51 protein-coding genes, 2 tRNA genes and 1 riboswitch (2 of these 54 cut by a window edge) are annotated in these 57671 nt (G+C 45.8%); of the genes, 14 read left to right on the top strand and 39 right to left on the bottom strand.

The window, feature by feature from the left end; translation table 11 throughout:
• The 4 genes from glgD to MAMMFC1_RS05110 form a co-directional block, all read right to left on the bottom strand.
• Window positions 1–345, bottom strand: partial view of a glucose-1-phosphate adenylyltransferase subunit GlgD gene (glgD, locus tag MAMMFC1_RS05095; RefSeq protein ID WP_126307051.1) — the 5' end (the start) only. The gene continues 777 nt to the left of window position 1, outside the view; only the first 345 of its 1122 coding nucleotides appear in the window; the start codon lies at window positions 343–345; its stop codon lies off the left edge, out of view.
• Between the two features lie 18 nt (window positions 346–363).
• Window positions 364–1596, bottom strand: a complete 1233-nt coding sequence (locus MAMMFC1_RS05100) for a glucose-1-phosphate adenylyltransferase (protein WP_126307053.1) — start codon at window positions 1594–1596, stop codon at window positions 364–366.
• Window positions 1597–1640: 44 nt separating this feature from the next.
• A complete protein-coding gene (glgB, locus tag MAMMFC1_RS05105) occupies window positions 1641–3560 on the bottom strand; it encodes a 1,4-alpha-glucan branching protein GlgB (protein ID WP_126307055.1) in 1920 nt (639 codons plus the stop codon).
• Between the two features lie 252 nt (window positions 3561–3812).
• Entirely contained in the window at window positions 3813–5036 is a 1224-nt protein-coding gene (locus MAMMFC1_RS05110) for a glucose-1-phosphate adenylyltransferase (protein WP_126307057.1), read from the bottom strand.
• A gap of 694 nt (window positions 5037–5730) precedes the next feature.
• A riboswitch (M-box (ykoK) riboswitch) is annotated at window positions 5731–5901 on the top strand.
• A gap of 171 nt (window positions 5902–6072) precedes the next feature.
• Here MAMMFC1_RS05110 and MAMMFC1_RS05115 point away from each other — a divergent pair.
• Together MAMMFC1_RS05115 and MAMMFC1_RS05120 are read left to right on the top strand one after the other, a co-directional pair.
• Window positions 6073–7362: a magnesium transporter MgtE N-terminal domain-containing protein gene (locus MAMMFC1_RS05115; protein ID WP_126307059.1), complete on the top strand. Its 1290-nt coding sequence runs from the start codon at window positions 6073–6075 to the stop codon at window positions 7360–7362.
• 2 nt (window positions 7363–7364) lie between these two features.
• Window positions 7365–7763 carry a divalent metal cation transporter gene (locus MAMMFC1_RS05120; protein ID WP_232035676.1) on the top strand — a complete coding sequence of 133 codons (399 nt, stop codon included), beginning with the start codon at window positions 7365–7367 and terminating at the stop codon, window positions 7761–7763.
• Between the two features lie 128 nt (window positions 7764–7891).
• On the opposite strand, the gene MAMMFC1_RS05125 is transcribed toward MAMMFC1_RS05120, so the two are convergent.
• Window positions 7892–9568 (bottom strand): IS1634 family transposase, encoded by a 1677-nt coding sequence (locus MAMMFC1_RS05125; protein ID WP_158618614.1) that lies wholly within the window; start codon window positions 9566–9568, stop codon window positions 7892–7894.
• Window positions 9569–9691: 123 nt separating this feature from the next.
• Here MAMMFC1_RS05125 and MAMMFC1_RS05130 point away from each other — a divergent pair, with 123 nt between their 5' ends.
• Complete coding sequence (locus MAMMFC1_RS05130) at window positions 9692–10624, top strand: NRAMP family divalent metal transporter (RefSeq protein WP_232035677.1); 933 nt, start codon at window positions 9692–9694, stop codon at window positions 10622–10624.
• Between the two features lie 185 nt (window positions 10625–10809).
• Here MAMMFC1_RS05130 and MAMMFC1_RS05135 read toward each other — a convergent pair whose 3' ends face one another.
• Together MAMMFC1_RS05135 and MAMMFC1_RS05140 are read right to left on the bottom strand one after the other, a co-directional pair.
• Window positions 10810–11469, bottom strand: a complete 660-nt coding sequence (locus MAMMFC1_RS05135) for a PIG-L deacetylase family protein (protein WP_232035787.1) — start codon at window positions 11467–11469, stop codon at window positions 10810–10812.
• Window positions 11470–11767: 298 nt separating this feature from the next.
• Window positions 11768–13369 carry an L-lactate permease gene (locus MAMMFC1_RS05140; RefSeq protein ID WP_126307067.1) on the bottom strand — a complete coding sequence of 534 codons (1602 nt, stop codon included), beginning with the start codon at window positions 13367–13369 and terminating at the stop codon, window positions 11768–11770.
• A 611-nt stretch (window positions 13370–13980) separates the two neighbouring features.
• Here MAMMFC1_RS05140 and MAMMFC1_RS05145 point away from each other — a divergent pair.
• A complete protein-coding gene (locus tag MAMMFC1_RS05145; protein WP_158618652.1) occupies window positions 13981–14373 on the top strand; it encodes a helix-turn-helix transcriptional regulator in 393 nt (130 codons plus the stop codon).
• A 72-nt stretch (window positions 14374–14445) separates the two neighbouring features.
• Window positions 14446–15270: a DMT family transporter gene (locus MAMMFC1_RS05150; protein ID WP_197723916.1), complete on the top strand. Its 825-nt coding sequence runs from the start codon at window positions 14446–14448 to the stop codon at window positions 15268–15270.
• A 314-nt stretch (window positions 15271–15584) separates the two neighbouring features.
• On the opposite strand, the gene bioB is transcribed toward MAMMFC1_RS05150, so the two are convergent.
• The 3 genes from bioB to MAMMFC1_RS05165 all read right to left on the bottom strand — a co-directional run bounded on the left by bioB (window position 15585) and on the right by MAMMFC1_RS05165 (window position 16944).
• Window positions 15585–16544 (bottom strand): biotin synthase BioB, encoded by a 960-nt coding sequence (gene bioB, locus MAMMFC1_RS05155; RefSeq protein ID WP_126307071.1) that lies wholly within the window; start codon window positions 16542–16544, stop codon window positions 15585–15587.
• 146 nt (window positions 16545–16690) lie between these two features.
• A tRNA-Ser gene (locus tag MAMMFC1_RS05160) sits at window positions 16691–16781 on the bottom strand.
• A gap of 74 nt (window positions 16782–16855) precedes the next feature.
• Window positions 16856–16944 (bottom strand) — tRNA-Ser (locus MAMMFC1_RS05165).
• 379 nt (window positions 16945–17323) lie between these two features.
• On the opposite strand from MAMMFC1_RS05165, the gene MAMMFC1_RS05170 reads away from it, so the two are divergent.
• Window positions 17324–18271: a magnesium transporter CorA family protein gene (locus MAMMFC1_RS05170; protein WP_126307073.1), complete on the top strand. Its 948-nt coding sequence runs from the start codon at window positions 17324–17326 to the stop codon at window positions 18269–18271.
• 128 nt (window positions 18272–18399) lie between these two features.
• On the opposite strand, the gene MAMMFC1_RS05175 is transcribed toward MAMMFC1_RS05170, so the two are convergent.
• Window positions 18400–18993, bottom strand: a complete 594-nt coding sequence (locus tag MAMMFC1_RS05175) for a VgrG-related protein (RefSeq protein ID WP_126307075.1) — start codon at window positions 18991–18993, stop codon at window positions 18400–18402.
• Between the two features lie 388 nt (window positions 18994–19381).
• The gene (locus MAMMFC1_RS05180; RefSeq protein WP_126307077.1) at window positions 19382–19591 is read right to left on the bottom strand and encodes a DUF1653 domain-containing protein; all 210 of its coding nucleotides are present in this window, start codon (window positions 19589–19591) and stop codon (window positions 19382–19384) included.
• A gap of 309 nt (window positions 19592–19900) precedes the next feature.
• Here MAMMFC1_RS05180 and MAMMFC1_RS05185 point away from each other — a divergent pair, with 309 nt between their 5' ends.
• From MAMMFC1_RS05185 to MAMMFC1_RS22595, 3 genes are all read left to right on the top strand, one after another.
• The gene (locus tag MAMMFC1_RS05185) at window positions 19901–20587 is read left to right on the top strand and encodes a response regulator transcription factor (protein WP_126307079.1); all 687 of its coding nucleotides are present in this window, start codon (window positions 19901–19903) and stop codon (window positions 20585–20587) included.
• Window positions 20565–21800 (top strand): sensor histidine kinase, encoded by a 1236-nt coding sequence (locus tag MAMMFC1_RS05190; RefSeq protein WP_126307081.1) that lies wholly within the window; start codon window positions 20565–20567, stop codon window positions 21798–21800. The genes MAMMFC1_RS05185 and MAMMFC1_RS05190 overlap by 23 nt, the downstream gene beginning before the upstream one ends.
• A 275-nt stretch (window positions 21801–22075) precedes the next feature.
• Window positions 22076–23308 carry a flagellin N-terminal helical domain-containing protein gene (locus MAMMFC1_RS22595; protein WP_126307083.1) on the top strand — a complete coding sequence of 411 codons (1233 nt, stop codon included), beginning with the start codon at window positions 22076–22078 and terminating at the stop codon, window positions 23306–23308.
• Window positions 23309–23473: 165 nt separating this feature from the next.
• Here MAMMFC1_RS22595 and MAMMFC1_RS05200 read toward each other — a convergent pair whose 3' ends face one another.
• From MAMMFC1_RS05200 to MAMMFC1_RS05290, 19 genes are all read right to left on the bottom strand, one after another.
• On the bottom strand, window positions 23474–23893 hold the full coding sequence (locus MAMMFC1_RS05200; RefSeq protein ID WP_126307085.1) for a hypothetical protein: 420 nt from the start codon (window positions 23891–23893) through the stop codon (window positions 23474–23476).
• A gap of 2 nt (window positions 23894–23895) precedes the next feature.
• Window positions 23896–25884 (bottom strand): flagellar filament capping protein FliD, encoded by a 1989-nt coding sequence (gene fliD / locus MAMMFC1_RS05205; protein ID WP_126307088.1) that lies wholly within the window; start codon window positions 25882–25884, stop codon window positions 23896–23898.
• 36 nt (window positions 25885–25920) lie between these two features.
• The gene (gene flgL, locus MAMMFC1_RS05210) at window positions 25921–27261 is read right to left on the bottom strand and encodes a flagellar hook-associated protein FlgL (RefSeq protein ID WP_126307090.1); all 1341 of its coding nucleotides are present in this window, start codon (window positions 27259–27261) and stop codon (window positions 25921–25923) included.
• Between the two features lie 16 nt (window positions 27262–27277).
• Window positions 27278–28870 carry a flagellar hook-associated protein FlgK gene (gene flgK, locus MAMMFC1_RS05215; RefSeq protein ID WP_126307092.1) on the bottom strand — a complete coding sequence of 531 codons (1593 nt, stop codon included), beginning with the start codon at window positions 28868–28870 and terminating at the stop codon, window positions 27278–27280.
• Between the two features lie 12 nt (window positions 28871–28882).
• Window positions 28883–30367, bottom strand: coding sequence for a flagellar hook-associated protein FlgK (gene flgK / locus MAMMFC1_RS05220; protein ID WP_126307094.1), 1485 nt, complete (start codon window positions 30365–30367; stop codon window positions 28883–28885).
• A 26-nt stretch (window positions 30368–30393) separates the two neighbouring features.
• Window positions 30394–32001, bottom strand: a complete 1608-nt coding sequence (locus tag MAMMFC1_RS05225; RefSeq protein WP_126307095.1) for a flagellar hook protein FlgE — start codon at window positions 31999–32001, stop codon at window positions 30394–30396.
• Window positions 32002–32137: 136 nt separating this feature from the next.
• A complete protein-coding gene (locus tag MAMMFC1_RS05230) occupies window positions 32138–32569 on the bottom strand; it encodes a flagellar hook assembly protein FlgD (RefSeq protein WP_126307097.1) in 432 nt (143 codons plus the stop codon).
• A gap of 342 nt (window positions 32570–32911) precedes the next feature.
• A complete protein-coding gene (locus MAMMFC1_RS05235; RefSeq protein ID WP_126307099.1) occupies window positions 32912–33286 on the bottom strand; it encodes a hypothetical protein in 375 nt (124 codons plus the stop codon).
• Window positions 33287–33393: 107 nt separating this feature from the next.
• Window positions 33394–34470: a CDP-glucose 4,6-dehydratase gene (gene rfbG / locus MAMMFC1_RS05240; protein WP_126307101.1), complete on the bottom strand. Its 1077-nt coding sequence runs from the start codon at window positions 34468–34470 to the stop codon at window positions 33394–33396.
• A gap of 11 nt (window positions 34471–34481) precedes the next feature.
• Window positions 34482–35399 carry an SDR family oxidoreductase gene (locus MAMMFC1_RS05245; RefSeq protein ID WP_126307103.1) on the bottom strand — a complete coding sequence of 306 codons (918 nt, stop codon included), beginning with the start codon at window positions 35397–35399 and terminating at the stop codon, window positions 34482–34484.
• Entirely contained in the window at window positions 35381–36157 is a 777-nt protein-coding gene (rfbF, locus tag MAMMFC1_RS05250; RefSeq protein ID WP_126307105.1) for a glucose-1-phosphate cytidylyltransferase, read from the bottom strand. The genes MAMMFC1_RS05245 and rfbF overlap by 19 nt, the downstream gene beginning before the upstream one ends.
• A gap of 34 nt (window positions 36158–36191) precedes the next feature.
• Window positions 36192–36731 (bottom strand): dTDP-4-dehydrorhamnose 3,5-epimerase, encoded by a 540-nt coding sequence (gene rfbC, locus MAMMFC1_RS05255; protein WP_126307107.1) that lies wholly within the window; start codon window positions 36729–36731, stop codon window positions 36192–36194.
• A gap of 29 nt (window positions 36732–36760) precedes the next feature.
• Window positions 36761–37774, bottom strand: coding sequence for a radical SAM/SPASM domain-containing protein (locus MAMMFC1_RS05260; protein ID WP_126307109.1), 1014 nt, complete (start codon window positions 37772–37774; stop codon window positions 36761–36763).
• A 31-nt stretch (window positions 37775–37805) separates the two neighbouring features.
• A complete protein-coding gene (locus MAMMFC1_RS05265; protein WP_126307111.1) occupies window positions 37806–38813 on the bottom strand; it encodes a radical SAM/SPASM domain-containing protein in 1008 nt (335 codons plus the stop codon).
• 45 nt (window positions 38814–38858) lie between these two features.
• Window positions 38859–39878, bottom strand: coding sequence for a radical SAM/SPASM domain-containing protein (locus tag MAMMFC1_RS05270; RefSeq protein WP_126307113.1), 1020 nt, complete (start codon window positions 39876–39878; stop codon window positions 38859–38861).
• A gap of 20 nt (window positions 39879–39898) precedes the next feature.
• Window positions 39899–41092, bottom strand: coding sequence for an FkbM family methyltransferase (locus MAMMFC1_RS05275; RefSeq protein ID WP_126307115.1), 1194 nt, complete (start codon window positions 41090–41092; stop codon window positions 39899–39901).
• Window positions 41085–42380 (bottom strand): glycosyltransferase family 4 protein, encoded by a 1296-nt coding sequence (locus tag MAMMFC1_RS05280; protein ID WP_232035678.1) that lies wholly within the window; start codon window positions 42378–42380, stop codon window positions 41085–41087. The genes MAMMFC1_RS05275 and MAMMFC1_RS05280 overlap by 8 nt, the downstream gene beginning before the upstream one ends.
• A 63-nt stretch (window positions 42381–42443) precedes the next feature.
• On the bottom strand, window positions 42444–44138 hold the full coding sequence (locus MAMMFC1_RS05285) for a glycosyltransferase family 2 protein (protein WP_126307119.1): 1695 nt from the start codon (window positions 44136–44138) through the stop codon (window positions 42444–42446).
• A gap of 42 nt (window positions 44139–44180) precedes the next feature.
• Window positions 44181–46145 carry a glycosyltransferase gene (locus MAMMFC1_RS05290; RefSeq protein WP_126307121.1) on the bottom strand — a complete coding sequence of 655 codons (1965 nt, stop codon included), beginning with the start codon at window positions 46143–46145 and terminating at the stop codon, window positions 44181–44183.
• A gap of 171 nt (window positions 46146–46316) precedes the next feature.
• On the opposite strand from MAMMFC1_RS05290, the gene MAMMFC1_RS05295 reads away from it, so the two are divergent.
• Together MAMMFC1_RS05295 and MAMMFC1_RS05300 are read left to right on the top strand one after the other, a co-directional pair.
• Complete coding sequence (locus tag MAMMFC1_RS05295) at window positions 46317–47120, top strand: GNAT family N-acetyltransferase (protein ID WP_197723917.1); 804 nt, start codon at window positions 46317–46319, stop codon at window positions 47118–47120.
• Window position 47121: 1 nt separating this feature from the next.
• Window positions 47122–47913, top strand: coding sequence for a sugar phosphate isomerase/epimerase family protein (locus MAMMFC1_RS05300; RefSeq protein ID WP_126307123.1), 792 nt, complete (start codon window positions 47122–47124; stop codon window positions 47911–47913).
• A gap of 114 nt (window positions 47914–48027) precedes the next feature.
• Here MAMMFC1_RS05300 and MAMMFC1_RS05305 read toward each other — a convergent pair whose 3' ends face one another.
• The 3 genes from MAMMFC1_RS05305 to MAMMFC1_RS05315 all read right to left on the bottom strand — a co-directional run bounded on the left by MAMMFC1_RS05305 (window position 48028) and on the right by MAMMFC1_RS05315 (window position 49685).
• A complete protein-coding gene (locus MAMMFC1_RS05305; RefSeq protein WP_126307125.1) occupies window positions 48028–48288 on the bottom strand; it encodes a hypothetical protein in 261 nt (86 codons plus the stop codon).
• 19 nt (window positions 48289–48307) lie between these two features.
• Entirely contained in the window at window positions 48308–48634 is a 327-nt protein-coding gene (locus MAMMFC1_RS05310; protein ID WP_126307127.1) for a hypothetical protein, read from the bottom strand.
• A gap of 64 nt (window positions 48635–48698) precedes the next feature.
• Complete coding sequence (locus MAMMFC1_RS05315) at window positions 48699–49685, bottom strand: CgeB family protein (RefSeq protein WP_126307129.1); 987 nt, start codon at window positions 49683–49685, stop codon at window positions 48699–48701.
• 169 nt (window positions 49686–49854) lie between these two features.
• Here MAMMFC1_RS05315 and MAMMFC1_RS05320 point away from each other — a divergent pair, with 169 nt between their 5' ends.
• Both MAMMFC1_RS05320 and MAMMFC1_RS05325 read left to right on the top strand, forming a co-directional pair.
• A complete protein-coding gene (locus MAMMFC1_RS05320) occupies window positions 49855–51072 on the top strand; it encodes a glycosyltransferase family 4 protein (RefSeq protein ID WP_126307131.1) in 1218 nt (405 codons plus the stop codon).
• Window positions 51062–52117: a glycosyltransferase family 9 protein gene (locus MAMMFC1_RS05325; protein ID WP_126307133.1), complete on the top strand. Its 1056-nt coding sequence runs from the start codon at window positions 51062–51064 to the stop codon at window positions 52115–52117. The genes MAMMFC1_RS05320 and MAMMFC1_RS05325 overlap by 11 nt, the downstream gene beginning before the upstream one ends.
• 525 nt (window positions 52118–52642) lie before the next feature.
• On the opposite strand, the gene MAMMFC1_RS05330 is transcribed toward MAMMFC1_RS05325, so the two are convergent.
• The 3 genes from MAMMFC1_RS05330 to MAMMFC1_RS05340 all read right to left on the bottom strand — a co-directional run bounded on the left by MAMMFC1_RS05330 (window position 52643) and on the right by MAMMFC1_RS05340 (window position 55818).
• Window positions 52643–52897, bottom strand: a complete 255-nt coding sequence (locus tag MAMMFC1_RS05330; RefSeq protein ID WP_126307135.1) for a hypothetical protein — start codon at window positions 52895–52897, stop codon at window positions 52643–52645.
• A gap of 138 nt (window positions 52898–53035) precedes the next feature.
• On the bottom strand, window positions 53036–53524 hold the full coding sequence (locus MAMMFC1_RS05335) for a hypothetical protein (RefSeq protein ID WP_126307137.1): 489 nt from the start codon (window positions 53522–53524) through the stop codon (window positions 53036–53038).
• Window positions 53525–53535: 11 nt separating this feature from the next.
• Window positions 53536–55818, bottom strand: coding sequence for a hemagglutinin repeat-containing protein (locus MAMMFC1_RS05340; protein WP_232035679.1), 2283 nt, complete (start codon window positions 55816–55818; stop codon window positions 53536–53538).
• 6 nt (window positions 55819–55824) lie between these two features.
• Here MAMMFC1_RS05340 and MAMMFC1_RS22260 point away from each other — a divergent pair, with 6 nt between their 5' ends.
• A complete protein-coding gene (locus MAMMFC1_RS22260; RefSeq protein WP_232035680.1) occupies window positions 55825–55989 on the top strand; it encodes a hypothetical protein in 165 nt (54 codons plus the stop codon).
• Between the two features lie 206 nt (window positions 55990–56195).
• On the opposite strand, the gene MAMMFC1_RS05345 is transcribed toward MAMMFC1_RS22260, so the two are convergent.
• Together MAMMFC1_RS05345 and MAMMFC1_RS05350 are read right to left on the bottom strand one after the other, a co-directional pair.
• The gene (locus MAMMFC1_RS05345; protein ID WP_158618653.1) at window positions 56196–56441 is read right to left on the bottom strand and encodes a DUF1871 family protein; all 246 of its coding nucleotides are present in this window, start codon (window positions 56439–56441) and stop codon (window positions 56196–56198) included.
• An 11-nt stretch (window positions 56442–56452) separates the two neighbouring features.
• Window positions 56453–57671, bottom strand: the 3' end of a protein-coding gene (locus MAMMFC1_RS05350; RefSeq protein WP_232035681.1) for a hemagglutinin repeat-containing protein. It continues 1253 nt past the right edge of the window; 1219 of the gene's 2472 nt are visible here — the last part of the coding sequence; the start codon falls outside the window, past its right edge; it ends in the stop codon at window positions 56453–56455.

Here is a 57671-nt window from a genome sequence, read left to right on the forward strand (position 1 = left end):
ACTGGCGCGGATGTAATCCAGATTATTATGGACATCCGCCAGATCGCCGGCCAGTCCCGTCCAGCCGCAGGAAGCGCTGATTGACGGCAGTATGAACAAGCCGTCCCGTTTGCGGGCCAAATCCCACTCTTTGCCTGAACGCAGATGATCCATAAGCGACCGGTAATTACCTGTAGCCAAAATCCCTACATTGGTAATACCGGAATTTATCATATTGGACAAGATAAAATCGATCAACCGGTACCGACCGGCAAAAGGCAATGCAGCCAGCGGCCGAAACCGGGTCATTTCCCGCAGCATACTGTCGTTTTCAAAGGTATTGATAAAACCCATAATGCTTTTCAAATGACAGCCCTCCCTTTGCTAATGGCCGCCAAAGGGCGGCGTACTATGGTCGCGGCTTAGCACAGCATTGCGCTTGATTTTCGTATCACTGGTTATCACCATATTGTCACTGATTAAAGTAATGCCGGAAAACCAAGCCTCCGAAGCCTGCCCTTCACCGTCATCACCCAAACCGATTTGCACTTTGTTTTCCAGTACTGTTTTACGGCCGATGATAGCCTTTCTGACTATGGTATCCCGTCCGACTGCGGCATACGGCATGATAATGGAATCTTTAATCTTAGCCCCCGGGCCTATATAAACACCGGGAAAAACCACTGAATTCTCCACCTGGCCGAAAATGCGGCAGCCTTCACTGATCAGCGAGCATTGGACCTGGGCACCTTCAGCCAGGTATTGAGGGGGAAGGGCAGGGTTAACCGAGTATATCCGCCAGTTGGGATCATGTAAATCAAAAGCCGGCTGGTCCCCGAGCAGATCCATATTGGCTTCCCAAAAGCTTTCCACCGTACCCACATCTTTCCAGTATCCTTGAAAACGGTAGGCGTAGAGACGTTCTCCTCCGGCCAGCATCCGGGGTATGATATTTTTTCCAAAATCTTTGCTGGAACTTGGATCGGCGGCATCATGGACGAGATACATTTTCAGTGTCTGCCATTTGAAGACATAAACCCCCATGGATGCTAAATTATTCTTAGGATTTTTGGGCTTTTCCTCAAACTCGGCAATTTGGTCGTCAGCGGCCGTATTCATAATGCCGAACCGGCCGGCCTCGTTCCAGGGAACTTCAATAACAGCAATGGTAACGTCGGCATTTTTCTCTTTATGGTAATCCAGCAGCAGGGAATAATCCATCTTATAAATGTGGTCGCCGGATAAAATCATTACATATTCCGGCTCGAACAAGTCAATGAAATTCAAATTCTGATAGATAGCGTCCGCCGTGCCCTTGTACCATTCACCGCCTTTTTCCTGCACATAAGGCGGCAAAACAAAAACCCCGCCGTTTTTCCGGTCCAGATCCCAGGCGCTGCCAATACCGATATAAGAGTGCAGCGCCAGCGGCTGGTACTGAGTCAGCACCCCCACCGTGTCGATGCCGGAGTTGTAACAATTACTTAAGGAAAAATCAATGATGCGGTACTTGCCGCCAAAAGGTACTGCCGGCTTGGCCAGCTTTTTTGTAAGCAGTCCCAGCCGGCTCCCCTGCCCGCCGGCCAGAATCAGAGCGACGCATTCTTTGGTTCGCATACCGTTCCCCTCTCCTTATTGCGGCTGCGTGTACGCTGTTTGGGCTATTCAGATGATGCAGAATTGAGTATGATATGTTCCGGTCGGAGATAAATGGTAGCCAGAGGCGGTAAAGTAAGCTCAACAGAAGTTTGCCGGTTGTGCCAAGGCGTCTCCTCAACCTTGATTGCGCCGGCGTTGGTTTGCCCCGATCCGCCGTAAATCTGCCAATCGCTGTTAAATACTTCCCGGTAACAAGCGGCCGGCGGCACGCCGATACGGTAACCATGCCGGACTACCGGCGTAAAGTTACAAATAACAATAATAACATCCGCGGCTTTTTCTCCCTGGCGCATAAAAGCAATAACGCTATGGCTGTAGTCCTGACAATCAATCCAGTTGAAACCCTGCCAGTCCCGGTCATTTTGCCAAAATGCCGGCGACTCAAGATAAAAATGATTGACATCCCGGACATAACTGTGGAGTTTCCCATGCATTTCGTAGCTTAAAAGATGCCAGTCCAAACTGTCCCGGTAATTCCACTCGATAAACTGTCCGAATTCCCCGCCCATGAACAACAGTTTCTTTCCCGGGTGGGCCATCATATAGCCGTAAAAGGCCCGCAAGTTGGCAAACTTCTGCCAGTAGTCCCCCGGCATTTTATCTAACAGCGACCTTTTTCCATGCACCACTTCATCGTGGGACAGCGGCAGGACAAAGTTTTCCGAAAATGCATACATAAAAGAAAAGGTGACTAAATTGTGATTCCATTGGCGATAAATGGGATCGTGCTCCATATAGCGGAGCATATCGTTCATCCAGCCCATATTCCATTTAAAATTAAAACCAAGCCCGCCCAGGTAAGTTGGGTGAGTAACCAGCGGCCAGGCCGTGGAATCTTCGGCAATAATCAGCGCCGCCGGAAAGTTGGCAAAAACCGTTTCGTTCAGTTTGCGCAAAAACTGAATGCCTTCCAAGTTTTCCGACCCGCCATACCGGTTGGGAACCCACTCGTCTTCCGGCCGGGCGTAGTTTAGGTACAGCATGTTGGCCACGGCGTCAATTCTAAGGCCGTCAATATGATAAACCTCAAACCAGAAAAAAGCGTTGGCAATGAGAAAACTCATAACTTCCGGCCGTCCCAAATCAAAATTTAAAGTTCCCCACTGCCGGTTTTCCGCTCGCCATGATTCGCCGTATTCGTACAAAGCCGTACCGTCAAAGCGGGCCAAACCGTGGGCATCTTTGCAAAAATGACCGGGAACCCAATCCAGGATAACGCCAATACCATGCTGGTGGCAGCAGTCGACGAAATACATGAAATCCGCCGGCGGGCCGTAACGGCTGGTTACAGCGTAGTAGCCCGTAGCCTGGTACCCCCATGAGCCGTCGAAGGGATACTCCACAACCGGCATTAACTCAATATGCGTATAGCCCATCTTCTTGGCGTAGGCAGGCAACGCTTCGGCCAGTTCCCGATAACTTAGCATTTGCCGCTCCGCGTTCAGTTTCCATGATCCCGGGTGAACCTCATAAATGTTCATCGGACTGGCATAAGGAGAACAGTTCCGCTTATCCTGCAGCCAGGCTGCATCCTGCCAGTTATAGCTGTTTAAATCGCAGACGGCGGAGGCTGATTTCGGTCTGCACTCAGCGGCAAAGGCATACGGGTCGGCCTTATGCAGCAGTTCGCCCCATTGGGTCTCAATTTCGTATTTATATATGTCACCGGCTTTCAGATGGGGAATAAATCCAGCCCAAACACCACACTGGCTTATACGCTGCAAAGCATGGTCATCACCACACCACTGGTTAAAATCGCCGATAACTTTAACTTGGACGGCGTTGGGAGCCCACACGGCGAACCGGGTTCCGTCCACGCCGTTCTGCCGGACAAGATGCGCTCCCAGCAATTGATAACTCCTGAAATTGGTGCCTTCATGAAATAAATACAAATCGTGTTCGCTTAGCGGTGGTGTTAACATAGTTTAATTCCTGCTTTCTATTTTGATGAAAAAACAACCGTTATCTTTATCCTTCGTAAAGTACGAAACTACGCTTTCGAAGAACTTATACCTTCTGTTATGTATTGCTGTGTGGTGATTTATATCTAGCAATTTATTCCAAATTCCACTTATAAATAATAATTCGCCATGGATTTTAAAATTCCTGTTACTAACAAATTTTACCTGCCGAAACAAGTTTTCCGGCAGGTATATTAACCAGTTACCCAGTGTTTAAGAGACTGCCATTTCCTGTGATTCGGTATACTCCCAGCTTTCCCTTCCCTCATTCACTGCCGTCGTTTTGGCAGCTCGGAAATTTCGTGAAATCAGTAAGTTTTCTCCCACAAGCAGCACTTCGGCGCCCAATTCATCGCCGGTTACCATTACCCCCGGTTCCAATACCGTCTTTCGCCCGATCACTGCGTGGTTTACGACTGCCATTTCGCCTATTTGCACATACGGCATAATTACGGAATTCTTTATTTGGGCCCCGGGACCAACGTAGGCGCCGGGAAATAGGATAGAGTGATCCACCTGTCCGTATACCATGCAGCCATCGGCAATAATCGATCGGGTCACTCGCGCGCCGGGCGCCAGATACTGCGGCGGCTGATCCGCATCCACCGAGTAAATTTTCCAGTCCGCATCATAAAGATTTAGGCCCGGGGTTTCCGCCAGCAGGTCCATGTTGGCTTCCCAATAACTATCCACTGTCCCTACGTCTTTCCAGTAGCCGTTAAAAGCGTAGGCATAGAGATTGCACCTGCCTGCCAGCATCTCGGGTATAATATTTCTGCCGAAATCATGATTGGACAAAATGTCCCTGGCGTCATCCTCCAGATAACGCCGCAGCACACTCCAGTTAAAGATATAGACGCCCATGGAAGCCAGATTGCTTTTGGGATTTTTCGGCTTCTCCTCAAATTCGGTGATACGCCGCCTGCCATCCGTGTTCATAATACCAAATCGGCCGGCCTCATCCCACGGCACTTGGCTAACGGCGATAGTAGCTTCCGAATTTTTATTTTTGTGATAGTCCAGCATTAATGAATAGTCCATTTTGTAAATGTGATCGCCGGATAATACTACCACATAGGAAGCATTGTACCTATCAATAAAATTCATGTTTTGGTAAATGGCGTCCGCCGTCCCTTTATACCATTCACCCTTATTTTCTTTCGTATAAGGCGGCAGGACGAATACGCCGCCGTTTTGACGATCCAGATCCCAGGCGCTGCCGATACCAATGTAGGAATTAAGTGTCAATGGCTGATATTGTGTTAACACCCCAATTGTATCAATCCCTGAATTGCGACAGTTACTTAAAGAAAAATCAATAATGCGATATTTGCCGCCGAACGGAACCGCCGGTTTGGCCAGCCGCTGCGTTAACAGACTCAGTCGGCTGCCCTGGCCACCAGCCAGTATCATTGCAATACATTCCTTGCTTCTCATGCCAGTTCCCCTCCCCTTATGACATATAGTTTCCTATTGTAACAAAATTGACAACTGTATCCAGTAGATACAGTAACATATGAAAAGAGGATTAAAAATAGACCAGAACCCGGTAAATTAAAGAATTCAGGCTATAAATTCTAGTGCAAAAAACCGAGCGTCTGTCTTGACACTCGGTTCTGTCCATATGCACTACACTAAAGAACAATATCATTATTATTTGTAGATAAGTTAACGTTAACTCAATATTACCATATTATTACTTAACATGCAAATATTTCTATTCATTTTTTTACTATAAACATTGTAGGGACGACAATACAGCTCAGGGGGGAGCCATTGCCGTCCCTACATTTTAATTATAAGAGATTGCGTAATTAGAATCCGGCAGCTTCTACCGTATTCAGGGCCTGCCGCAATTAGGATAATTTTCAGTAAAATATATCAAATTTCTTAGCTTGTTTATATTATGACAGGTTTCTTATTGACTAGTGTTACGCAGATGTAAATTCAATGTAAAATATATAATTCAGCAGTAGTTAAGTCTGTTTATTGATCGCCGTTGCTCCGAGGTTAAGCGGCAGCGTCGACTGCGTTCCATATAGATCATTGACACTCCTTTGATTCGGTGTCACATTAAATTAATTGACTTTTTGCCATAGTAGCGTATACTTTATATTAAATTAATTAATGTTCATTTCTCTGTTAGGTGAGGCTCCTGCATAAACAAAAGCCACTGCCCGGAAACGTCGAGAGACGCCAATGGGTAGAACAGGTATTACCGGATTAAGGTTTTACTTAACGTGGCTGAGGATGGGTTTGCTCTACGTTATGCAGTGCCAAAGCTCAACGAGTGGGGAGGCTTCTTTCATTTACTTGAAAAGGCCTTCCGCATTGCGGAGGGCCTTTTATATTTCTGTTTTAGATTTGTGGAGGTGGTATACATGGACTCCGGCCCTAGTTGTGAAAGCACATATGATTATACAGACAACGGCTTGGGATGAGCCGGAGTCTGGCAAAAGGGAGGTAAATGTCAATGAATGAAGTAAAAGTTTTAGCCGATTTCTTTTTTAGCCGTATGGAAGGAAAACCGATAATCGACGCTGCCGGTCGCCGGCTAGGCAAAGTAAAGGATGTGGTGATACTGTGGGACGGAGTGACGCCGCGAGTCACAAGCATCAAATTTCAAAACCGTCAACAAGGGTTATTGCCGGTCGAGCTTATCAGCTCGTTTGGCGACGATGGCCTGAGACTTGCTGTCGACGCCGATCATTTGCTGACAAAGCCCCTGCTTGACAACGAACTTTACGTCGGCCGCTGGCTACTCGATAAACAAATTATTGATTTGAAAGGTTCCAAGCTGGTTAGAGTCAACGACATTACCTTGTCCTGGGTGGCTCATGAAGATAAGCGCACCCTCGTTCTCGTGGCCGTCGATATTGGTGTTCGCGGATTATTCCGGCGCCTGGGACTTGAATTCCTGGTAGCAAAATGGAGCAATCACTTCATCGGACTCCAATACATCAAACCGCTGGAAGTTCGCACATCCAAACTGCAGCTTAACCGGGACAAGGAGCAGCTTGAGCAGCTGCACCCGGCGGATATCGCCGACCTTATTGAAGAGATGGATTATAAGAGCCGGGCCGGCTTCATCAAGAGTCTTGACCTTGAGCAGGCCGGCGAAGCCATCAGCGAGATGGGCCTTGACTCCCAAGTGGAAGTTATCGCCCAAATGGATGTAGATCATGCCTCCGACATACTGGAAGAGATGCCGCGTGATGAAGTCGCTAACATTCTTAGCGAGATGCCGCAGGAGAAGACCGAGGAAATACTCAGTCTCATGGCAACCGAAGAAGCCAAAGAAGTCCGGGAACTGATGGAGTATCCGGAGGATACCGCCGGCGGCCTAATGACAACGGAGTATATCTGCTTGTCCCCGCATTTGACTGCGGACCAGGCTATCAAGCTCCTGCGCGAGATGGCTATCGGGGCTGAAACCATATACTACTTGTATATTGTGGATGAGAAAGAAAAACTACTGGGAGTAATGTCACTGCGGGAACTCATTCTTGCGTCCCCGGACAGTTCGCTGGAATCCGTGATGGAAGACAAAGTAATACTAGTCAGACCTTACGATGATCACCGTAAAGTTGCTGAAACCATTTCCAAGTACGGATTATTGGCCGTACCGGTTGCGGATGACGACGGTACAATGCTCGGTATCGTAACAGTAGACGATATACTACAGTTGTTGATGCCGGAACGGAGCGGTTTTGACGCCGGTCTGTTGTTCAGAGGCAGCAAACTTGCATCCCGGAGGTGGTAACCATGGCAATGAATAATATTCGCAATCGCATCGTGTTGTTTCTCGCCATTATGGGGCCGGGAATAATCACCGCCTTCGCCGACAACGATGCCGGCGGTATCACCACGTATGCGGCGGCCGGCGCCAAGTACGGCTACCAATTATTATTTACGATGTTTGTAGCTACTGTTGCTCTGGCCATAGCTCAGGAAATTTCGGCCCGTACGGGAGCAGTAACGGGTCGCGGATTAGCCGACCTAATTCGTGAGCTGTATGGAGTCAAGTGGACCCTGTTCGCAATGTCGGTGCTCCTTATCGCCAATATTGGCACGACTATCTCCGAATTTTCCGGTATAGCAACCAGTTTGGATATATTCGGCGTAAGTAAATATATATCCCTCATTTTTCGCACCCTAATGTAAGCAATAAATAGTAATATGGTCGAGTAATTCAGAAGAGCTAAGGAATGTGCATCACAGACTTTTTTTTATAACAAGGGCAACTTGAATAAGCCCATGCTTGATGAGCCAATCACGAAATTTTCCTGGCACTATTCAAATTGAATGCCAAGTAGATCCATCCAAATGGGAAACGCTTTCAAATCTTCGTTACTTTGACACTCACACCTGTAATCTGGCCCTTCCCGGATCAGCACATAGGACTTGAATAGTATCAGCAACATCTCGGCTGTTGGCTGGGTCAGCTTGGCCCGATTCATCCCGATTCTCGGAGTCTGCGAATATCCTGCCAGTTGCTGACGAACCCGAAATTGCATCAGTCCTCGAATCAACAGCGCCACGGACAATAACATTAACAAAGCATCGATACGTCCTGGTTTCTTGAGAAATATCTGTGCCGCCAGCGCGGGTTCCTTGAGCGTCCTAAACTGTACCTCAACTCGGTGCTGCTCCTTATATTGGCGCAACACTTCGCGGTCAGACATCGCTTCTTCGGCTACGTTGGTAATCAAGACAAAACTCTCATCTTTATAACGGAGTAGATCGCATTTGTCGGTTTTCTCTCGGAAGATCTTGCCCTGCACACGCCAAGTCGTTTCTGTGATTGGAGGTTTAGGTGTTTTTCCCGGATTGCCACGTGATCTCTTTTCCACCGTGGTAGAGTCCAGGTTCCACTCCCATTCATAACAAGAATTCTTATGTTCCTGGTCGAATAACTGGGCTGCTTTACGGGCATCTGCTTCACAAGCAAACGGTCGATCCGCCAGAAGGGCTAGGGCCTTCTCCAAGGAATTTCGGTCTTTGGCTAGAATCTTGTCTACCCGCTCCCGACCGGCACTGGTTTTGACTACGATTAGACGGTATACCGATCCATCTACCCATTCTCGAAATCCTTGTGTCTGGTACTGGGCGCACTGTTTGCCTTCTCCAATCGCACCTTGAGAAACCCAATTTCCATCAGACTCAAATGCCAGTCGTTTTACCCGAACCGCCAGTTTCCGATAGAAAGCATCTGGACAGCGAGAAATGAACTGGACAGGGGTAGGCCGCTCTGTAAAAATCTTCAGGGTTGGCAAATTAATAAGCTTGGAATCGGCAATGTAGACCATCTTCTCAAGCCGCTCTCCATAGGTTTCCGTTAGAATATTGAGAGCCAAGCGGTTGAATTCTGTATCGGATGTATTGCCATCAAGCGGTAGACTGACCAGCGGAATTCCATGCTCATTGACGACTTTGCCCAAAACGACTTGTTTAAGATCCGGACGATGATCTTTACTATACCCATGGCAGACAGATAAACCTTGATAGTCTTCCTCCTCACATTCTTCGTAAGCACCAGCCAGAGTGATCGACGTAGTATCACAATGAAGTCTGTCTACAGGAACATCATAGGCAGCAAGACCCGCCAGACTAATCCGGCTAAACAAGGTTTCCGTACCGAAGGCACTGATTTTATCGAGAGTTCGAGCAATGGCATCGTCGGAAAAGTCTTCTGCCGCTAGACCTTCGCCAAATAGCATCGCAATATCGGTTCCGTAGAATGTTTTCCAGATGCGATAGAGGGGAGTGCGTGTATCGGCAAATGTTGATAATACTACACTCTTGGCCAAAAGACCGGGAGAAACTTTACATTGTTTCGAATCCCATTCTACGGATCGGTTAATGGTCTCGACGAACCCTAATTGATTCAAGTACTGATTTGCGACAACCGGAGCAAACGGCGTCTGTTGCTGCCGTTGCTCCAGGCTTGATGTTCCTTTCCAGCCCATGGTGTTCCCTCCATTTCCTTGATATGGATAGATTCGCCATCGGCCTTTGAAAACCATTTTCTTTTTGTATTTTCTAGAAAAATTTTTGTATTTTCTCACGAGACTGCGAAATATGGGATATCCGTGCCGCTAGCGGCATTCGTGGTCTGGTGGCTGGTAATAAAAGCGGACTATGCCCATACGGAAAAGATTTTTCTTGCCTTGTGCGTACTCTTCTTCAGTTACGTAATATCGGGAATCCTCATTGATCCGCCCTGGAAGGAAGTTTTGCTGGCTTCAGTAAAGCCTTCGTTTGCCGGTGACGCGGAATTCCTGCTCTTGGCTATAGGAGTCGTCGGCACAACGATTACTCCCTGGGGCCAGTTCTACGTCCAGGCGTCGGTGGTGGATAAGGAGATTACCGCCAAAGACTATGTATATACGCGGTGGGATGTCTTCATCGGCTCATTTTTCACCGGCTTTATCGCTTTCTTTATCATGGTGGCTACGGCCGCTACCTTGTACGTCAACCACATCCCCATCGAGACGGTCAAAGATGCGGCCATTGCCTTGGAACCGCTGGCGGGAAAATATGCTTCCCTGCTCTTTGCCGCCGGCCTGTTTGGGGCTTCGATGCTGGCGGCTTTTATCCTCCCCCTTAGCACGGCCTACCCCATCTGTGAAGCTTTCGGTTTTGAGAGCGGTATCAGTAAGACCTTTAAGGAAGCGCCGGTATTTTTCGGACTGTATACAGTGGTTATCGCCTTCAGCGCCGCCATGGTGCTGTGGCCCGGCCTGTCCCTATATCATGTCATGCTGGCGACCCAGGTGGTAAACGGCATACTGCTGCCGCCCATACTCATCTTCATGGTGATGATTGCCAACAATAAAGACATTATGGGCGAGTACAGCAACTCCCGGCTGTACAATATCCTTACCTGGACATTTACCATCGTTTTGATCATGCTGACCGTGTTGCTGCTGACATCAACACTTTTCCCCGGCCTCATAGAGAAAGCACAGGTTTTCCTACCACCCATAGCGGCGATAGAACCAACGCTTTATGAATTCAACTAAAACCAAATATATTGTTACCAGCCCCATGATCGCCGCCAGATAAGACGGCGCCAGCGGCGTAAACCCGAAAAAAGCTCCAACATTATATCAACCATTCGCTCATTGTAAAAGTTTATTTAAATAAATATTATTCACGCTAAAATTCTTATGTATATGATGATTGCACCTCTTGCCGTCACAGCCTCTCAAAACAATTCCGATACTTTCAGAACCTGAAAACATTCACAATAAGCACCCCTGCCGGTAGTAATTCCCCGCAACCTGTTAAGATGCCGCACCGCTTCATCGTATGCCAGATTTGCCAGTTGCGATTTGTGCAACCGCATGGCTTCGACCTTCGCTTCCATCCATTCGGAAATATCCTCAACATAATTTACCTCTGGCAACGGGGTGCCCACCTCATAGCAAAGAATGACGCCGACAGACCACAGTTGCTGCCCGCATTCTTGCGCTTCCGGGCTGCCGGCCCGCAGACAAGATTCGCTTACCAGTTCGTGGGTTATCCGGTGATCGCGGTGACTATCCTGTTTATGCGGGAGATATACAACATCGGGGCGAAGTGACCGGAGCAATGAAATAATCCGGCTGAGGTTTTCCCAGGTATAACTCAAATTCCCATCCGCATTTCTAAAAAAATGAACCTCCGATATCCCTAAGAATTTGGCAGCTTTATCCGCTTCATCCTCCCGGATAGAAATAGTCTGGCCGGGAGAATATATCAAACTCCCGCTATCTCCTGACGTAATATGCACAACCGAGACCACATTCCCTTTCTTAACATGCTTTAATATGCTGCCGCCGCAACCAATAACGTCATCATCAGGGTGAGGAGAAAATACCAACACTTTTTGCAAAATGATCCCTCCAATATGGTCTATCTATGTCGCATTAAAGAATCGTCATCCGGGTATTAGGATAAGCGGAGGTCAAACGACAGCGTCGAAGCGTTCCCAATACCCGGATAATTTCAATTCTTTAATGCGTTCCACATAGCATAAGCTGATAGTTATTATTTCCTCACTCCCAAAATGCATTCGCAGGAAAAGGCGCCAAAAGCTCTATGATTCTCACATCTGAAGCGGAATTTTAATAAAAAAACCGGCACCCGCCCTTATGCAAGGGGAATGCCGTTATTGTAAAAGATTAAGCAAAGATATTCAGTAGCACTACAACAAACAATGAAGTAACCAAAGTCAATATTCCCGAAAATACAAAAGCAACGCGAATGATTTGATTCTCATCGCCAAGCCTGTCAATGGCGGCAGCCGCGTTTTGCAATTTAGCCGGCGATATGACGCTTGCCAAACCGCCGCCGAAAGCCAGCCCGGCGGTAATAATAATTGCCCCCGTCAAATCCATATTCAGATTTTTAGCTGTCGTCATCGTATATTTGGCAAACATGGCAATCGTCGAAGCTTCACTGCCGGTAATAAATCCGCCAAATAAACCGATAAAGGCCACAACAGCGCCATAAGCGTCATGGAAGTACAGGGCTGAATAATCCGCTAATACTTTCACCATACTCGCCGTTTCGAACTTTTGGGTAGCCATACTGTACCCCGACATGTTCATGATCTCGCCGATGGCGAAAAAAATGGCGGCAGAGAAAACCGGCCGGGGAGCCCGTTTCCACCAAGTGGAAAGCGTGTTCTTTAGTTGCTGGGCAGTTGGCCGGATAAACGCCATCGAGGCAATGGTACTGATAAATATCCAGGTATAGGCATTCCATAACGCTCTTGTATCAATTGGGCTGCCGTCGGCCGTTACACCGGTAATGGGCAGCTTGAGTACCCGGTAAAGGTAATTAAACATGTCTTTAGGTATATTTAAAATTAAAATAAAAGCAATCAATAAAAGCCACGGGGTTAACGCTTTCCATAACGGATACTGTTCTTTGTAGGCAAGTTCCTCAGCCGTCAGTTTACTCTGGTCAATAACTTTTTTGCCTTGAATAAGCAAAAACGCTATCATTGTCACAATAACCGCAATGCCGCATAATACGCCGGTAAGGACGACCAGATTGTCATATTTGTTAGTAAAATATGATACCACACCGATTACCGTCCCGGTGATCAGGCAAGGGCCCCAGCCTTCTTTGATGGCTTGCCATTGTCCCACAATCCATAGCATACAAAAACCTATCAAAGTGGATACCACAGGCAAAAACATGTAGAACGTCATTCCCGCCTGGGCGAGAGTAATTTCATGTCCTTTGCCGAAAAAATTGTTGGCTATATCTACAAAGACAACAATCGGCGCCCCCAGAAGCGCGTATGTACAGAGAGAATCGTATCCGATCGCCGGCAGGGCAATAGCCACATAACTTGAATATCCCATTGCCAGAAGAATTGGCGGTAACAGCGATACCGGCGTCGCCCCTACGGACACCATTAATGTTCCAAACCCAATATTAATCATCATAATTTGTACTGCCCGATTTTCACAGGCTATGGTCTTGATGAAGATAATGATTCTTCGCAAAGCGCCGGTTTGTTCCATATAGGCCATTTGCAACAACGAAGCGGCAACAATAAGCGAAACGGCAAATGACCTAATAAAACCCGCGACGGTAGAACGTAGGATAACTTCCATGCTTGTACTAAATGCAAAAAAAGCAACAGCCGCAATGGCTGCCCAGCCGACAATACCGCTAATATCGGCGGCCTGTTTCCAAATGATAAGCATAGCCAGAATAAGCACAATCGGCAACAAGGTTAGCACTAATGACTCAAGGATATACACCATCCCCCTTTTGGCAACAGCCGTAAATTTTTTAATATATTTATTTTTACATTTATTAATAATAACATAGCAACGTATAGTCTGTGTTAAATGTGCGTTATATTTTTACAAAAACTTATCCATTCCTTTTAGATTAGCATCCTGAAAACAATGAAAAACAAAAAAGCTCATCGCGAGGTATTTCTATAACAGGCAAATTCTTATCTCGGCAGATCAGCTGGTGACGCCCCCACAAGAAAAATGCGGCGGGGCGGCTTTAAAGCGGGATATAAACTTGATAAAAAGTCAATAAGTCAATGCCTGACCCTTACACGATTGTGTCTAAGCATGATAGTCCAATATGAAAGCGCAGCTCCAAAGGAACTGCGTTTTTCCAAGTTTTCCAAGTACCTGTTCAAGGCAGGTTGAGGGCCGGTAATCATTGCATCTATAGTGAACTCAGGCTTAAATAAAATCAGGTTTAAAAGATTGATTGACGAATTGGCGTGGACAGAATTGTCTGAATCTATCAGGTCGGCGGCAATCTTTTCTCGGTCAGGACGTAACCGCAGTTCTCATTTCCTATCTTTGGCTATCTTACGATAGATAAAAATTGGATGTCATTGCGATATCTCATGTTATCAGAAACAAACAGAAATTCTTACGCAGTTAATCATTTGCTGCATTATTCTTTTGATTTATTAGCACAAGATACAAGATCGCTTTCCATTCGTTATATCCATAATCATTATGTTGAAAACATTTCAATGGAAACCTTGGCAAGAATTGAACATTATAACGTCTCTTATTATGGACAATGGTTCCGGAAAAATATAGGGGTTACCCCGCAGCAATATATTCATCAATTGCGCATTGATGAAGCAAAGCGTTTGCTGCAAGAAACCGATTTTTCGATTTCTGATATTGCGCATCAAATCGGATATAAGAATCAAAGCCACTTAACACAGGTATTTAAAAAATTGGAAGGCTTAACACCAAACCGTTATAAAAAGCTAAAAAATATATAAAACAATCAAAAGAATATATAAAAATGTAAATTACCAATCATATATAATTGATTTAAAGACAGGAGAAATAGTATGACAAAACGATCAATTTCCCCTTACTGGGCTATTCTTATAGGAATATTCTCGATATCCAGTTCTGCAATTTTTGTTAAATTTGCTGCTGCGCCATCCATAGTTACTGCCTTTTATAGAATGCTATTCACAAGTTGTATATTAACCCCCATTATATTGCGAATGTTTATTTGCAATCGTAAGCTATTAGATTTATCAACTAAGCAAATTACTCTGTCTGGTATATCAGGTATTTTTTTTGCATTACATTTCGGATTTTGGATAACCTCACTGAATTACACATCCATTACTAGTTCAACAGTGATAGTGACCTTGCAACCTTTATTTGTGATGGCTGGCGGTTATTTGTTTTATCGAGAGAAAGTATCTTATACTTCCCTGTTGGGGGCTGCTATATCCATATGCGGTGGTATTATCTTGGGATTTGGTGATATGAATAGCGGGTCTAACGCTTTATTAGGAGACTTTCTTGCGTTAGCAGGTTCTTTTTTTATTGCGTGCTATCTTTTGATTGGCAGCAATATTAGGAAACAGATGCATGTAATACCTTATACATATATCGTTTACTTTTCGGCTTCAATAGTGCTTTTGTTTGGAAGTTTAATAACTGGACAACCATTGGCCGGTTATCCTCCGTCCACATGGAGCTGGTTTTTTGCTATGGCTGTAGTACCAAATATCTTAGGTCAAACAGTTTTTAGCTGGGCTCTGAAATATGTAAAAACGGCGGTTGTTTCAGTTAGTATTTTGGGTGAACCAGCAGGAGCTACTATCCTTGCGTTTATTATATGGAATCAGATTCCCCGAATCCGTTGCAAGTGGTAGGAGGGGGGTTAATTATCGCTGGGTTAGTAATGGTTATCCGATCTTCTAAAATGGATGATAAAGATGATAAAAATGATAAAAATGAGTAATCAAAATTTAATAATAAAGCCAACAGCATGAAAGAGATGATTACTATAATTATCAAAAATTTCGAGATCAAATACGCCGCCATTACCTGCTAGGATAGAAAAAGATTGCCAAGGGGGGACAGTTCGTGTGACACAATACAACTTATACTGCATGTCACAAGAAAAACTGAATCTCCGATGCTTTTCTCCTTTACGCAGAGGATTGCTGTTTACATTCCATGCTTATCATGCGGGTTCTATAGTATATTGAAACCCTGCTTCGGTGACGATTTTGACGGCATCTTCGATATTTTGCCCACCTGCGGTCAGATAACCGGAAGCAAAAATGGAATCAACCACAGCAAACAGCCATTTTTCTTTCCCCTTCAGGTATATCTCTCTGCCGCCGGCGCAGCGTATATCCGCTTTGGGGTTTAAAAGCCGGGCCAGGCATAATACCTTGAGGCAATATTCGGCAGACAAATGGGATGTATCCGCATTCGCCAAAGCCGTGCCTTCGATGGGTATCAGGAAATTGACGGGCACTGACTGGGGATGGATTGCCTGTATCGCAATCAGCATATCCACTACATCGGTTTTGCTTTCTCCCAGGCCGACGATGCCGCCGCAGCAGATTTCAAAACCCATGCCCTGCAGCATTTTTATATTAGCTATTCTTTCCTCATACGTATGGGTGGTGCAGATAGCCGGATAGAAATTTCTGCTCGTATTCAGATTGTGATTGATGCGGTTTACCCCGGCTGCCTTGAGTTTCTCAGCCTGTCCGGGCGTCAAAAAACCGATGGAGCAGCATATATGGGTTTGTGTCTCTCTTTTCAGTCCCTTTATATAGTTTGCAAATTCATCTATCTCCTGGTCGCTGAAGCGTATGCCGCTTAAACCTATGCAATGCCTCGCAAGTTTTTTTTCCCGAACGGTATAGCCATCCTGCAGCAGCTTTTCATACGATACGAGATTATATTTGGGGATGCCCGCCTGGGAAGCCCGGGATTGAGCGCAGTAAGCGCAGTTTTGAGTGCAATCGCCGCTGCGGGCATTGGTGAGAAGCTGGATATTTACCACATTGCCTTTGTATTTTTTTCTGACGGCATAGGCGGCGTCAATCAGTTCCGGAAGCGCTTCATCTGGTAAATTAAGAATATTTAAAGCTTCCTGACGGGATAAATGCCCTGAATGAAAGACCATTTTTCAGATTCCCCCCAAATATATGTCATTCCCTCTGCATGGATATAGTAATTATGTTATCTCTAACTTTTTCATATACAGGACAGGAAAATTTCCTGTCTGTAAAACAGCAAACCCGCATGAAATGCGGGTTTTTGGACAAATTATGGCGGAGCAGCAGGGATTTGAACCCTGGCAGGGGTTGCCCCCTCTAACGATTTAGCAAACCGTCCTCTTCAGCCGCTTGAGTACTGCTCCATGGTTGATATGGGTTGATATGAATAATGATTTTGTCAATTTGACATGATTTTTACGCCACCGATTAGGATTGATGGCGGAGGGGGTGGGATTCGAACCCACGGTCCCTTGCAGGATCACTGGTTTTCAAGACCAGCTCCATAAACCACTCGGACACCCCTCCGTGTCCGGCACATAAAATATTATAGCAAACAGAAAAGGCCTTTGTCAACAAACCGGGCCCAGGTAAATTAAACTATATGGACGCATTAAGAATTTATATCTCTGAGTTAATCCCAGGTTAATTTTATTAAAAAATACTTAATAATAAATAAAGGTGTTGACTATTCACTTAAACAGGATTATATTCATATTATGCATGGGTGATAATCCATAATAATTGATAGGTAGGTGAGAAATATGGATATAGACCGATCTAGTTGTCCACACTGCTTTAAAGTAAATAAAAACAGGGGAATATGCCAATTTCTCAGCCTTGTCACCATGGAAAGACGTATTTAAACTATTGCCGGCATCCCCTGCAAAAAAAGGGGGAACTGGCAATGTTGAAAATATATCGCAGCAATTGCACACATCTTTATGAATTGACATTTGAGAAAATTGAAAAGGGAGCTTGGTTCAACCTGATAAATCCCGACCAGGTAGAATTGGAAATGGTTGCCGCCAAAACCGGCGCGCCGTTAGACTTTCTAAAGGCCGCCCTGGACGAGGAAGAACGCTCCCGTACCGAGTTGGAAGATAATTATATGCTTGTTATCACCAACATTCCCATTATGCGGGGGAAGGACAGTTATGACGCCCTCCCTCTGGGAATTATCATTTCGCCTGATTATATCATTACCGTTTGTCTTGAGGCTAATGAAGTCCTGGCAAATTTCAGTCCGGAAAATGCGCGAAACTTCAGTACTTGTAAAAAAACCCGCTTTTTGTTTCAAATTCTGCACAAATCAGCTCTGTTATACCTGCGCTATTTGAAACAAATCAACCGGCGCACCGATGATCTGGAGCATCACCTGCGCGCATCCATGAAAAACCAGGAGATATTCCAGCTATTGGACCTGCAGAAAGGCTTAACTTACTTTACCGCTTCCCTTCGCTCAAACGGGATCGTGTTGGAAAAACTCCTCAGGCTTCGTACCCTGACTAATTTGCAGCATCTGATTACAATGTACGAAGAAGATGAAGATCTTTTGGAAGACGTTATCATAGAAAATAAGCAGGCCATTGAAATGGTCGAAATGTATAGCAAAGTTCTTAGCGGTTTAATGGATTGTTTCACTTCCATAATCTCCAATAACTTAAACATGGTTATGAAATTCCTTGCCTCCATGACCATTCTTCTTGCCATTCCGACAATGATATCAAGTTTTATGGGCATGAATGTGGATGTACCTTTTGGCGCAAATAACGGTTTCCTATATACCATGTCCTTTGCTTTCTTTACCACAGTCTTGACTGCTTTTGGTCTGTGGAAAAAAGGAATGTTTTAATGCTCCCAAAAGTTGCAGACTTTGCTCCTGGCTGAAAAGACATAAAAGACCTGGAACTTTCCGTTCCAGGCTTTTTCATTTTAACTCATTTTAACAACTATTAACTATTGCCTATTGCCCCTAATGGGTTACGCTGATTCCAAATCAATTCTTGATTCACATGCCCAAGGAACTGTCACACCTGCCGCCATTGTGTCGCTGGCTTCGGCCCAGTCGCTTGTCGCAAAGATATGCTCAATCGATCGTCTGAGATCATGATCATTCAGTTCATTAAGATGGGTCAGCCCGGATATTCGCAGTACCTCCCGCATAAGATCCCCAACTGCCGTTGGTCCGTATTCCACCGCTACCGCCCAAACAAGTTCCTGCAATTTTGCATCTCTGGACCGGATGTCAAGGTTGAACTCCTGGCACAAATTCTCAACTGCGGGTACATAATAAGTGTTGCGTACATATTCGTGCTGCAGTGCTTTAAATTCTTCCGGGTCGTGTTCGCCAATATACTGCCAACAGCAGCTAAACTCCCTGGTTCCGGAAGCAAACTTGGATAACATCCGCCCATAAGGATGACCCTTTTTGTTGAGCCAACCGACAAAGGATTGAGGTACACCGGTGTTGGCGGCAAATCCGTAAATGCCGTAACCAATTCCACCTAATGAACAACAGGATACGTTACCCGGATTAATATAACACTCATTTTTTACATTTTTGCCTGCCTTCATAATTAACACCACCCTCCGCTAATTAGTCTCAGTACCACCTGTCTCGCCATTACCGGATTGCGGTGTAGACAATTGTAACGTGGTCCAGTTGCTGCGAGACTTTTGGGCTGGGTCCCTAATCCCTATGATGGGGGTAATCAATGGCTACTTCTTTGTTATAGAATATGAAATATTGTTGAAATTTGTTAATGTATTTTGTTATGTATTGTAGAGGGAACCATTTTTTAACTTTGTACCATTTGGCGATTACCAGCCCCGGACAGCCTGCAGCAATAGTTTGTCCAACGTATTTTATTATATACAAGAACAACAAAAAAATGAACCCTTTCGACAAAAAATTCCCCAAAGATTGTGAAAAATATTTCTTGCCGGCGTATGACTTTAACATTTAGCCGTCAATATATTCAAACCGTTTAACCTTGGCGCCATTATGGGTTACCGTTTCTTCAAACATAGGAAGAGATCGCACCCATAACCCGCCTTCGCCGTATAGCGCTTTATACACCACCATTTCCTCGCCGGTTTCGCTATGTCGCGCAACCGCTATTACTTCATATTCGTTGCCTTTAAAATGACGATATTTACCCGGAACTACCATATTTATCACCTCTATCAATAACTATATACCGGCAAACAAATTACGTCAAATTCATCCAACTGACCAATTGAGCAGGGTTAATTTTTGGCTTAAGAAAGTGTTCATTATTGACGATAGTCCAAATGTGAATATAGCAAAAAATGCATCATCCAAAGTCTCCAAAAGTCTATTGCGAAGAAATTTTACATTCTTTTTATAAATTCTTTGAAAAAATAAAGGGAATTCCAAGAAACTTCTAATACAATAGAGTTAGGAAATCCATGGACGGACGATATTCGACAGGGCTGTTACACAAGAGGGAATTCTATAATGAAATTGTTACTAGTGGAGGATGAAAGCAAACTAACTGACGCATTATCTCACCTTCTGAAGAAAAACGGCTACGCAGTGGATACTGCAATGGATGGGGAAACAGGAATCGAAATGGCGGCTACCGGTGCATACGATGCCCTAATCCTGGACCGTATGCTGCCTGCCCTTGACGGCCTCAGCCTGTTAAGGGAGATCCGCAGCCTGGGATTTGACACCCCGGTCCTATTTTTAACGGCCAAGGATGGGGCAAAAGACCGGGTGGAAGGCTTGGATGCCGGCGCCGACGACTACTTAGTCAAACCCTTTTTCGCCGACGAACTGCTAGCCAGACTGCGGGCTCTAATCCGCAGAAAATCGAGAAATTTGGTAGGCGACAGTCTGGAAGCAGCCGGCCTGATCCTTTATCCCCTCCGCTGCGAAGTAATGAAAAACGGAAAAGTTATCCATCTCACTGTGAAAGAAACCCATCTGCTGGAACTCTTAATGAACAATTACGGACAAGTAATCACCAAGGAACGAATCATGGAAAAGGTATGGGGCTATAATTCTGAGACTGAGATAACCAACGTGGACCTATACATCCATTACCTGCGAAAAAAACTGAATGTGCCTTATATTAAGACGGTGCGCGGCGTAGGCTACTATCTCCAGGAGGACACCCGTGTTCCAGCAACTGCGCTTTAAGCTCACCCTCATTAATGTCGCCATCATTTTTATTCTGTTTGTCTTATTAATCGCCGGCGCTTATTATCGCGCGCGATCCGACTTCAGAGACCGTATGGAATTTGGCGCCAGGAATTTGATTGCCGACATAAAGTCCGGCGCCGTGAACAACTACCCGCCCCCGCCGCCAGGCCCGTTTCCCGGTGTATTTTTTGTCAAAACAGACCATACCGGCGCCATTACTTTTAAATCTGCCGGGCACCTCCCTGAACCTGACCTCCTAGTGCCTTTAGTCAGCCAAATCTGGCAGGCGGAAGCATTCCAGGGAATGCTTACTATTGAAAGCATGGAATATTTCTACCTTAAATCTCCGCTCAATGATCAGTCCGGTATGGCGATAGTGCTTGAGGATATAACACAAACCAATAATATGCTGCGACGATTGTTGACGGCCTTAACCATCACCGGTGTTGTCTGTTTATCCCTCTCTTTTTTCAGTAGTTTATTTATGGCCGACCGGGCCATAATTCCCATTCAGAACGCCTGGCAGCAGCAAAAAGACTTCCTGTCCGACGCTTCCCACGAACTGAGAACACCGCTTGCCATCATGCAGACAAATCTGGATGTTGTCCTGGATAGCCCGGAAGATACTATCGCCAACCAAAGGAAGTGGCTGAACAATATCCAGGAAGAAACCATTCAGATGACCAAGCTTGTCAATTCCCTGCTCTTTTTGGCCCGGGCCGATTCGCAGCAGCAAAAACTGGAATATCATCCATTTGCCCTTAATTTGGCTGTTGCCGCGACGGCGGAAGCTTTTCAACCTCTTGCCGCAGCCCAGGGAATCTCTCTTCACATAGATACCGGGCCGCAGGTTACAGTCTGCGGCGACGAAACAAAATTTAAACAGGTAATTGCCATACTATTGGATAATGCTATCCGCCATACTCCGGTCGGCGGTGAAATATCCCTCCACTTGTCGGTGTCAGGCACCAAAACATTGCTGACCGTTGCCGACTCCGGTGAAGGAATTGATCCTGCCTATCTCGATAAAATTTTTGATCGCTTTTACCAGGTAGATAAATCCCGGTCCAAAGGAGGCGCCGGGTTGGGATTGGCTATCGCCAAATGGATTATTGAAAATCACCAGGGATCCATACAGGTAGCCAGCACCCCCGGCTGGGGAACCACCTTTACAATACAAATGCCCAGGCGATTAGGCCTGGGCAGCTGAAATATTTTAAATACGCCACCGGCGATAATTCGCCGGTGGCTTTTTATATTGATTTTACTTAATTTCCACTTTTCCCTATTTTTATATAAAAACTTTAAAAATATTGTCATATCCTGCATTATTTCAAAAGCATTTCCAATATTAGGGCTCGATACAAAGATAGACAAAAGAAAGGAGGCGTTTAGTACCCTATAAAATAGCTGCCAACAACGATCCGGATCCGGTATCAAAACCGGGCAGGGATGCCCAAAACCAAAATCAAGGAGGAATTGACAATGGGTCTAGTAATTAACCATAATCTTGCGTCTCTTAATACTTATAATGCATTAAATACCAATAACACTGCTTTGAACAAATCACTGGAAAAACTGTCTTCCGGCTACCGCATCAACAGCGCGGCCGACGATGCCGCCGGCCTGGCCATCTCCGAAAAAATGCGCGGTCAGATCCGCGGCCTTGACCAAGCTAGTTCAAATGCCCAAGACTCTATTTCCCTGGTTCAGACAGCAGAAGGCGCGCTGACTGAAACCGAGGACATCCTGCAACGCATGCGCGAACTGTCTGTTCAGTCGGCCAGCGACACCAACACCGATGATGACCGTAAAGCCATTCAGGATGAAATCGATGCCTTAGTGGAGGAAATCGACCGTATCGCCGACACTACCGAGTTCAATACCAAAAAGCTGCTGAACGGTAATATGGGTGCGGCCGTTACTGCCGACACGGCCAACGTTTTGACCAATACGTCTTTGAACACTGCCACCACTACCGCTACCGCATTAACCGCCCTCACCGACGCTTCCGGGGCTTCTCTCGGTATAGTTTCCGGCGACACCATCAACGTTAGCTACATGATGAACGGCGAGCTGAAAAGCACACTTGTCACTGCAACAGACACTACTGATCTGACCGCTCTTCAAGGTGCCGACTTTACTTTTGCAGTCGACACCACCACCGGCGCGCTGACCGCCACTGCCGCAGTTTCCGGCACGGATACTGCCATCTACGGCTTAACCATCACTGTAACCGATGCCAGCGGCAATAAAAAGTACGATGCAACCAACGCCCTGTCCGAGTTTTCGCAGACCACGCAGGCCGAAGATCAGCGCGCCGACGGAACGTCTACCGTGCTCATCGGCGCCAATACCGGTCAGAGCATGACATTCAATATTGGCGATATGTCCGCCGCGGGCATCGGGGTAGCCAATCTGAACGTCTCTGACCAGGCATCGGCCAATATAGCCGTCTCGGTAATCGACACCGCCACCCAAACGGTATCTACCGCCCGCGCTGCCCTCGGCGCCATTCAGAACCGTCTGGAACACACCATCAACAACCTGACTGCTTCCAGCGAAAACCTGACTGCCGCCGAATCCCGCATCCGCGATGTTGATATGGCATCGGAAATGGCAACATACACCAACAAGAGCGTCCTTAATCAAGCGGCCACTGCCATGCTGGCCCAAGCCAATCAACTGCCCCAGCAGGTATTGACCCTCTTAAAATAATTCTATCTAAGTTAAAGCGTTAAAGCACCAAAAACCTTAACAGGCGTTCATCCCTTACCGGGATGAACGCCTGTTTGCTTGTTTGCCGGCATAAAAAAAATCCCTATATAAACAGCTCCCTTTTCTTTCGCTGCTCTATATAGAGATTACCGGTCCAAAATTCCCCTATCCTTTTTGGTTGAAACGGCCTCCCGGCCGTCGCGTCAGCCAGCAGCTGACATAGCGGTTGGTAATATTTCTTCCGGCCCGCAGACGCCGCAATTGGGCCGCCACATGATTCCGCACCATTGCGGCTTCCTGCACCATTGCGGCGCTACTGGTCAGTACCTCCGACTGTTTTGCCGCAATGGCGCCAACCGCTGCCCGAAAGCAGCTCATATCCTTCCATTGCTCATTGCGCCGTAACTCCTGATTCACGGCGGCAAGCTCGTCAAATAGTTTATCCATATCCCGCAGCAACCGTTTAAGACCTTTCATTTCCCGCCGTTGAACAAAACGGCGCTGCGTCCCGATATTCGCGCTGATTTTCTCTAGAATTGCCATTTTCTTTGCCAATCCGGCCTGAATTTCCTCTACCGGCACCATACTTAACTACTGCTCACACCAAGCATGGATTGCAAAGCGGACAGTTGCGAGTTCATCTTGTTGATATAGGTTTCCAAATTGGTATACTGTTCGTAAAGACTGTCCTCTTTGGCATCCAGCCGATCTTCCTCGGCTGAAATTTTATCCTGCAGATCGCTGATCTGATCGCTCAGCGCGTTATCGGTATCGGCTGCGGTATCCTCAATACCCGCCTTTTGTATCAACAGACCGTCGTCGCCGACAGTGGCGATATATTTTTGAATAACATCGTAGAAACGATAAGCCAGGCCTTCCTCTTTGTACCGGGTCCGCAATTCACTGCTGCTGTAGGTTATACGGGTAGTAGTCCCCGGATACGAGGAAGACTCCTGAGTAAACAGATTCATCACCGCTGCCGGATCGCTCGTGATAGCTTCCTTTAGAGTGTCCTCGTCAATATATAGCTTGCCATTTTCATCATAAGTGCCGGTGGAGATCCCGATACCAAAAATGTTGGTGGACAAGCCGGAAACCGACTCAATTAAAGATGACCGCATTTCCGTCAGAAAGCTTTTCAATAATGAGTCATTCGCCAATAGCCCGGTTTTCGCCTTGGTTTCCCATTTGGTAATTTCCTCATCGGTCATACTGTCTTTTTCATCATCCGTAAGGGGGGGATAATCATAATTGTAATCCTCGTCCAACTTCGAGTTGATGGTGCTGATCAAACTGTTGTAATCGTCCACGAAACTGCTGATCAGATCATAGACGCTGTCCACATCCTGGCTTAAACTTACTGTAACCTTTTCATCAGCGGTAATGGAAGAGGCCGTCTCGGTAGTCGTATCCGTAGTCGTGGCATTAAGAGTATATTTCACGCCGTTGACGGTAAAGGTATTGGAACTGCGGGTCAGCTTGGTACCGTCCAGCCACGCCACGGCGTCCGTCCCGGCCACTACCGACGCACTGTTGAAAACCAGGGACAAAAAGTTGCTGCTGCCGTATGTGGCATCCGTAGGCTCGGTCACCACCAAGGTGGAGCCTGTGCCTGTATCATCGGCGGTAAGCGTCAGTTGGCCGGAAATCTCGTCGTAGGTCATCGTTGCCCCGGAACTGCTGCTGTTGATTTTTTTTATCATGTTGCTAAGACTATCGTCTTGATCAAAAGAAAGAGTGGTGCCATTGATGGTCAGTTCTATCTGCCCGTCACTGTTGAACAGCGAATCCTCTATGCCCAGCTGGGAAGCAATCTCCAGCAGCGTATCGGAAGTATCCAGACGGTTGGAGAGGGACGCCCCGTCACTGGTAAAGCCGAGGGCGGACAAAGCGCTGGTTCCCGAAGCAGGGGCGCTGAGGGTAATCTCTTGAATACCGCTATCTGCGGCGGCTGTGATGGTGAGGTAGCCGGTGGTGGAGTCCACGCTCGCCGTCACCTTGCCTGAGCCTACCGCCTCATCGATAGCTGTTTGCACGGCTGTTGCCAAGTCGGTACCTGAGGAATATGTTTCATCCGAGTCGAAGGTAACCGTCCTTTCCGTACCGTCCAGTTCAATGACAAAACTTGCGCCGGCGCTAATTGTGGCGCCGGCGGATACATCCGTCCCGCCGGCAACCTCCATGGCGAGACTGCTGGTCAGGGTGGCGGCCGTAGCCAGTTGTTCTACCGCTATGGTATGGGACCCCGCGCTGGCGGTGCCGGTGTAAGTCGCCGTTACGGCGCTGCTGCTGCTGCTGACTGCATATTTATTGAAATTACTTGATTTCAGCAGGCTGTTGGATGAGGTGATATCAAAATAGGTACTGCTAAAGGTTTGAATATCCTCGATAATACTACGGTATGCATCCTGTTTCCATTCAGCCAGTTGCTCCTGTTTCTGCAACTGGTACAGTTTAGACTTCTGGGCGGTCATCAGTTGTTCAACGATCGAGTCCACATCAAGACCGGAAGATAAACCGGTAATCCTGGTTGTTCCATTGACGGTGGTTGAAGTCACGCTGCTTGAACTAGACATTCATTCCGCCTCCTTTGCCCTTGTTTCTTTTCAAGATTATGCGATGTAATCCACCAGCGACTTGGTGATTGCCTTGGCTCCCACGGTGAGAGACGCCTCATAAACATACTCGGCCGTAGATACGTCAGTTGACGCCAGGGCCGCATCCACATCTTCGTTATTACTCAGCAAGGTGGTGTAATTGGTATAATCGTTGGCAAGTCTGTCGGTAGCCATATCCACATAGTTCATGCGCGCGCCTAGGTCGGCCTGGGCGGTCAGTACCCGGTCGTAATCGGTGTCCAGGTCGGTGAGCAAGCCGTCGAGAGTAAAAGTCTCCGTCGCCACAGAGGCCGTGCCGGTGGTTTCATCCACATCGGCTTTATAACAAGTAGTTTTACCGTCCAATCCCAGCATAAGCTTGGCAACGGTATCGAACAGACTGGTATCGTCCCCGGCAGTCCCGGTGACATTCTGTCCTTCCACATTTACAGCGATCTGGGCGCCGTAACCGATATTGTAGTAAATAGCCTGCGTCCCGTTGCTTACATACATTTCGGCGTCTGTGACACTGAACGAATCAGCCCCCACAATACTTATGTATTTTCCTTTAAATGTCACGGCGTTGCATTCGGCAGCATCAAAGGTCATAGACGTGCCGGCCGCAATGGTGCCGGTATTAGCGGCCATGGTAATCGTCACATCGGTCCCGTCGCTGGCCGTTCCGGTCAGTTTAACTCCACCGGCGGCAATCGTTGTCGCCGTAACATTGTCGGCCGCCGCAACCACATTGCCGCTGGAGTCCGTCAACTGGAGCAAGTAATCGGTGCCATTGCTGCCGGTAGCTACGGAAAGAGTGTACGTATCGGCAGTCAGACCGGAAATAGCAGCGATAGCGCTGCCGTCGCCGGCATAGCCGGTGTCATTGTAGGTGGCTGTTCCCGCTTTGGCTGTTACCAAAGCGTACGGCGCCGCATCGGTGGCGTAACCGCCAAAAGCATAGCGCCCGGCGTAGGAAGTATTCATTACCTGCACCAATTGCGCCTGCAGTTGGGTAACTTCCGTCTTAATCGCCGCCTTGTCCTGGTCGGACAGGGTGTCGCTGGAAGCTTGCACAGTCAGTTCCCTTACCCGTTGGATAATATCGCCCAGGTCGCTTAAAGCGTCATTAGATGTTTTCTGCCAGGAACTGGCGGCGGACACGTTTTTTTGATATTGTTCTATCTTGGCGACATAGTTGCGATATTTTATCGCCCGCGTAGCCACAATAGGATCGTCGGAAGCCAATTGAATCTTCTTTTGGGTGGATTCGCGGTTAATGGCCTCGCTCAGACGTCTTGCGTTTTTATTGATATTCGAGACGGTATTGGCAACCATCATGCCGTCAGTTATCCGCACAAAAATCTCCTCCCATCTAATCCGACGACACCATGTTAATGGTGGTGGCGTAGATTTCCTGCCATACGCTGATCATTTGCGCCGACGCCTCATAAGCCTTCTGATACTTGGTCATATTGGCCGTTTCCTCGTTGCTGGAAACTCCCGCTACTGACGACCTGCTGTTCTCAAGGTATTCGATGATGGTGGTCTGGCGGTCGGACTTGCTCTGGGCATAAGAACTGGTTGTACCGAGGGTGGACACAAGAGAATTCATGAAGTCCTCGGGAGTGCCGCCAGCGAACATTTTCGCACTCTCGCATAATTCAATCAAGGCATCCATATTCTCATTATCCTCGCTGTCGATACTCCCGTCGGAGTTCACACTGGCAGCCGCGGCAATATTGTCCGCATCTGCCAGAACATCCGCGGACAAAGATATATTGGCCGCCGTGAGGTTTGTGTACAGAGAAGTGTACTGAGTATTAGCGGCCGCGGCAGAGTCCAACCCGCTCAGCAAAGCCTCGAAGGAGTTGCCGCTGCTGTCTGTATAAGAACAGGAGAAAAAGCGGACGCCTGTCTCTCCGTCTTCGGTATACCCGCCGGCATGACCGGCATAATAAGTAGTTCCGTCTTCAAATATGCCTTCATTGAACGCCGCGGCGAAAGTCCGGGCAAAGGTATCCAATTGGTCCATAAAATAAGGAATGCCCTTGCTTTCCGAGTAAGAGCCGGTGCCGTCACCGTCCCTGATGTCAAGGTAGGCCTGCAGCGAACCGCCGTCAGGATCGAGATTCGCGCCGGTGCCGGCCCAGCGGATGCCGTACATGCCGTCTTGGTCACTGCCGTCCGCGATTTCATAACACTCCAGTTGCTGTACCTTGTCGCCGCTGACCAAACAAGCCCCGTCTATGCTGATAGTCAAGGCTTTATTCTCCGTACCGTCAGCCTTTGTACCCACCACAACTTCGTCCACATCCAGGTCGACCAAGCCGGAAAGCTCATCAATCAGCGCTCCCCGTGCATCCTCCAGTTCATTGGTGGCAGCGCCGCTGGCCGCCGCCAAGCTGATCCGTTTGTTCAGGTCGGCAATTTGCTGGGCATAGGAATTAATTTGATCCACCGTTGTTTTAACCTCAGTGTTGGCATCTTGCCTGAGCTGTGTCAGCCGGGCGGCGGAATCATTCAGGTAATCGCAAATGGCCACTCCCGCCTCCTTTACGGCAGTGCGGGCCGATGCACTGCCGGGGTCTGTGGATACACCTTCCAGCGCCGAGTAGAAATCATCCATTAAAGTGGAAAATGTGTCATCGGCATCACCCATTACCGATTCTATTTCTTCCAGGTAACCGGCCCTGGTTTCCCATTCACCCAAAGTGGCATTTTCGTCCCAGTACTTTTCGTCAAGAAGATTATCCCGCACCCGGTCAACAGACTCAACCTTCGCCCCCAAGCCCACATAGCTGCGGCTGTACATGGCGGCGGGGCCGATGGGATTCTGAATCAGTACCTGCCGCGAATAACCCGTTGTATTCATGTTACTGATATTGTTGCTCGTAACGGCCAATCCCACCTTGCTGGCGGACAAGCCGTTGCCGGAAATAACAAGACCCGCGAATGTTGAAGCCATCCTAATTCCTCCTTATCCACCCAAGTCATCCATTAAATCGCCGATCAGGCTGTCGATGGTGCTCAGTACCCTGGCACTGGCATTGTAGGCATTTTGATACATGATCATGTTGGACATTTCCTCATCCATGGAAACCGCTGATATCGTCTGGCGTTGGCTGTCTACCTGATCAACCAGGGTTGTCTGGGTGTCGTAAGAGCTGTTGGCATCGTCGCCTGCTGTGCCCAGCCAGCCAATAAACGACTCATAAAAGGTGTTGACATCCACCGCTGCGCCGTTAAACTTAAAAAGGTCGTCACCAGTCAATTCGTATATTTGATTGGCTATGGTATTATCGCCGGAATCAGCGCCGGCGGCGGCAACCACCTTAGCGGGTTCAGCCAGCAAAGCGGGATTTACCTGAATATTGCTGATGCTCAGCGGCTGACTGGAGTCTACCGCCGTGAAAAAATCCTCACCGGCATTGCCGTTCAGATCCGTGCCGGAGCTGTGCAGGGAATTGATTGCGACTGCCAGCGTGCAAATCAGATCATTCAAGGCCTGCCGCATGGTATTGATGTCACTCAGCGTCCCGGTGGAAAAAGCATAGGGAATGTCGGTCGCATTGTCGATGGCCGCCAGATCGGTTTGCTGCGCCTCTTCCAGGTAAGCGGCGACAGTGCCGCTGGTGATATCCGCAGCTTGATTCAGACCGGACCACTGCACCTTAAGCGGATCGGTAGTTGACCCGTCCCCTGTTACAGCCAGTTCCTTGGTCCTGTCGCCGTTAACCAGGTTCACTCCCCCGATAGTGACCTGCAATACCCCGTTGGAGTGCTCTTGAACGTTGATATTCGCATAAGTTGACATTTGATCCAGCAGGCTGTCCCGCTGATCCCGGAGATAACTGGCTTCGCCCCCGCCCAGTTCGGCCGCCTTGATTTGAGAATTCAGGTCCGCCACCTGCTGCGCCAGGTCGTTGAGAGTATCCACCGCTTCTTGCACCCGGTCGCAGGCATCTTGCTGCAGTTGCTGCAACTGCCCGTCGATTTGGGTCAAGGTGTCAATAAGAGAAACGGCGCTATCCGTAACCACTTGCCGGCTGCTCAGGCTGCTGGAGTCTGTGGCCAATTCCGACCAGCTGTCAAAGAAATTCTCCAGCATCTGCTGTAAACCGTCGGTGGAAGTTCCGTCGTCGGCTTCATATTCGGTAAGTATCTTTTGCATATATTCCAGGTCGCCGCTTTTAACCGACCAGTATCCGGTCTTCGCGTTTTGCCGGCGATACGTTTGATCAAGCAGTTCATCCCGTGCCCTGGCGATTTCTTGCACGTTGGAGCCCATCCCCAGGGACTGCCCGCCGGTCAAGACGGTATTTTCCTCCACGCTGCTTATGCGCTGGCGGGAATACCCGGTGGTATTTACATTGGAAAGATTGTTGCTGACTACCGACAGCGCGGCCTGATTCACCCGCATGCCGGAATATGCGATCTTATAATTGCCAAATGTGGAACTCATAGTTGCACCTCCTCCTTCTGCTCAGGTTATACCATATTGATGAGGGTTTTCATCATTTCATCGGAGGCGGTAATAATCTTGCTGTTGGCCTGATAAGCCCGCTGGGTAATCATCATTTCACTAAACTGATCCGACAGATCGACATTGGACATCTCCAATGTGCCTGTACTCAGTGACCCGGTGCCGTTGCTGCCGGCAGCCACTCCGCCGGTAAAATCCCCGGAGTTGGCGGTAGTAACATATAAATTGCCGCCGATCTTCTCCAAACCTTCCGGATTATTGAAAACAGCCAGGGCAATCATGCCTAACGGTTGGGTCTGATTGTTGCTGTAAGTGCCTGTAATCACTCCGTCGTTGCCGATGCTGACGCTTTGCAGCGTACCCGCCGCATAACCGTCACTTGCACTAACTTTAACCACATTGTCGTCGGAGTCTTGCTGGGTGGTCTGGGAAATACCCGTCAGGTCCACAGACATGGTGATATCGGTACCTTCCGTCGCAAGTGTCAGCGTAGGTGTGGTATTGTAGTTGGTCGGGTCGGTAGTGACGATTTTGCCATCCGAGTCAAACAGGATATAGCCGCTGCTGGGGGTCACGCCATTGGCGGTGGAAGCGGCTTCCCAGTACCAGCTGGTTTGACCGGTAGTGGTATCGGTATAGCATTTAGTATAATTTATTGTTAAATCGTAAGCGTTGCCTTGTGAGTCGTAAGCCGTTACGGTCGTCGTCTCAGGCCAATCGTAAGCGGCGGTAAAGGTCGTCGTGCCGGCGGTTGCGCTGGCGGTGGAAGCCAGGGTGATGGATTCGCCGCCACTTCCGGTGAGAGTAGCCCCGTCGGTGAGGTCTTCGTCAGTGAGGGTGGCAACCGTATTGCCGCTTGCGTCTGTCACCGTGATGTCGTAGTTTCCTGTAGTGGCGCCGGCTGTTAATGTGATGGTATACGCGCTGTTTTCCGTCAGACCGGAAGCAGCAGAAATACTGATGCTGGCGCTATTGCTTGTGGCGGATACTTCTTGCCCGAGAGTGCCGATGGTATCCAGCGCCGTTCCTGCGGCGGTCTCGGACGGATCGAGGTTGCCTTTAAGAGTGGCAGTGGTAGTGGCTTTCGGCGCAATGTACTCTTTGTTGCCATTGTAGGAATCGGAATAGAGGTTAATTGCTTCTACCTCTTTTTGCGTGTTATATTCATAGGTTCCGTCAGCTAGCTTATCGTAATCCAGCCAGCCGCAGACTTTATAGCCGTTCACAGTAAGGTTTCCATCCTCATCCATGTCGAAACTTCCGTCTCTGGTAAATTGATAAGTTCCCGTCGGACCGCCCGTGACAATGAAAAATCCGTCGCCACTAATGGATGCGTCGGTGGCAACGCCGGTAGATTGGGCCGTGCCGACGGTCATGTCAAGGTTTACTGACGCCACATTGACACCTAGCCCTAACTGAATGGGATTCGTGCCGCCTTTACTGGCGCTTGAACCGGTAGCGTTACTGAGAGTCTGACTCAGCAAATCGCTGAAACTGACTGTTTGCTGTTTATAACCGGTAGTGCTGACATTGGCGATGTTATTAGCAATTACACCCATCTTGGTTGATTGGGCTTTAAGGCCGGCTACGGCTGAATATACTGATGGCATCATACAGAAGATTACCCCCTAAATGTTTGTGCTTATTTACCTTTATGGATATGCTATTTCTTCTGTCGTTCAGAAATAGCCGTCAGCCTCCCCCGCCGGGGTCCGGCTGCAATACTTTTATCATGCCGACAGATCCGCTTTAGGTAGAAGTGCTGTCTGTGTCTGCGTTTGTCACCTCGTATACCGAGCTGAGTTCCACTTTTGTGCCGTCAATATTCAGATAGACGCCCGCACTGGATGAACTCACCGAGTCCACGACACCCGTTGCCGTGGTTGTCGTTCCGCCGGAATCAGTCGTCTGGTACGACACTTCCTTGCCAATCAGACTTATCGCCTGGGAAGTACCCTCCATGGTGTAAATGTTATTCAGTTGTTGCAATGATTCGATCCCGACCATCTGCGACATATACTCGGAGGTATCTAATGGGTCGGTGGGGTCCTGATACTGTAGTTCGGTTGTCAGCAACGTAAGAAAATCATTAAAATCAATGGTGGTATTGCTGTCCGTCGTGCTGCTGACGGTAGTGGCGGTATTCGAAGCAAGGGAACTGATTGATGTGGTTGAACTCATTTGTTTTCCTCCTTCGCCTCTTGTGAGGCCCCTTAATAAAAAATGGTTAGGCTGCCCAATTTAATAATCACTATCTTAATCTTCGCAAATGATAATTGGATTTTTGTTGGAATAAGTAGGTAAATTATATTTTTTGTCGGAAAATCGCAAAGAATTGTTAATCCAGCCTTTTAAAGCGGGAAAGGAGTTCCTCAATCTTAGCGATTACGCTGCTAAAAACTTATCAATTTAGTACAAAAAGAGGACTTGACGCACCTACGTCAAGTCCTCTTTTTGTACTGATATTATCTTGTTGTTACAGCCAATTGGAAATTGTATAAGCTGAATAACGATTTCGGTTATTTATAAGTATTTGGTTTGGCTCGCATAAGCGCTTAGAGCGCTCAGGGTTGTAGCGTCGGTAGTTGTAGACTGGCTGCCTAAATTGCTCATATTGTTTACTGCCTTACAGGAGCCGCAATTGGTACAGGTTTCCTTACCCATTACGCAATTGGACGTACCGCTGCTGCCGCTGCTGCCGCCCGCGCCGCCAATACCTCCGCTTTTGGCTGCAGAACTCATTTCAAAGGTATCAACGCCGGCTATACCGGCTACGCTTTGCGTTGTTTGCTGCTGCGAATTACTATTGCTATTGTTTTGGCTGGTTGAACCGGCAGCGTTTAAAGCCATAGACATAGAATACAAATAATCATAAGAATTCACCGGTGAAACAGACATCCGAATTTCCTCCCTTGTCCAATATTTTTCTCTTTCTAAGTATCGATGTTTAGTTTTTGAATCATCTTTGATAGCCACTTCCGTTATCAAAAAAATTTTTTTATGTATCAAACGTTTCGTTCATATTCTTGTATTTGCTTTAAAGTATACTCATACATATTTTCATTTTCTTTATTTTCATAGTACTTTTTATACCACTGAATGGTTTTATCTACAGCGTCATAAACAGCATATGCCGGTTGCCATTTTAAATAAGCTTGCGCCTTACTGATATCAAGTTTAAGCAAATGAGCCTCATGCGGCTGCTCATGCTTATCTATCCGGATACCGCCTTTTCCCCATATCTTTATCGCCATCTGCAAAATTTCTTCAACGTTCAAAACATCGATATCTCTTGGCCCAAAATTCCAGGCGCTGCTATATTTTTCTCTATCGGCAAGCATCATAACTCCCAGTCGCAAATAACCTGACAAAGGTTCAAGCACATGCTGCCATGGCCTTGCCGCCAGCGGATTTCTAACGAAGATCGGTCTGTGTTCAGCTACTGATCTTACAAAATCAGGTATCAGTCTATCCGTTGCCCAGTCACCGCCGCCTATTACATTGCCGGCTCTGGCCGAAGCCAACGCGATATTTTTATCATTAAAAAAACTGTTTCTGTAGGCTGATACTACCAGTTCCGCACAGCCTTTACTTGAACTATAGGGGTCATATCCTCCCATCGCATCCGTTTCTCGGTAGCCATAGACCCATTCCCTGTTTTCATAACATTTGTCGGTAGTAATTACAATTACTGCCGCCACAGTGTTTGTATTTTTAGCCGCTTCAAGTACGTTGACTGTTCCCATGACATTGGTTTCGTACGTCTCTTTGGCGTATACATATGAATATCTCACCAGCGGTTGTGCCGCTAAATGAAAAACCATTTCCGGTTTGTACTCTTTAAAAGTATTGGTTAGTTTTATTTCATCTCTTATATCACCAATTATGGTTGTAATCTTTTCGTTTAATCTGCATACCTGAAACATAGAAGGCTCGGTCTGAGGGGGCAAAGAATATCCCATGACCTTCGCTCCAAGTTTATTGAGCCAGCTTGATAGCCATGAGCCTTTGAAACCGGTGTTACCTGTTACCAGTACTTTTTTGCCCCGGTATGTATCCATATCCTTGCGCAGATTACTCATCGGCAGACTCCTCATTTATCGGCAAGATATTTTTTTATTTCTTTGCATCCTTCCACAACACTTAGCGGCTGATTTTTTAATAATGCCGCTATTTTGTCTGCCTTTAAGCCTGCCCGAAGCGGCCGTTTGGCCACCTGACCGAGTGTTTTCGTTTCTACCGGCAGTACTAAGTTTGGATTCAAATTCAATATCTTGGCTGCTTTGGCGGCGAAACTATATCTGTCGATAACATCTCCTCCAACCATATTATAAACACCAACAAGATTTAAATCGCAGCTTTCTTTAATCATGTTGGCCAGGTTAGGGCAATAAGTCGGACTGCTAATCTGATCTATGGGAACTTTCATAGCTTTATTATTGCTGAGATTTCTTATTAACTGCATCATAAAGTTTTTTGATTCCGTATCCCATCCATATACAACGGTCGTTCTGGCAATTAAATATTTATCCAGCTCTTTAATTACTATTTTTTCGGCCGCAAGCTTTGACTCACCATAATAATTTATGGGCAGCGGAACGCTGTTTTCATCGTATGGCCCATTATTCCCGTCAAATACATACTCGCTCGAAACATATACGGCCGTACAGCCATACAGCTTACATTGTTCCGCTATATGCCTTATGCCAATCACATTTATTTTATAAGCTTCTTCTTTGTTTACTTCACAATAATCCACATTGGTTAAAGCCGCCGTAATGATCACAATATTAGGGTGATATTTCTGAAAAATACTCTTCACGCTTTCTACAGCGGTAATATCTAAATGCTCACAGTAAGGCAAAGTATTTTGGGCATAAGTACCGTACGTTTCATAATTTTCTGCATCAGCTTTAAAAGTTTTATATAGCTCTTTTCCTAAAAATCCAGAGGCGCCAATGATTAATACGCGGCTTTTCTTACAGCCGCCATTTAACTCCATATGTTCCATGGCGCCTTACCGCTTTCCCATAATGCTTCCAGGTTAATTTTATCCCTTTGCGTATCCATGCATTTCCAAAATCCGGTATGCTTATATGTCATTATTTGGCCTTCCTCGGCAAGCCTGGATAAAGGCGCGCCTTCAAAAGCGATATGGTCCCCCTCTATATAATCGAAAACCTTGGGTTCAAGTACAAAAAATCCGCCGTTAATCCAGGCATCAAGAGCTTTAGGTTTTTCGACAAACTCCAAAACCGTAGCGTCGTCATTTAGTCCTAATACGCCATATCTGCCGCTTGGCTGAACGGCCGTAATGGTGGCAAGCTTGCCGTGGGACTTGTGAAAAGCGACTAGTTCGCTGATATCAACATCAGCTACTCCATCGCCGTAGGTAAGCATAAAGGTCTCCTCACCGATATACTTTTTTATCCGCTTAATCCGGCCCCCGGTCAATGTATCCAGTCCCGTATTAGCAAGGGTAACCTTCCATGATTCTACCTCCGCGCTTGAATGTATCTTCAACTTATTATTAGACAAATCAAAAGTAACATCTGATCCATGCAAAAAATAATCGGCAAAATACTCTTTTATCATATATCCTTTGTAACCTAGACAAATTACAAAGTCGTTAAACTTAAAATGTGAATATAGTTTCATAATATGCCACAGGATAGGCCGTTCGCCAATTTCAATCATTGGTTTAGGTTTTAAATGAGATTCTTCACTTATACGCGTTCCATAGCCACCGGCAAGAATAACAACCTTCATAAAGTTTTCTTCCTCTCCTATCCCGTCAGTTTAATTAGAATATGCTGACAAAATCATTAAACCCGGGTAAACTCTTATCTTTGTCAGATAATATAGGATTTTGCACCGGCCAGGGAATTGCGGCGGAATCCCAGCGAAAACCGGATTCCAGCCCAGGGGAATATACCGACGACATTTTATAAATAACTGTTGTGCAATCCTCCAATACCAAATAACCGTGAGCCAAGCCGCTGGGAATATACACAATATTATGTTTAACAGCATCGACATAAAAGGCTACGTGCTGCCCGTAGGTGGGAGAATTTTTGCGAACATCAACCGCAACATCAAAAATACTGCCGCTAGCGCAATAAATTAGTTTGGCCTGCTGCAACGGCGGATTCTGCAAATGCATGCCGCGTAAAACGCCTTTATGCGATATTACCATTAAATCTTCATTAAAATTGTGCTCAACACCTAATGTTTGAAAAAAATCACTGTGAAAAGGTTTTATGGATATACCCCTATGATCGTTAAAAATATTGGGAGTAAGTTCCAGACAGCCGTCAATTTTTGTCTTATGCAATTGATACATTTACTTCACCCCGGCTAAAATTAGTAACTTTAATACAAACTTTTTAAACGTTGTACATAAGGGTCGAGTATATCTTCAGGGAATACCCCGTATTTGTATAACGAGCAATTACAACATCTGCCGGCATTTTCCACTCCCGCAAGCATTAGCCGGCGAAACCGCGAAAGCTTTTCACCATGCCAAATATTAGGAATGCTTTGCTCCGAGGCATTGCCGAAAACACCGGGATAGGCCATGGAACAGCATGGCACAATGGCTCCGTCGGGATTTATCTGTATCATATAAAAAGGCTGCGGACATATGGATGTTTCTAGCATATAACTCCCGTTTTGCGTAATGTTTAAGGGGTTCGCACCGGCAAGGGTTGTGTAATCAATACCCTGTACCGTAGGAGTTAGATGCTCAATGGCAATTGTATCGCTTACTTCGCCAAAAATATCAAAAAAACGCTCTCTTTCCATCTCGTTGGTAAGGGCACAATCAATTATCTTGATATACACTTTGGTATTCCTTTTTTGTTTATAAAAAAAGTGAAGATTGTTTATAAAGTTAGCAAAATTCATATTGACATTTGCTAATTTTTTATATCCAGCTTCAGAAACACCCTGGATAGAAATCCGCAATTTATCCAGTCCGGCGTTTATCAGGGCCAGAGACAATTCTTCATTAAGTAAAACGCCATTAGTTACGATGTCGATACTTTCGGCAATGCCTTTTGATTTTGCATAGCTAACCATTGCCGCAATATTTTTATGCAATAAAGGTTCGCCGATGCCGGCAAACCTTAGCATCTTAAGCTTGTTCTTAAAGCCGGCCAGGTCATTTATACACTTTTTATATAGATGAATATCCATAAAAGTTTCCTCAGATATATACCCATGCTGTTCACGCGGCAAAGCGTGCAAACAATAGCCACACCTAAAGTTGCAGCCATAAACGGGGAATATCTGAATCAAAAAGGGGGTAGCGAGCGGCAGTGCTTCTCCTAAAATAGTACGCCGGCCGCCAGGCGTGACACTTGAAACGACTTTATCGCTTGTCAAAGCAACCGCTCCTTTTCCCGCTCACAGCCGATTAGCACAGCCGCCGCAACAAATGGTCCGCCGCCTCATCCAATACATCTTCCTGATGGGAAACATCGTCCGGCGCACAGCATACGGCGCATTTAGGATTATTGTTGCGCTGCTTGCTAAGCTGCATGATCTGAAAGTTCCGCAATTTCCGGCTGTTCCATATATTATAAAGCGTATCTTCATTTACATTGCCAATTACAACCGGCTTGTAAATTGTGTCACAAGGCTCTACATCTCCATCGGGAAATATTCCCAGCATGAAAAATGGCAGTGGACATATTTTCCTGGGGTGATGTACTCTGCCGTAGCGATCCGCAGTAACCCCAGCCGCACTGCCTGTATAATTCACACCGTCGTAAACAGGCCGGCACTGCTCAATATACATCCGGTCACTAATATCAGCAAAAAGAGTATAAAATTTTTCGTCCTCGCCGGTTTCCAGGGCAACATCCATTACTTTTACATAAACATTGCATTTTTTTTTATTTTTATAGAAGTAGCAAATGTTAGCAATAAATTCTTCAAAATCCAGGCTATAGCCGCAAACATTCATATATTTAGCGCTTGAGAGGCCTTGAAGGGATATCCTTATGGTGTCCAGACCTGCATCAATTAAAGCCTTTGATGTATCGCGGGTAAGCAATGAAGCGTTGGTTATTATCTCTACCCTTTCGGCTATATTCGCTTTTTTAGCAAGTTCTATCATGCGGCATAGATTTTTATTCATAAGCGGTTCGCCATGACCAGTCAGCGATATCATTTTTAAACGGTTGGGGAACTCCTTCGCCTGGACAATAATATTCTGATAAGTATTCATCGGCATGTTTTGGGCTGCAAAATCATATTTTTCTTTCATCTTGGCCTGCCCCAGGGAGTGTCCGCAATATACGCATTTAAAATTACAATGTGTTGTAGGAAATACAAACAGGGTAAAAGGCGAATTAAGCGGCACTGCATTTGCGAGTTTAACTCTTTCCAGTCCGCATATGGGTTTTATTTCAGATGCCATACATAAACACATCCTAAAAGTATTAGAAATACTTTAGATATTAATCTAAAAATGTCTTAATAACTGCCCGGCCACGTCGTCAAGATATTCATTTGCATCTAACACGCAATTGCAGGCTGAACAGGTTGCGCATACAGAAATTTTGCGGCGATTAAGCATTAAATGGCTGCGTATTAAGTTTTTTCGCCGCCGGCCGTGCCATATTTGTACAATGGATTCTTCATTTATATTGCCCATGGCAAATTTTTCGGGAAGTCCGCCGACAGGACAAGGGAATACATTACCGTCGGCGTCAATCTGAAGCATATAAAATATTACCGGGCACACATGACGATATATAACATCTTCATTATTAAGATTGCGGGAATTATCGGCTTTTCCGCCATGATCCCCCATCTGCTGCTGAAGAGTTATTAAATGTTCAATAAACATTTGATCACTTATGTTGCCAAAAAGCTTGTAAAACTTGTATTTATCCTTCTCTCCATCAAGCAGAGAATCAATTATTTTGATAAATATCAAACAATTTCTTTTGTGCGTATATAAATAAGTCAGATTTTCGTATATTGTATCAAAATCGACTTTTGTACCTGATACTTCTTTATACTTTTGCGAATCCAGCCCTTGCAGCGATATTTGAATCCTTGTTGTTCCTGCCGCAATCAACTGATCAGAAATCGCCGGTGAAAGCAGGGATGCATTTGTTAAAATATCAAGTCGCTGGGCCATGCCCGAATCCCTGGCCCGCCCTATCATCTTGGGAAGCTCCGGATTCATCAAAGGTTCTCCCAATCCTGAAAACACTAACCTTTTGGGGTGTTCAGGAAACAGCATAAATTGTTCTAAAATCTTTTCATACATAGCAAAATCCATATTCTTGATTTGATAACCGGTTTTAGCAAATTCGCCGTTTTCATCTCCTCTGGTAGTGTGCAAACAGTAAAAACATTTAAAATTGCAATAACGGGTGGGTTCAATAAAAATAGTAAACGGCGTATTCAACGGTATTAAATTGGCAAGGCGCTGACGATTCGTGTCATAGCTGGGTTTTACTTCCGCGTTCATAAGTTTAATATCCTTTCCGGCTATTCTTCACACGTTGCGTATAATATCGTTTCCATGCCATGCAGGGCATGACAACGCAAATAAAACTTATAATTTGAATTAAAACTTTGTATTAATAGCGGGATTTCCCACATATGCTCTATTTTATGATAGACACTCACAGCCAGATCCGGCGCATATTGCCTGATAATATTTTCCGCCCCCAAAAGCGCCTCATATTCGGCTCCTTCAATATCCATTTTTATAAAAGTCGGCGCAAAATCCCTTAACACATCATCTAATGCCACACATTGAATAAACATATCTCCTGCTGGGGAAATAGCACTGGAACTCTGAATTCCGGCTTTAAACCGCAATATTTCAGTTTCCTTCCACACTCCACAAGGAAACAATATCTCCTCATTGGCCACCCGTGAACCGTTTAAATTTTCTCGCAGCTTTTTAAAATTATTGCTTTCCGGTTCAAACAATGCTACCTTATCCACTGATTTTTTACACTGTTTTAAGGCAAACACGGTATCTCCGTCATAAGTGCCGCAATCAATAAAACGTGAATATCCTTTTGCAAAAGAAATATCATTAACAAAATATTGTTTTTCTTGGTCTGGCGGCGAGAATAAATCCGGATTGGAATTTAAAATGGCATTAAGAAAATTATAATAAACTTCTCTGCTTTTCTCATCACATAAGGAATTAGCAACATTCAGTACTTTTTCTTGCGTATTTTTTAATATAATATCTGTATGAATATCTTTATGGTTGTTAAGGTTGTAGCTGCTAAAATTTTCCTTTGTAATATTTTCTGTAATTACTAAATTATATATGTCGTGATAATAACAACTGTTTTTATAACCTAGTTTGAGAAGCCCTTCTTTTATGTCTTGTAATTCTTCATAACTGCATAAGAGGGCAATAATAACAAAGGAATTACCTTTAAGATCAGCGTTAAGGTTATCAGCATCAGCTCTATGTACCGGCTTATTCAAATGACTCGTTAAGCTATCGGCACGCTTATCCATAAATCCTTCAATTTCAATATTTAATTCTTTTAACAAATAGTATGTCATTGTTCCCGCATTTCCCGCGCCATAAATATACACTTTGGCCGAGGAAAGCTGATTTGAAAAATTTTTTCTATTTTCGCTATTATAAGAACTAATAATATTTTTAATTTGTTGGCTAAAACTACTATAACTATTATTATAATTATTCACGCATTTCTCCCTCTCCAATTATTTCTGCCCAAGTTTTCAGCATGGCATCGCCGGGATATTCTCTTTGATAATGAAAGACTGAAGATTTATTGCTTTGCTTTAATAATGGACTTGTAGATAAAATTAGCTTTTTAATATTTTCAGTTTGATTAAAAATTTCGGCTTCCATACTTATTTTAAAAGATTGGCAATCCTTGCCCAAGCACGATATAAACCATTCCGCCGGGGAGTTTCCCATATGTTTTCTAAAATTTAAAATTTGTTTTGGTTGCTGCATTGCTATTTCGCAATTTCTATAAAAAGAGTCCGACAGCTTTTTCAAGGTAAATTTGCTTAGAACGTGTTCTCTCGCATTTTTGCCGAGAAATCTTCGAAATTCCGGATTATTATATAATAAATTCATTGCCTGACCATATTCTTCTCTACCGGAAACTAAAATACCGGTTTTGCCATCTTGTACTATATACTTTTCTGTTAACTGATTTAAAACCACCGGCGGAACTTCAGCAGCCATAGCCTCAAGAATTGCGTTTTCGGTAGTACAGGTATGATAAGGCATTAAAGGATATCCAAACACATCAAATTGAGCGAGCACTGGCTTAATATCATTTACATAACCAATGTAAATGAAAGGATTTTTAATATTTTTTTCCCTGATCTGCCTATCAACCTGTTGTTTGGCAGGCGCATCGCCGGCCAGAATAAATTTGGCTGCCGGAATATTAACAGCGTCGCAAAAATCCACAAAATCCGGGTGAAGTTTGGAATATCCGACAAGACCTAAATAACCGATATTAAAGCCGCTATGTTGTTCACGGTCAATTTTAGGGAAATCGTCAAAACCGCCACAACCGTATACCAGGCCCGCTTTATCTTTTAATACATTTTTCGGTAGGTTGGCGAATACTTCGGCTTCATACGAAGCTTCAGTCGTAAAAAGCACCCTTGTTGACGCCAGCAATAGATTAGGATTTAAAGCAGGTACGGTAAGATTTGAGATGTGGGACCAAATTATCAGCCGCATAGGCATCCGCGGCAAATCATGTAGAAATTTAGCAATTCTAGGATGATGCCACCAATGAACCACGATGATATCGATATCACTTATTGCTAAACTGTTTTCCATCTCAAGATTATCCGGGCGTATTAAAATAGGAACACCTGCCGCTTTAGCTATTTCGACAAAATTATTTTTTACCGGCTCTTCCAGTAATACAATTTTATGAATTATTCGTCCATCACTACATGTTGCTAAACGGGATATTACATTGCCAACTCCGCCCCCCATATGGGGTGTTATATGAAGTATATTAAGCATATCAACCTGTCCAATCCAAAATACTATGCAATACTATGCTTTCTTGCCAATATTTAAAATATAGTCCTTGGCAGCGGCTTTTAAATATGCCTCCTCTGTATTGAACGAAATACTGTCAAGCATCTTTTTCATGTTTTTATCTATTGGATGCGGTTCCGCCACAATATCTTTGGCGCAACAGCCGTAATACTGCAAACGGCGATTAAACTCATCAAGGGAAATGTGGTGAATTATGCTGCTATCGGTGGCTATATCAACACCCGTTATTCTAAATAATGTTCCAATATCATAAGTATTTCTAAGCTTTAATAGCAGTTGGCCATCGCCTTCCAGAACCTGCAGTAATTGTTCTAAAAGCAGGTAAGGATGCCTGTAGGTATTGATTGGCTTACCCAACAGGATATAATCAAATTTTTCTTGACGAAAATATTCCGAAATATATTCTGTCCGGTCAACTGCCACTTGCCCGTCACAAATAGTTTTTAAGTCCAGCCAATATTTTGCCTCAGCAGAAAACGCCGATAATCTAACGTTAAAAATCCCTTTATCCCTAAGACTATTCTTGATTTCCAACAGAGGTGTTCCGCACGAAACATCAATACCTAAAATATTGGGGATTTTGCTTTCAAAAATTTTTTTGCCTGTAATATAAGACATCATGGTTGTTTCGTAATTGTTCACATCATCCCAAGCATCAAGGCCGTAATACTTATTCTTAAACGTAATGCGCCCTTTTGCCAGCGATTGTTTATATTCCTCCGGATTTTTCATTATTGTGTGTCCGGCGTGCTGCACAAAAACATCCTTGCAAAGGATGGCTTTATAGCCCGCTCTACGTACCCTGAAAGTTAAATCGTCATCCGCAAAGTCATGAAAAAAACCATAATCCTGTATGCCAACCATATCCAAACAAGCTTTGCTAAAAAGGGCCGTCGGTGGAATTAGCCGCAACCGTTCATGCCATTTTCTCGCATCGGAAATATTAAAGGCAGCGGCTTTTTTTTGCATATCATTAAAGTCGGTAAAATTTAAATTTACACTTTGCAAATTACTTACATTATCTGATACCGGGACTACCATCCCGATACGCTCGTCCGACATGGCACATTTAAGCATATTAACAAGCCAGTTTTTTGTGACATATATATCATTGCTGACTCCAACCACATAATTTCCGCTAGCAAGCTTCATACCTGAATTGGCGCCGTAAAATGCTCCTATGTTCTTGGTTACTCTCACGATTTTCTTATTCGGATGCGGAACCGATTTAAAATATTCAAATGTTGCATCGGCTGAACCATTGTCAACTAATATTAGTTCATAGTCAATGTTTGTTGTATATTTAAGGATGCACTCAATACAAGTTTTAGTATGTTTCTCGAGATTGTTGTATCCTAAAGCCACGATACTTACAAGTGGTGCATCACTATTACCCAGACTAAAGGCAACATTATTTCTGGCAGAATATATATTTTCGCCAGGCTGAGGCGCGGTTTGGTTATCCGTATTCGTTACTATAACCTCACAGGTATTTGGTCGCTCAGCAGCTCTGATCCTTGCCTTCATTAAAAATATTTCCACGTCATTGTCATTTTTTACTATGCTTTGATATTCTTCTATTAACTTTTTTGCTTCTGCTAAATTGGCGTTATTTATAAGATCTTCTACTGTAATTTTTATTTGCTTTTTACATTGTTCAAATTCATCTGCCGCCTTAGTTTTTTCCACTATTCCCCTGCTTTCATGGTATGTATTTCCCTGCCGGACGCGTCACCCTGCATGCTGCTTGATCTCTGCCATTGCTTCCGTTTCATTGCCATAGAAATCTTTTAATGCTTTAAACTTGCCCTTGATTACCCCGTCGTTACATTGTTGATATGACCACTCTAAATATTCGAAAATATCATACATAACATATCCGCACTCCAATGCATGAGAAAAAAAGTTTGCGGCTGCTGCAAAATCTTTTAATTTATAGCAACAAAAACCGGCTTTACAATAAATAGACTCGGACGGACCCGCTTCAGAAAACACCGCGTCAATCTTGTATAAATACATGTCAAGAGCATGGTGGAACAACTTCTTCCTGGCCAGAATATCACCAATTTGAACCGGAGCTTCAGCGAGCAAAAACCTTTTGCCCACATGTAAAAAAGCAATCAATTGATTTTCGTTACCTAGGTGGATAAGATGGATAAAATCATTTGTCAGCTCCAAATAGGATGAAAAATCTTCTGCCGCTAACACGCAGCCTTCTTCCGGCGCGAAGAAGGCTGTAATAATTCTCTGAAACGCAGGCCGCAATTGCGGTCCCAACAAATCCACCCAGCTTGGGGACCCACCGAGAAGCAAGGATACAACCGCCAACAGTTCTGCGCCTTGATCACCGGTCTCCCGAAAAAAAGCGGCGAAACCCTGAAAAGCCTGTTCAAACCGGCCATTCGTAAGCAAGAGTATACCGGCAGGTTCCCTGCGCCCAAACCGTTCAAACCTGATTTTGCAATAATAATCAAGCACTTTTTTCATTTTCAGTCTGGACAATTCCACAACCAAAAAGTCGACATCAGCTTCATCGTCCATATTGTACAGCCTGTTCATAAGACAGACGACATCAGCGGCATTTTGGGTTCTTATCAGCAACATCAGTCCATTAAACGCTTCTTGATTATATCTGTCCTGCTGTAATGTTTTTACATAGTAATCAAAAGCCGGGACATTTTCATTCATCATATCATAAAGCTTGGCGATGTTCAGATAAACCACGGAAACCAGTCCATAAAAATCGTTATTTAAATTAATATCGCCGTAACGCTCATTAGCCGCAATTGATTGAAAAAAGGATTCCAATGCTTGCCGGTAACGCCCGGTCTTCCTATAATATAAGGCTTGGTGCAGCAAAACTTCGGGATGGTGGGGAAACTTTTGTATTGCCTGATCCCGGATTGCTTCCATGGCTTCGTTACTATAGGTATTCAACCGCACCATGCTGGCTATCAGCGTCACATAAGGTTTATAGGCATACAGAGTATGAAACACCCCGCCGTGATCAATTGCTTTTTGGGCAAACTCTATCGCTTTTTCATACTGCCCTAATCGCCAATAGGCATCGCTCAAGTAGTAGTACGTCAGGTTCCGAACATTGCCGTTGTTTAAATCTTCTTCCAGCATGATTGTGTTGCGTTTTATTTTTTCGGGTATTGCTTCTTTGGTATAACCAGTGTGACAGATGACGATAAACTGCTTAGCGTCTCCTATCGACCTGGTAGGCTTACCGTGTTTATAAATTTGTTCGTGAACCTTCCCTTGATAGCGAATCACCCGGGAATTGCGAAATATCCGCACAGTCGGGTTAGTGCTCTTTAGCGGGCCGTCAACACCTTCCGTATTCTCCATCCGGCACACCACAGATTCAATCATCCGGTTACCGTGTATCTTGTCGATAAAAGGGCGAACGTTTTGTATTTTGCCAGGTAAAATATACTCATCAGCGTCCAGAAAAATAATCCAGTCCCCTTTAGCCTGCGTGAGCGCGTAATTTCGGGCAGCAGCGAAATCATTATTCCATTGGTACTGGAATACCTTTGCTCCCATTTGCCGGGCAATTTTGACGGTATCATCCGTCGAGCCGGTGTCGACAACAATCATCTCGGCGGCAATGTCTTTCACGCTTTGCAGACAGCGGCTGATATTATCCGCCTCATTTTTGACAATTACACATGCTGAAATTTTGGCCATGTTTATACTCCTGTATTACTTCTAACAGTAAAAATTCGACTTTTCTTTGCTAAAAGTGTTATCGATCGACAATCTTTGAAAACCATTGGAAAATCGAAAATAAAAACCTCCGTACCATGAGTATTTAAGCGTTACGTGTAGTATAATCAATTAAAGCAAGTCTGGTAAATATTGCGAATCATTGATTTCGACCGATACGATTTCGGCGATCCGCGGGAGGAGTTTAACCGCATTGTATGGTGTGCGACGGCAAGTCCGTATTTCGCAACTGGATGGCGTACCGCCTCCTTCCTCGGCAAGTATGGAAAGGTGTTTAAGGTGTTTGACGACCAAGATTCAGGCAACCTGTGTTTTGGTGTTCAAAATGGCGGTAGTCGCCTTGCAACACTTGACAAGGAGCTTCGTTTTTATTTGGCGCGCTCCCGCTCAACTTATGCCCGTATGCCCGAAATGCAAAAGCCGGTGTCTGACCTTGTTGTGGACGGTACAAAGACGCCGGAAGAGATAGCGGACGAGATATTAACTCGCATCGATACCCGCAATCACTACGACGCTCCCATTGATGGAAGTCATATCAAAATCGCTACAGAATCAGATTTTCACTACATACTTGACATTGGCCCATTTCGTCGTACTGAGTCAATTCGTCATGCAATTAAGCGCGATGAGTGCTATATCGCGGTTTATGATGGTGTTATAAAAGATTTTGCGATTATGAATTATACATTCTTTGATAACGGCTTTATAGAACTGTTAATGGTAGCGGAGAAATATAGGCAACACGGTATTGGCTTGGCACTGCTGAACCATCTGTTTGCAGTGTGTAAGCCGGAAAAGCTCTTTACATCAACCAACCAATCAAACAAGCCAATGCGAAAACTGCTTGGAAAATCTGGATTTACTTTCTGTGGTCAAATAGACGCTCTTGACGAAGGCGACCCAGAATTGTTCTTCGTAAAAAATAAGGCGGTGTAATATGGATTTCGGCTTACCAACGTTAATCGAAATGAAAAGCCTTGACGATTGTGCTGCACTATGTAAAGAGCTTAATTTTCAGTTTATTGAGCTGAATATGAATCTGCCAGAGTATCAGGCGGATAAGATTGACGCCGACACATTCGCCCAAATCGCCGAGCGGTATGGGATTTATTACACCATCCATCTTGATGAAAACCTGAACCCCTGCGATTTCAACGAAAAAGTGGCTTGTGCTTACACAGAAACGGTGTTGCAGGCGATAGAGCTTGCAACACAACTCCGAATTCCAGTTTTGAATATGCACCTGTCAAAAGGCGTGTATTTCACGTTGCCGGAGAAAAAGGTTTATCTGTTTGATGAATATTTGGACACCTACCTCGATAAACTGACCGCTTTCCGCGACCGGTGCGAGCAGGCAATCGGTGGAGCAGATATTAAGATTTGCGTTGAAAACGCAGACGGATACGATAAAGAATTCCTACGAAAAGGGCTTGCCCTCTTGCTTGAAAGCAAAACATTCGCATTAACCTTTGACATCGGACATAATGCAGGAATCGGCGGCGGTGACGAAGAAGTAATCATGAAATACAAAAATAAGCTTTGCCATATGCACATGCACGACGCGAAGGGCAAGAATAATCACCTACCTCTCGGTGCCGGTGAATTGGATCTGCCGAAATATTTCTATCTTGCGAAGAAGCAGAATTGCCGCGTGGTGCTTGAAACAAAGACTGCCGCAGGGCTGAAAGAATCAGTTGAGTGGATAAAAAGCAGAAAGCCAGTCACATAAACGTGACTGGCTTCTACTTTTCTTGTTGCCCCGTACCGGTTTTACCCCCCCGGTTCAATAGTTGTACCTATGGGTGATAACACTTTTGGTACGGAGGTTTCACATAACAGGTAATTATACCGGCTTCCCCACCGAGGTAATTGCTTTTATATTAATAACGACAGTATCCACATCAAACGCGCATAAAGTAAACCCACCGCCAGAAATAACAGTGACATTAGCCAGTGTAGCCAGTCCGGGGCGAACGTCAAAAAGTGTGCCGTTAAACAGCCAGCCGCCCAGAACCCGTATATCCACCGTAGCGCCTTGCATGCATTCTAATTCCTGGATTAGTTTATGGCATTCCTGACGGCCATCGGTTTTTTTATCCGCCACCTGCACCTCTCCTTTCCTCTCAGCCGTCGACCGGGCCGATAAAGGTAAAATCGAGTGGTATTTCGGTCAGTTCCGGAGTTTTGGCGGCTATAACACACAAATCTATCAACGCAACTGATTCCCGAATGATCCCCGTGCCCTGAGGACAAAAGGTCTGGTCAGGCAGCCTTACGATAACATCGGTTTGGCCTTTTCCCGGTCCAAGCACAACTGCTTTTTTGTCGAGGATTTTTTGCAGTTCTCCATAATAGGCAAACCCGTCAACCGTATACAAAATCACACTCGTACCGATTTCGCATTCTAATTCGCAAATCAGGTCATCATTGCCGATGCAGCCTAATCCCATCTTTTTACCTCCCGCTATAAGTTCGATAAACCTTATGCGTAAACCGGAGCCTTTAGAACCGGACTCATATGGGGGATAATATTTTCCTTTCCTGCAACACCTTGATTATATATTCGGCCCGGTGGCGATAACTGTGGCCGGCAACAGCCTCTTTTCCCCGCAGGCTTATTTCCCGCCGCAATTCCGGCCGGGCAAGATAATGGCGGACAAGCGCCGCGGTTTCTGCCGCGCTGTTTGTTACCGCCAGATGGCGTCCAGGCTCAAACAAACCCCGCACCGCCGGCGTATCGGATGTCAGCAAAAATCCGCCGCTCGCCAGAATTTCATAGGTCCGCTGCGTAACCTGCCCGGGAACATTCTGTAGACCGATGACGATATCGGCGGAGTTGTATACCTTGTAAGCTTCAGGATAAGGCAGATACCCATGCAGCCACTGCGGCGGCAGCTTAAAGCCCAGGTAGCATTCCATCTCATCCCAATGCCAGCCCCAGAAATCCACCCGCAGACCTGCTTGCAGCACCGGGGTGATCAATGTCTGCAGCGATTCTAGGCGGTAAAAGCCGGGATAGACGCGGAAAACCGCCGGATAGGCGTTAGCCACAACGGCCATGCTGCAAGTGAAAGGCTGTTCCTTCCCAGCCGGCTTATGGACGCTGGCATGCCAGCCAAAATCCATGTGCGCCGCCGGAAAACCAAGTTTTTCGTATCTATCCACCAAACTTAAGCTGACGGTAAATACAAAGTGCGGCTGAACCTGCGTAATGAAGGGAATGGAGAATATTTCCGTATGGATCGGATCCTCGGTGGCCCAGTAAACAAAAGGTACACCCGCCGCGCGAACGTGTTCCCTGATCCATTTTCTTTTCAGGCTGATATGTTCTTCGGTCCAGCCCAGCATGACAATGAGCTGGGGCGCAAAGCTGCCAATTATTCTCGGTATATTGTCGGCTGTCAAAGGGCCGGAAACCTGAACTTCATGCCCGGCGTCGCGAAAGCCGTTGGGCAGACCATACCGCCACATAGGATGACTTTCCAGAAACAATACTCGCAAGAAAACGTCCTCCTTTGATTAGACTACGGTAAAGTCTATTAACGCCGGTGGGGAAAAATACGTGCAGCGGCCGCTGTGTAAAATGGGGTAATTATCGGCGAAAAGCGATCATATATTTTTTCTGGATGCAAATTAACACAACTAACACAACATTCAGGAGGTCTTACCCATGAAGCCTAAAATACTGGTGGCCAACCCTTTCCCCATTTTTCCGGCTGTTAGCGGCGGGCAACGGAGGGTATTCTATCTGTTCAAATATATCGCCAGCTTCTTCGACGTAGTTGTACTATGCTTCGGTGACAGAAGAGAGAATAAAGAAATAGCGCCGGGCTTCCGGCAAATTATCGTACCGAAAAGTCCCATGCACTGTCAGGCGGAAATTCGTTATCTTTGTCGGCTCAGAATTCATACCTGCGCCGTTATTTCGCTGATAGCGCACCACTCGCCGGAGTATGCCCTGGTTTTGTCGCAACAGGCCAAAGACGCCGCCATCATCGTGCTCTCTCGTCCGTACCTGTTGGATGAAGTTTGCAAGCTCGATAAATCTTTCACCCTGGTATATGACGCCCATAACGTGGAATATGTCCTATTTTCCGCTCTTTTACCGTTCGGCGCGGAAGATGTGCTGGAAGAAATACGCCGGGTTGAAGGCGGTGCCTGCCGCAACAGCCGCTTGGTAACCGCCTGCTCGCCGCAGGACGCCCAGGCTTTAAGTTCACTCTACAGTATACACCCCGCCAAAATACTTGCGGTACCTAACGGTGCGGACACCGCCACTCTGCCGTTTATTTCCAGCCAAAAGCGCGCCATTAATAAGCAGCGGCAAAAGATTGAACAGCCGGTGGCGCTCTTCATCGGCAGTTATCATCCCCCGAATCTGGAAGCGGGGCGAGTGGTGGTGGAAACTGCCCGCCGGCAGCCCGGCGTTCAATTCTTTCTGCTGGGCAGTGTGTGTGAAGCGTTCAAGCAAAGAGAACTCCCCGGCAATGTCAGGCTGCTGGGCATTGTGTCGGAACAGGAAAAGCACCGCATACTGGGCTTGGCTGATATTGCCCTAAATCCGATGCTCTCAGGTTCAGGCACTAATATCAAAATGTTGGACTATATGGCCGCCGGTATCCCCGTTATCACCACGGAATTTGGCGCTCGCGGCATCAACGGGATCGCCGGCGAGCATTTTCTTGTTGCCGGTCCGCAAAGCTTGTCCGCTGCAATTGATGGCCTGCTGGCGGATACAGCTAAAGCCGAGCTTATCGCCCGGCAGGCTTTTTCCCTGGTGAATACCCGCTACTCCTGGCGCGTGATTGCCGCCGGCTTAGCCGACAAACTGACCGCATTATGCCCGGACATGGATTATCCCGCCCAGAGTGTTGACTATGATTGTTGAAAGGGACCAAATCCGCAAGATTTTGCTGATTATCGTCGCCCACATGGGTGACGTAGTCCTGGCGACCCCTGTTACCCGGGCCCTGCGCAGCGCATTCCCTGCCGCTGTCCTCCATATGCTTGTCAGCCCCTTGGGGGAAGAAGCCGCCCGGCATAATCCGTTTATTAATAAAACAATTGTCTACACCGTTACCAACTGGGAAAAGGACCGGTCTTTGCTAAGAAAGCTAATAGCCGGTTTGCAGCAAGAGCAATATGACCTGGCCCTGGCGTCCCATTACGGTTCCCTTGGCCCCATGCTGGCCTGGCTCAGCGGCGCAAAGTACCGGCTAGGCTTTGACGCCGACGGGGGAGCCAAATTCCTCACTCATGTCGTACCTTCCCTGCGCGGCGCCATTGTGCATGAAAGCGAAAAACAGTTGGCCACATTGGAGCCGCTGGGTATTACTACCCGGGACACCGGCATTGTGTTTGCCATTTACCCGGAAGAAGTCCGGAACCTCCGGCAAAAAGTTACGGTCATACACGACCGGCCGTTAGTACTCATCTGCCCTTTCAGCAGCCACTCCCATAAAGACTGGACGATTGCCGGCTGGACTTCCCTGCTGCAAAGCTTGGCCCAAACAGCCCGCTGTTTCCTGCTGGGCGGCCAAAAAGAGCTGCCGCCGGTTCAACGGCTGGCGGCAGCTGCCGGCAATGCGGCCGAAGTATTTGCCGGCAGTCTGACATTGGGGGAAACGGCGGCCCTGATGGCGGAAGCGGACCTTATAATCACCGTCGATACCGGGCCTATGCATGTCGCTCAGGCTTTTCCGGCGCCTGTTTTGGCCTTGTTTGGGCCTACACACCCCCAGGTCTGGGGACCCCGCCGCCCCCACGACGTTGTCCTTTACCGTCCCCAGGAGTGTTCCCCCTGCTGGCAAAAGGCGGAATATTGGCCTTATAAATGCGGCAACCACGCCTGCATGGAACAAATACCGGCAGCAGACGTGATCCAAGCCGCAAAATCTATGCTGCAGCGACGGCCGACACTGCAACCGATTTAATTGTCAACAGAAGAACAAAACTGCCAAAAGGTTTTATCAAAATCAGATATTATGGTCTGCTGGCCAGTCGCAAGGGCAACAAAAATATCATATTTTTCCATGACCCAATAGCGGGGAGGGGGAAAGACTGTCCCATTCGGAAAAAAACAGCCAATCTACCATTCGATCAACAACCAAACAGCAACCCAAACACGTGTCATTCCCCCTAAAAAGAAAAAAAAGAAAAACCACGGCCGATTGAAAATCCATAGCCAAACAGGCGCGATTTCCTTCTTCTGGGCAATCAAAAATTTTGCGCGTAGATAAATTAGAGCTCAACATTGCAGTATTTTCCCTGCTGTTGAGCCTTTTTGCCACGCAAAATTTCCGATTGAACCCTTAACGAACCGTCCCTCGACTCACTACATCATCCGTAATATCCTGACCGCCATAAAGTAGGCAGTAAAGCTTTTATCAGACTATATGGGAACATTGTATTTAACAACAATTTCTTCTTCATTTGCTTTTAAAACCTGATTGTTCATATCAACTAGTTTCTAAGAATATCCCTGATAAAATTAATGTTACTACACTCGAAACAATGCTGTTCCGAAATAATACATTTATAACCTGGGTTATTCCGAGTCCTATGGCAAAATTCCAGCCGATATGGGTTTGAAGAAACGCCTCGTTGATAATAGACATTGCAGCAATCCAATAAAACCAACTTGCTCCACTCTTATATTCGTTTTCTGTCCGAATTCTTATTTCTACATCTTTTTCAACATTTTCAACATTCATATTCTTGCCTCCACAACTATTAATCAGTATTGAGGTCAACGGATTTGATATGCTCCCCTTGTAGTAGACAGTTTAAATAATAAAACTGTCTACTACAAGGGGAGCATATCATTTTACGTCCGTTGACCTTGTTTTTTTTTACGAATTTATAATCAGTCTTATACTTGGAGTCCAGTTTCCTTCACTTTCATACATATTTATTAAAATTTCACTAATATCATTTATATTTATTTCTAGTGTTTCAAACTCATCTCCTATTTCGATATTAATATTCAATACAATTTTGTCTACATGTACTTTCTCAATTGTTTCCATAAAGAACTGCTGTATACGGAATAATCTTGAACGTAAACTTTCCCCTGTATCAACTCTTTTTCCATTCACAGAAACCTCTATGTTATCCCCTGAAAAAAGACATTGAGCATTTACGTCCATTGGATCATCAAGCAATTCATATGGAAGTTTTTCTTCACATCCTGTTATAGGTTTGATTAAATATGATGCAGCATTCCCTCCCAGTTTTATACCTAATTTGTGTTTTACAGCAATTTTTGTGATATCAAACGAACTCTCCGTCATATTTATATTTTTATTAAACTCAAAACTACCAAATGCTTTAATACTCATCTATTAACCCCCTAATCCGACGGTACAACATCTTCGCCAATTCTTTGTCCTTTATCATTATATCTATAGACATGTTTGTGATTAGTAAGTTCTTGTCCTGTTACTTTGTCATAATGTGTATGCGGGTTACTCCCTTTGTAATAATCTTCTCTTTCTGCTGGTTGTCCATTTTCATTATACTTCGTCTTCGACACTACTGTGGATGGATTTTCATTGTCGACCTTTTCATACTCCGAATTAGGTGCACCTGTTTTGGGAGCTTGCGCTGTTCCTTTATTTACGCCTGGTGGATTTGGCTTGTCCCCTTTAGCCCAGAGAACAAAATTGTCCCATGCACTGCTTGCCTCATTAGCTATCCATGTTCCAGTGTCAGAAAGCCACGCTATTGCTTTGCCAGTATCATCAACTAAGGTTTTTTGTCCGTTAATTAATATAACACCGAGACCAGCAGCCAGATAAGTAGTTCCATTGATTGTTACTTCATGCACATTCTCGTCATTATTCTTTGTTCCACTAGCGGCTGTACTTCCACCAGTTTGAGCATCACCAACTGTACTAGATGCTGCAGCGCCTACAACAGCACTAGCCCACTGACGCAAAGCAGGATCTGTAATTTTGGATAATTCACTTTGTATTGCTTCACTAACACCAGCCCCCATTGCACCAGAAGTAAAGCTACCGCCGCCCAAGTCGGCCATTATTCCACCAACTAAAGCGTGCAATGCAGTCGTTTCTGGTCCACCTTGTAACCAGCCATTTTGAATTGCTAAATCCCCAATTTTTTTATAAGCTTCTTCGCCAAAGACTTGAGCTAATTCCTGTTTTTCCTGAACTGTCTTCTTATCGAAAATCTTACCCAATGCATTCACTGCACCAGACGGATCACGACTTAAGCCGCTCAAATCCTGATTAGGATTGCTCCGTACTTCAATCGTTCCAGGCGATATAGCCGATTTTGTGGTACTATCCACATTACCGCTAACAGTAACGCCAATATTAGGAGTTAATCCTAGATCTTTTGTAGCTACAGCGTTGCCGTTGGAATCTTTACCAGCATTGTAGTTGACTCCAATGCTGTTTTCCGAATACTTTGCTCTATTCTCAAGATTGGAGAAAGTCAGTGTACCAGTCGAAAGGGCATTCTTTACTGCCTCCGCCTCACTAGAGATCACCGCACCCTTCAGGTCGGTATTCTTCCCCACATAAATATCAAAGCCTTCCGCCCCGGCAAAAATCCCTGCCTGACCGGTGACACTGTCATAGTTGGAGTTGGTCTTGCCGGTATTGAAGGAGCCCGTTGTACCGCTGATCTTGCCGGTGCCGAAACCAATGCCGGTGCTTTGATTGTTCGCCGTGTAGTCATCGCTGTCCTGCGTGCTGGCGAGGTTGAGGTTGCCGCCGATGTCGGCCACGACTTTGTCGCCTTTGACCTGGGAACCGATAATGTTGGTGTCGTTGCCGGATTTGAGGGTTACGGTGCCGGCGGCGTCGATGACGCTGCCGGTATGGGTTACCGTGTTGCCGTTTTCCGTGCCGTGGCCGGAGCCGAAGCCGCCGGTCAGGCCGGTAAAGTTGCCGTCAAGGCCGAAGGATGCTCCCAAGGACCAGGAGGAGGAGCTGGTTTTGCCGTCGATCTGTTGTTGGTTTTGGGCGGCGTCGAGGTTGAGGTTTTGCTTGGCGTCGAGCAGGACGTCGATGGCATGGATGTTTGTCGCTATCAGGTTGATATCCCCGTCGGTGGCGGTGATGTTGACGTTGCCGCCGGCGTTGATGTTGGACGGGTTGACGGTTTCGGCGTGGGTTGTTTGTTCGGCGGTCATCTGGCTGCTGCCGATGCTGACGCCGACACCCACTCCTTTTGTCAGGTTGCCTTTGAAGTCCTTCAGTTTCTCAAGATCTTTAACGGCTTTGTACTCATACAGCGTTTTAAGCCGGTCATCCTGTACCTGGCCCGAGCGCTGGATGTCGTTATAAGCACCCGTGGCAGCATCGATGACGCCGCCGCCCAGGGATACACTCAGGCCGCTTTGCTTGAATTCGTATTTGTACTGGCTGTCGTAGGTGTTTACTGTATTGTCGATGGTGACGTTTTTGCCGCTGATGTTGGTGTCCTGGCCGCTGATAATTGTAGTCCCGGCGCTGTTGACTTGGTTGCCGGCAATGAGGTTGACGTTGCCGTCGATGGAGCCGACGGTGCTGCCGGCTTGCTCCATGGTTTGTTGATCGAGGGTGGTTTTTTCGCTTTTGATGCCGATGGTGAAGCCGATGCCGCCGCTGCTGAAGAGGCCTGACATTTTTTCTTGGCGGTAGTGTTCGTCGCTGCCGGTTTCATCGGCGGCGGTGATGTTGATGTTGCCGTCGGTGGCGGTAAGACCGACATCGTTGGTGCCGACTATGTTGCTAATTTCACAGAGTCACGGAACCGTCCCCTGACTCTGTTCTTATTGTGGCAACTGTTCTGGTAATGGCTATGGGGGTAGTTGTCCGTTTTGTGGTGGTAATGAGTCTACGTCATTCTGATTCACCAGATTTAACTTTTAAGATTCATTAATAGGTAATATTATCCAGTTATTATTTGTTAACTAGACAACACCTGAGAAAAAAAGAGAGGTCAGCGGACGTAAAATCCGCTGACCTTTGGAACTTAGATAAGAAATTGTTTTTATCAACCCTATATTCGCAATATTTTTTTTGCTACTTCAATGCATTCTTGATATTGTTTTGTAAAAACATCCGTACCGAATCTTTTACTAAAAATCTCATAAATATTGTTAGCTAATTCATCCGTAGTTCTTGATTTTTCTAGTGAATCGATAATTAACTTAATTTCTATTTCATATTCATCGGTAGGCGCATGTGAAAGTAAAGCTATAGGATCCCACTCATTAATTATCTGGGACACATGTATTTTATTCAAAAAAATCACCTCTATTCCCCAAATAATTTTTTAACAACTTCCACCATATTTGCATCAAACTTACTAGCAGGGTATGTAGTAACTAGTTTCCCATCTCTCGTAACGACTGCGGCACCTTCTCGTGTTATAAATAGAAATTTATTATCACCTTGAGCAAGAGCTTTTCCATTCGCTACCCAAGATTGAACCATATCCGGTGTTACACCTCTTAGAGCCATTCTTTCCAGACCATGCTCTGCAAATGCACTCCAGTTGACTGCTATACCAGGATTTTCAGCTAATGTTCCAAGTCTTCCAAAACCATCTCCAACTTTTGCAAGATTATTTGACCCAACTACTCCAACTGTACCACTTCCAACAACTGGAGCTGCTTTTACCCATCCTCCATTGTAGTAATACAATGTAACACCAGCCACGACTATAGCGCTAGCTCCTGCTGCTACTAAAGTTGAAGAATCGACAGTCGGTGCATTCGATAGAAATGATCCTTGAAAATCAGGGCTTGCTTCTATTTCTTGTCCTAATTGGGATACTGCTTCCAACAGTCCAGAATTCACGGGAGCATTTAAATCTGTTCCTGGATATACTCCCAAATAAGTAATCGCTTGATTTTGAGCCTTATCGATAGCATCCCAGTAAGCAACCTTTTCTAAATCTCCGTTTTTAAGCGCTTGCTCTCTTTGTTCCTTCTGCCAATCAGAGAGGAAATTATTTTTTGTTCCACTAGCAGCAGTTGATCCACCCGTTTGAGCATCGCCACCAACTACCGTTGCAGCTGCAGAACCTACAATTGCACTTGCCCATTGATGCAGAGCAGGATCATCTTTAAACTTCTCTGCTAATTCTTTTTGAATAGCTTCGTTCAATCCAGCCCCAACAGCTCCTAATAAAGCATTGCCTCCACCCATATCTGCCATTACCGCACCAACAAATGCATGCAAGGCTATTTTCTGAGGACTACTTTCATCCCAGCCATTCTCTTTACTAATTTTGTGAACTAGATCAAACGCTACTTCGCCAAAGACTTTCGCTAATTCCTGCTGTTCTGCCACTGTTTTCTTATCAAATATCTTACCCAGTGCATTCAGTGCACCAGACGGATCACGACTTAAGCCGCTCAAATCCTGATTGGGATTGCTCCGTACTTCAATGGTTCCGGGGGATATGGCCGATCTTGTGGTACTTTCTGCGTTTCCGCTGACGGTTACACCTATATTCGGAGTAAATCCT

Origin of the sequence: Methylomusa anaerophila (assembly GCF_003966895.1) — a bacterium.
Lineage (GTDB): Bacteria > Bacillota > Negativicutes > Sporomusales > Sporomusaceae > Methylomusa > Methylomusa anaerophila.

What these genes read in the sequence shown, in the direction of transcription:
- rfbG (WP_126307101.1), bottom strand. Translation starts at nt 34,470, where the DNA reads ATGAGTAATCTGCGCAAGGATATGGATACATACCGGGGCAAAAAAGTA.
- MAMMFC1_RS05125 (WP_158618614.1), bottom strand. Translation starts at nt 9,568, where the DNA reads ATGGGCTGGAAAGGAACATCAAGCCTGGAGCAACGGCAGCAACAGACG.
- rfbF (WP_126307105.1), bottom strand. Translation starts at nt 36,157, where the DNA reads ATGAAGGTTGTTATTCTTGCCGGTGGCTATGGAACGCGTATAAGTGAA.
- MAMMFC1_RS05140 (WP_126307067.1), bottom strand. Translation starts at nt 13,369, where the DNA reads ATGGTGTATATCCTTGAGTCATTAGTGCTAACCTTGTTGCCGATTGTG.
- MAMMFC1_RS05175 (WP_126307075.1), bottom strand. Translation starts at nt 18,993, where the DNA reads ATGAAGGCAGGCAAAAATGTAAAAAATGAGTGTTATATTAATCCGGGT.
- MAMMFC1_RS05235 (WP_126307099.1), bottom strand. Translation starts at nt 33,286, where the DNA reads ATGTCTGTTTCACCGGTGAATTCTTATGATTATTTGTATTCTATGTCT.
- bioB (WP_126307071.1), bottom strand. Translation starts at nt 16,544, where the DNA reads ATGGTCTTTCATTCAGGGCATTTATCCCGTCAGGAAGCTTTAAATATT.
- MAMMFC1_RS05110 (WP_126307057.1), bottom strand. Translation starts at nt 5,036, where the DNA reads ATGAGAAGCAAGGAATGTATTGCAATGATACTGGCTGGTGGCCAGGGC.
- MAMMFC1_RS05320 (WP_126307131.1), top strand. Translation starts at nt 49,855, where the DNA reads ATGAAGCCTAAAATACTGGTGGCCAACCCTTTCCCCATTTTTCCGGCT.
- MAMMFC1_RS05310 (WP_126307127.1), bottom strand. Translation starts at nt 48,634, where the DNA reads ATGGGATTAGGCTGCATCGGCAATGATGACCTGATTTGCGAATTAGAA.
- MAMMFC1_RS05115 (WP_126307059.1), top strand. Translation starts at nt 6,073, where the DNA reads ATGAATGAAGTAAAAGTTTTAGCCGATTTCTTTTTTAGCCGTATGGAA.
- MAMMFC1_RS05200 (WP_126307085.1), bottom strand. Translation starts at nt 23,893, where the DNA reads ATGGTGCCGGTAGAGGAAATTCAGGCCGGATTGGCAAAGAAAATGGCA.
- glgB (WP_126307055.1), bottom strand. Translation starts at nt 3,560, where the DNA reads ATGTTAACACCACCGCTAAGCGAACACGATTTGTATTTATTTCATGAA.
- rfbC (WP_126307107.1), bottom strand. Translation starts at nt 36,731, where the DNA reads ATGTATCAATTGCATAAGACAAAAATTGACGGCTGTCTGGAACTTACT.
- MAMMFC1_RS05330 (WP_126307135.1), bottom strand. Translation starts at nt 52,897, where the DNA reads ATGAATGTTGAAAATGTTGAAAAAGATGTAGAAATAAGAATTCGGACA.
- MAMMFC1_RS05280 (WP_232035678.1), bottom strand. Translation starts at nt 42,380, where the DNA reads ATGGGGGGCGGAGTTGGCAATGTAATATCCCGTTTAGCAACATGTAGT.
- MAMMFC1_RS05185 (WP_126307079.1), top strand. Translation starts at nt 19,901, where the DNA reads ATGAAATTGTTACTAGTGGAGGATGAAAGCAAACTAACTGACGCATTA.
- MAMMFC1_RS05340 (WP_232035679.1), bottom strand. Translation starts at nt 55,818, where the DNA reads ATGTCAGGCCTCTTCAGCAGCGGCGGCATCGGCTTCACCATCGGCATC.
- MAMMFC1_RS05230 (WP_126307097.1), bottom strand. Translation starts at nt 32,569, where the DNA reads ATGAGTTCAACCACATCAATCAGTTCCCTTGCTTCGAATACCGCCACT.
- flgK (WP_126307094.1), bottom strand. Translation starts at nt 30,367, where the DNA reads ATGAGTTCCACATTTGGCAATTATAAGATCGCATATTCCGGCATGCGG.
- MAMMFC1_RS05270 (WP_126307113.1), bottom strand. Translation starts at nt 39,878, where the DNA reads ATGAACGCGGAAGTAAAACCCAGCTATGACACGAATCGTCAGCGCCTT.
- MAMMFC1_RS05290 (WP_126307121.1), bottom strand. Translation starts at nt 46,145, where the DNA reads ATGGCCAAAATTTCAGCATGTGTAATTGTCAAAAATGAGGCGGATAAT.
- MAMMFC1_RS05180 (WP_126307077.1), bottom strand. Translation starts at nt 19,591, where the DNA reads ATGGTAGTTCCGGGTAAATATCGTCATTTTAAAGGCAACGAATATGAA.
- MAMMFC1_RS05150 (WP_197723916.1), top strand. Translation starts at nt 14,446, where the DNA reads ATGACAAAACGATCAATTTCCCCTTACTGGGCTATTCTTATAGGAATA.
- MAMMFC1_RS05225 (WP_126307095.1), bottom strand. Translation starts at nt 32,001, where the DNA reads ATGATGCCATCAGTATATTCAGCCGTAGCCGGCCTTAAAGCCCAATCA.
- MAMMFC1_RS05245 (WP_126307103.1), bottom strand. Translation starts at nt 35,399, where the DNA reads ATGGAACATATGGAGTTAAATGGCGGCTGTAAGAAAAGCCGCGTATTA.
- MAMMFC1_RS05300 (WP_126307123.1), top strand. Translation starts at nt 47,122, where the DNA reads ATGGATTTCGGCTTACCAACGTTAATCGAAATGAAAAGCCTTGACGAT.
- MAMMFC1_RS05145 (WP_158618652.1), top strand. Translation starts at nt 13,981, where the DNA reads ATGTTATCAGAAACAAACAGAAATTCTTACGCAGTTAATCATTTGCTG.
- MAMMFC1_RS05120 (WP_232035676.1), top strand. Translation starts at nt 7,365, where the DNA reads ATGGCAATGAATAATATTCGCAATCGCATCGTGTTGTTTCTCGCCATT.
- MAMMFC1_RS05265 (WP_126307111.1), bottom strand. Translation starts at nt 38,813, where the DNA reads ATGGCATCTGAAATAAAACCCATATGCGGACTGGAAAGAGTTAAACTC.
- MAMMFC1_RS22595 (WP_126307083.1), top strand. Translation starts at nt 22,076, where the DNA reads ATGGGTCTAGTAATTAACCATAATCTTGCGTCTCTTAATACTTATAAT.
- MAMMFC1_RS05170 (WP_126307073.1), top strand. Translation starts at nt 17,324, where the DNA reads ATGTTGAAAATATATCGCAGCAATTGCACACATCTTTATGAATTGACA.
- fliD (WP_126307088.1), bottom strand. Translation starts at nt 25,884, where the DNA reads ATGTCTAGTTCAAGCAGCGTGACTTCAACCACCGTCAATGGAACAACC.
- flgK (WP_126307092.1), bottom strand. Translation starts at nt 28,870, where the DNA reads ATGGCTTCAACATTCGCGGGTCTTGTTATTTCCGGCAACGGCTTGTCC.
- MAMMFC1_RS05325 (WP_126307133.1), top strand. Translation starts at nt 51,062, where the DNA reads ATGATTGTTGAAAGGGACCAAATCCGCAAGATTTTGCTGATTATCGTC.
- MAMMFC1_RS05100 (WP_126307053.1), bottom strand. Translation starts at nt 1,596, where the DNA reads ATGCGAACCAAAGAATGCGTCGCTCTGATTCTGGCCGGCGGGCAGGGG.
- MAMMFC1_RS05335 (WP_126307137.1), bottom strand. Translation starts at nt 53,524, where the DNA reads ATGAGTATTAAAGCATTTGGTAGTTTTGAGTTTAATAAAAATATAAAT.